Origin of the sequence: Streptomyces sp. Root1304 (genome assembly GCF_001426405.1) — a bacterium.
Lineage (GTDB): Bacteria > Actinomycetota > Actinomycetes > Streptomycetales > Streptomycetaceae > Streptomyces.
In genome coordinates this window covers 1-55,677 of record NZ_LMEP01000023.1, presented here as the reverse complement: position 1 = coordinate 55,677, position 55,677 = coordinate 1, and the positions used below count along the sequence as shown (strand labels likewise).

Below are 55,677 nucleotides of genomic sequence, written 5' to 3'. Positions count from 1 at the left end.
CGGCGGCGATCCGGGCGGCCGGCCTGGACCCGGACCGGCTGCGCCGGATCGTGCTGACCCACTGCCACCGCGACCACGTGGGCTCGGCCCAGGAGCTCGCGGACCGGCACGGGGCGGAGATCCTCGCGCACCGGCTGGACGCGCCGGTGATCCGGGGCGAGGCCCCGGTCCCGGAGCCGGACCTCCTCGACTGGGAGCGTCCGATCTTCGAGCACGGGGTGACCTCGCCGGAAGCGCCGCCGACCCGGGTCGACCGGGAGGTCGAGGACGGCGAGGAGCTCGGCTTCGGCGACGGGGCCGTGGTGGTCCACGGTCCGGGCCACACCCCCGGCTCGATCGCCGTCCATCTGCCGCGCCACGGCGTGCTGTTCGCCGGGGACACGGTGGCTTCGGTGCCGGACGTGATGTTCGGCGTCCTGCACGTCGACCGTCCGCTCGCCCTGGAGTCGATGCGGCGCCTCGCGAAGCTGGCTCCGTCGGTGCTGTGCTGCGGGCACGGGGCACCGGTGACCTCGGACACGGCGGAACGGCTCGCGGCGGCGGCTGAGGCGGCCCGGGCTCAGGGCCTGTCGTAGGGGTTCTGCCGTAGGGCTCAAGCCGTAAGGGTTCCGCCGCAGGAGTCTTTCCGTAGGGGGTGACCCCTGGAGGTCGGTCTCAGAGGTCGGCCCGGGAGGTCAGCCTCACGTAGCGACCGTCGGGTGGCGGCCTCAGGGGGCACCCCTTGGGGGTCAGCCGACCGGGACGCCCGCCTCCAGGTTGAGGACCGTGCCGCGTTCGCGGGCGCGCAGGGCCCAGCGGAGGCGGCGGTAGCGGACGGGCGGCAGGAGGTCGGCGGCCTCCTCCTCGGTGACGAAGCGCCAGCCGCGGAGTTCGGCGCCGGGCAGATGGAGGCGCGCGGTGTCGGCCGCGTCGAGCCTGCCACCGTCGAAGAGCAGGCGCAGTCCTCCGTAGCCGGGGGGCTGCGGGCGTTCCCAGTCGACGAGCAGCAGGCGGGGTACGGCGTCGAGTTCGAGGCCTATCTCCTCGGCCACCTCGCGCATGCCCGCGCGGGCCGGTGGTTCGCCGGCCTCGACGACGCCGCCGGGGAACTCCCACCCCGGTTTGTAGGTGGGGTCGACGAGGAGGAAGCGGTCCTGCTCGTCGAAGAGCAGGACTCCGGCGGCGAGGGTCTCGCCCGTCGGCTCGGGGGTCTGGACGATGCCGCAGGGAGCGGCCAGGCCGGACCGGACCGCGTCGGCGACGGACCGGGCGGCCTCGGTGACGGTGAGCGCCGAGGTGTCGAGGACGTAGGCGTCGCGGGTGAGCCACTCCGCCGCGGCGCGGTAGGGCGCGAGGTGCGCGTGGCTCCACTCCCGGACGCGGGCGTCGGTCTCGGGGTCGCCGTACTCGGCCCGTCCGTCGATCCGTTGCCGCAGGATCGTTTCCTCCGGAGCGAGCAGGACGTGGCGCACCTCGATGCGGCGAGCGGCGAGCCCGCCGAAGATCTCGTCCCGGTACTCCTGGCGCAGCAGCGTCATCGGAACGATCAGGACGCCGCCGACCTCGGCGAGCAGGGCGGCGGCGGTGTCCACCACCAGGCGCCGCCAGATCGGCAGGTCCTGGTAGTCCTCGACCTCCGCGAGCCGCTTGGCCGGCAGGAGCCGGCGCAGTCCTCCTCCGGTGACCTCGGGGTCGTACAGCGTGCTGTTCGGGATCAGATCGACCAGTTCGCGTGCGGTTCCGGACTTCCCCGCGCCGAACGCACCGTTGATCCAGACGATCACGATTCCCCCTCTTGGATAGCCCACAGTGGCTTGCCCGCAACACCCTGCCACGGAAACCCACGAACACATGTCCCGGATTCTCGGCATGTGCGTGACACTTTCGGGCCGCCGTCGTTGAGTTCCGCAAGCACGAGGGGGTGCGGAGATGAGTCGTACGGTTCTCGAACGTTTTCCGGCCGGCGGCCCGCGGGGCAGCTGGCCGGCGGAGGAGTTCGCCGGGGCGCGGCGTGACGAGGGAGTGCCGGCCCGGGTCGTGATGGACCTGGAGTCGGACGCCTTCCTGGTGATCGTCGAACAGCGGGCGCCGGAGCGGTCACGGGAGGGGTGAGACGGACGCGGAGGGCACCGGCGGCCGGAAGGCGCCGCCTTCGAGCGGCCCGGTGTACCAAAAGGCCCGGCGTGCCAACAGGTAAGTCGTGCCAAGAGGTACGTCGCGCCACGAGGCCCGACCCGTCAGGAAGCCCGGCCCGCCCAAGACTCTCCGCCGTGCGCCGCGCCCGCCGCCGCTGCCGCGCCGAGCAGGCCCGCGTCCGTGCCCGTGACGGCCGCGACGACGGTCAGGTCCTTGACGAAGGAGAGCGTGGCGTAGTCGGCGAGGGCGCGCCGGAGCGGGGCGAAGAGGACCTCGCCCGCGCCCGCGACCCCGCCGCCGACCACCGCGATGTCGATCTCGACGAGGGCCGCCGTGGCGGCGATGCCCGCCGCCAGGGCCTGCGCCGCGCGTGCGAAGCCGGCGACGGCGACCGGGTCGCCGGCGTGCGCGGCGGCGGCCACCGCGGCGGCGGAGACGTCGCCGTCGGGTCCCGGCCGCCAGCCGTTGTCCAGGGCGCGGCGGGCCAGGTGCGGGCCGCTGGCGACGCGTTCGACGCAGCCGCGTCCGCCGCAGGCGCAGGGGTCTCCGTCCATGTCCACCACGATGTGGCCGATGTGACCGGCGTTGCCGGTGGGGCCGGGGTGGAGGCGGCCGCCGAGGACCAGACCGCCTCCGACGCCCGTGGAGACCACGAGGCACAGGGCGTTGTCGTGGCCCCGGGCGGCCCCGAGCCAGTGTTCGGCGGCCGTCATGGCGACGCCGTCACCGACCAGCGTGACCGGGCGCCCGCCCGTCGCCCGGTGGACCCGCTCGACCAGGGGGAAGTCGCGCCAGCCGGGGATGTTGACCGGGCTGACGGTCCCCCGGTGCGCGTCGACGGGACCGGCGCTGCCGATGCCGACGGCCCCGGCGGCCGCCCACAGAGGGGAGCCGGAGAGTTCGGTCAGTACGTCATCGACCGCCCGCATCACCGTCTCGCCGTCCCCACGCGCGGGCGTGGGCCGTTGCGCGCGGACCCGGATGCGGCCCCCGGCGTCGACCAGGGCGCCCGCGATCTTGGTGCCCCCGATGTCGAGGGCGACGACGAGACCGTCGACAGAGACCAGGCTCTGGGCGGGAGCCCGGCCGGGGTCGCCGGCGGAGACCGGACCGTCGGCGGAGCCCCCGTCCGGGACCGTGGCGGGATCGGTCTGCATGGGCGCGGGGTCTCCAGTCGGCGGCGGGCGGACGCGGGGCGATGTCCGTGTCGCGGGGGGCGTTCCGTACAGTCTCCCCCGGCATGACAACGTTGTCCACACTCTATGCTTCGGCCAGTGACACGATCGGACGACGCCCTGCTCAAGGGCGCCCGAGCCCGCCCCCGACGGAGGAACCGCGCACCGTGGCCGACATCGCCCGCCACTCCGAGCACCGCTACGGCACCCGGCCCACGATGAAGGACGTCGCCGCGCGCGCGGGTGTCGGCCTGAAGACGGTGTCCCGGGTCGTGAACGGCGAACCGGGGGTCACCCCGGACACCGAGCGCCGGGTCCGGGAGGCCATCGAGGTCCTCGGTTTCCGCCGCAACGACAGCGCGCGCGTGCTGCGCAAGGGCCGTACCGCGACCGTCGGTCTCGTCCTCGAGGACCTCGCCGACCCGTTCTACGGGCCGCTCAGCCGGGCGGTCGAGGAGGTCGCGCGGGCGCACGGGGCACTGCTCATCAACGGGTCCAGCGCCGAGGACCCGGACCGGGAGCAGGAGTTGGCGCTCGCCCTGTGCGCGCGCCGGGTCGACGGCCTGATCGTCATCCCCGCCGGTGACGACCACCGCTATCTGGAGCCGGAGATCAGGGCGGGCGTCGCCACCGTCTTCGTCGACCGCCCGGCGGGGCTGATCGAGGCCGACGCCGTCCTCTCCGACAGCTTCGGCGGGGCGCGCGACGGCGTGGCGCACCTGATCGCGCACGGCCACCGGCGGATCGGCTTCATCGGCGACCGTCCGCGCATCCACACCTCGGCCGAGCGACTGCGCGGCTACCGCGCGGCGATGGAGGACGCGGGCCTCCCGGTCCGGGAGGAGTGGGTCGCGGCGGGCTCCACCGATCCGGAGCGGGTGAGCACGGCGGTGCGGGAGTTGCTGGCGGCGCCGGAACCCGTGACGGCCCTGTTCGCGGGGAACAACCGGGTCACCGTCACGGTGGTGCGGGCGCTCGCCGGGCACCCCCGGCCGGTCGCCCTGGTCGGCTTCGACGACATCGAGCTGGCCGATCTGCTCGGCATCACGGTCGTCGCGCAGGACGCCGCCGCACTCGGCCGGACGGCGGCGGAGCGCCTGTTCCGGCGGCTCGACGGGATCGACGGGGCGCCGGAGCGGGTGGTCCTCGGCACGACGCTCCTCGCCCGTGGCTCGGGCGAGATCACACCGCGCTGAGGGCGGCGGAAGTACCGCCGCCCCCCCTGCCGGCCGGGGCCTCAGCAGACGCGCAGGCCGTCCACCGGGCCGCCGCCCGCGCCGCCCGACAGGTGCAGGACGCTGAGGTAGACGTTGGTGTTGCCGCTGTCGTCGTCCGTCCTGGCGAACCAGCGGCTGGTGCGTCCGCCGTACGTCTCGCTCCGGTCCAGGTCGACCTGGCAGAAGAACGCGTGCGGGCCCGCTCCGACCGTGCCCATCTCCCCGCCGTCGTAGCGGGTGCTCGTGGCGCTCCGTACGACCTGGCAGGTGGCCGAGGAACCGGCCGGCGCGCAGCCCGTGGCGGGCGGCGGCGGCTCGGTGGTGGGCGCGGCCGTGCCGCCGCCTCCGGACGGGGCTCCCGTCGTGGGCGTACCGGTGCCAGGGGTGCGGGGCGCGGCCGTCCCGCCGCCGTGCCCGTCGGATCCGGCCACGGTTCCCGTGCCCGGGCCGCCGGTCTCCGTACCGCCGGAGTCCGGGTCCGATGCCGGGTCCGTACGGTCGGGGTCGGGGCGGCCGGTGCCGTCGGCCGAGCCGGAGGGGGCGGGCCCCGAGGGGTCCCCCGGGGAGGGCGAGGCGGCGCCGCTCGACCGTCCCGGCGACGGTACGCCGCTGGTCCCCGGGTCCAGTGCGCGGCCCTGGTCGCCCCCGGCGGCGCCCCGGTCGCTGCCGCCCGGCGTCCCGTCCGAGGCCGCGACCGCGGAGTCCCGGTCCATGAAGGCGTATGTGAGCCCGCCGCCGGCCAGCAGGACGGCGGCCACGGAGGCGGCGACCAGCACGTTCCCCCGGCGGGGCTTCGCCCCGGCCCGCCGGGTGGCACGCGCCTCCGCACGGCCGCCCGTGCCCGTGCCCGCGCCTCCGTCGGTACGCACGGGCGGCACGGGGACGGCCGGCCCGAAGGCCCCGCCGAGCGGCGCGGCGGCGGGCGCCGGGGACGCCGCCGGGCCCACGCCGACCTCGGCGTACGGATTCGGCTCCACAGAACCGCCGAAGGGGCCCGGCTCCGGGGAACTCCCGTACGGTCTCGGATTCAGGGAACCCCCGTACGGGCCCGGCGCGGCGGAACCTCCGTAGGGGCCCGGCGCAGGCGCCTCCGTAGCAGGCGCTTCCCAAGCAGGCGCCTCCGTAGCGAGCACTTCCCGAGCGGGCGCCTCCAGGTCGGGCGTCGCCGAAGCCGGCGTCGCCGGCGCGGCCCCCTCCCCCACAGGTACTCCCACCGCAGGCGCCCCCTGGGTCCCTTCCCCCTCCCCCACCGCCGCCAGCAGCCGCGCCGCCTCGCGGGCCGTCGGACGGGCGGCCGGGTCCTTGTCCAGGAGGCGGAGCAGGACCGGGGCGAGCGGTCCGGAGCGGCGGGGTTCCGGGAGGGGCTCGGTGACGATGGCCGCGAGCGTCGACCAGGTCGACGTACGCCGGAAGGGCGAGGCGCCCTCGACGGCGGCGTACAGGGTCGCGCCCAGCGCCCACACGTCGGAGGCGGGGCCCGGGTCCTGGCCCCTGGCCCGCTCGGGGGCGAGGTAGTCGAGGGAGCCGACGATCTCGCCGCTGCGGGTCAGATGGGTCGCGGAGCCGTCGCCCGGGTCCTCCATCGTGGCGATGCCGAAGTCGGTGAGGACGATCCGGCCCGACCTGTCGAGCAGGATGTTGCCCGGCTTCACGTCCCGGTGGAGCACGCCCACGTCGTGCGCGGCGGCGAGGGCTTCCAGGACGTGGGCGCCGATCCGGGCCGCCTCGGCCGGGTCGAGGGCGCCGCGGGTGCCGAGGACGTCGTCGAGGGAGGGTCCGTCGACGAGTTCCATGACGATGACGGGCCGGCCCTCGTGTTCGGTGACGTCGTGGACGGCGACGACCCCGGGGTGGCGGACGCGGGCGGCGGCGCGCGCCTCGCGGGTCATCCGCAGGCGGAGATCGGCCAGTTCGGGTGCGGCCGCGTCCGTGTAGGTGCGGAGTTCCTTGACGGCGACCTCACGGCCGAGGACCTCGTCGACGGCCTGCCAGACGACTCCCATGCCGCCGCGTCCGAGCTGGCGCACCACTCTGTACCGGCCCGCGAGCCGTTCGTTCTCCCCCGATGACACCGATGCCCCGTTCCCCTGTCGAGCACATGCGCGGACCGCGCGTGAACTCGTACAGGGTACGGGGCAGTTGGCTGGTTCGAGACCATGGTCCGATCAGCTCGGGACGGCTTTCTCCGCTACTCGGCGGAGGCGGTGAGGTCGCCTCGGCGCGGGGCGGCGAACCGGTCGAGCGCGGCGCGGTTCATCCCGGTGAGCGCGTCGACCTCGGCGGTGTCGAGGGCTCCGCAGTCGATGCCGCGCAGCAGGTAGGAGCTGAGGGCCTTGGCGGTGGCGGGCTCGTCCATGACGTCGCCGCCGGCGTGGTTGGCGTACGCGGAGAGCCGCTTGGCGGCGGCCTCGAAGCCCTCGCGGTAGAAGGCGAAGACGGCGGCGTAGCGGGTGGGGATGTGGCCGGGGTGCATGTCCCAGCCCTGGTAGTAGGCGCGGGCGAGGGCGCGGCGGGTGAGGCCGTAGTGCAGGCGCCAGGCCTCGTGGACGTGCTGGGTGGTCCCGACGGGGAGGACGTTGGTGGAGCCGTCGGAGACGCGGACGCCGGTGCCGGCGGCGGCGACCTGCATGATCGCCTTGGCGTGGTCGGCGGCGGGGTGGTCGCTGGCCTGGTAGGCGGCGGAGACGCCGAGGCAGGCGCTGTAGTCGAAGGTTCCGTAGTGCAGTCCGGTGGCGCGGCCCTCGGCGGCGCCGATCATGCGGGCGACGGCGGCGGTGCCGTCGGTGGCGAGGATGGACTGGCTGGTCTCGATCTGGATCTCGAAGCCGAGGCGGCCGGCGTCGAGGCCGTGAGCCTTCTCGAAGGCCTCCAGGAGGCGGACGAAGGCGGTGACCTGCTCGGGGTAGGTGACCTTGGGGAGGGTGAGGACGAGGCCGTCGGGGAGGCCGCCGTTCTCCAGGAGGCCGGTGAGGAAGACGTCGGTGGTGCGGATGCCCCGGTCGCGTACGGCGGACTCCATGCACTTCATCCGGATGCCCATGTACGGGGCGGCCGTGCCGTTCCGGTACGCCTCGGAGATCAGCCGGGCGGCGCGGGCCGCGTCCTGGTCCTCGTCGGCGCCCGCGTAGCCGTCCTCGAAGTCGACCCGGAGGTCCTCGACGGGCTCGCGCTCCAACTTGGCCCGCACGCGGCCGTAGACGTCCTCGGCGAGGTCGTCGGAGAGGCCGAGGACGGCGGCGAAGGAGGCGGCGTCGGGGGCGTGCTCGTCGAGGGCGGCGAGGGCCCGGTCACCCCAGGAGCGGATGGTTCCGGCGTCGAAGACGTTGCCGGGTACGTAGACGGTGTGGACGGGCTGGCGGGTGCCGGGGTCTCCCGGGTAGCGGCGGTCCAGCTCCGCGTCCACCGCTGCGAGGGAGGCACTGATGCCCTCGCTGACCGCGCCCGCGAGGCTCGTCGACACCTTCTCCTGCTGACCCATCCTGCATCCTCCTGTTTTCCGCTGCACGGAATCAACAATCCGTATAGCGAAGTTAGTAGGCCGTCGGGACCTGAGTCAATGGTTGTCCGAAACGACCGGGGGCCGCACGGCGAGTGATCACCGTGCGGCCCCCGGGCCCGACAGAACCGCAGGTCAGCCCTTGCGGGTCCGGACCTCTTCGGTCAGCTGCGGGACGACGTCGAACAGGTCGCCCACGACGCCGTAGTCGACGAGGTCGAAGATCGGCGCCTCGGCGTCCTTGTTGATCGCGACGATCGTCTTCGAGGTCTGCATGCCCGCGCGGTGCTGGATCGCGCCGGAGATGCCGGAGGCGATGTACAGCTGCGGCGAGACCGACTTGCCGGTCTGGCCGACCTGGTTGGAGTGCGGGTACCAGCCGGCGTCGACGGCGGCGCGCGAGGCGCCGACGGCGGCACCGAGCGAGTCGGCGAGCGCCTCGATGATCGCGAAGTTCTCGGCACCGTTGACACCGCGGCCACCGGAGACCACGATCGCGGCCTCGGTCAGCTCCGGGCGGCCGGTCGACTCGCGCGGGGTGCGGCCGACGACCTTGGTGCCGTGCGCCTGCTCCGAGAAGGAGACGGCCAGGGCCTCGACGGCGCCGGCGGCCGGGGCGGCCTCCACGGGGGCCGAGTTCGGCTTGACCGTGATGACCGGGGTGCCCTTGGAGACACGGGACTTGGTGGTGAAGGAGGCGGCGAACGCGGACTGCGTCGCGACCGGGCCCTCGTCACCGGCCTCCAGGTCCACGGCGTCGGTGATGATGCCGGAGCCGATGCGGACCGCGAGGCGGGCCGCGATCTCCTTGCCCTCGGCGGAGGACGGGACGAGCACGGCGGCCGGGGACACGGCCTCGTAGGCGGCCTGGAGGGCCTCGACCTTCGGGACGACGAGGTACTCGGTGAACTCGGGGGCGTCGGCGGTGAGGACCTTCACGGCACCGTGCTCGGCGAGCGCGGCGGCGGTGTCGGCGGCGCCGTTGCCGAGGGCGACGGCGACCGGGTCACCGAGGCGGCGGGCGAGGGTCAGCAGCTCCAGGGTGGGCTTGCGGACGGCTCCGTCGACGTGGTCGACGTAGACGAGAATCTCAGCCATGGGACTTCAATCTCCTGCGAACGGAAAGGGGGCGGTCTGGTGGCTCTGCGCGAGCCCGCCGGTCCCGGGGCCGCGCCCCGGGGAATCGGCTAGATGAACTTCTGGCTCGCGAGGAACCCGGCCAGCTGCTTGCCGCCCTCGCCCTCGTCCTTGACGATCGTGCCGGCGGTGCGCGCCGGACGCTCGGCGGCGGAGTCGACCGCCGTCCAGGAGCCCTCCAGGCCCACTTCCTCGGCCTCGATGCCCAGGTCGGAGAGGTCCAGGGACTCCACCGGCTTCTTCTTGGCGGCCATGATGCCCTTGAAGGAGGGGTAGCGCGCCTCGCCCGACTGGTCGGTCACGGACACGACCGCCGGGAGGGAGGCCTCCAGCTGCTCGGAGGCGGTGTCGCCGTCACGGCGGCCGGTGACCTTGCCACCTTCGATCTTGACCTCGGAGAGCAGCGTGACCTGCGGGACGCCCAGGCGCTCGGCCAGGATCGCCGGGAGGACACCCATGGTGCCGTCGGTGGAGGCCATGCCGGCGATGACGACGTCGTAGCCGGTCTTCTCGATCGCCTTGGCGAGCACCAGCGAGGTGCCCATGACGTCGGTGCCGTGCAGGTCGTCGTCCTCGACGTGGACCGCCTTGTCGGCGCCCATGGAGAGCGCCTTGCGCAGCGCGTCCTTGGCGTCCTCGGGGCCGACCGTGAGCACGGTGACCTCGGCGTCGTCGGCCTCTTCGGCGATTTGCAGGGCCTGCTCGACCGCGTACTCGTCGAGCTCCGACAGCAGGCCGTCGACGTCGTCGCGGTCGACGGTCAGGTCATCGGCGAAGTGCCGGTCGCCAGTGGCGTCGGGCACGTACTTCACACAGACAACGATCCTCAAGCTCACGCCGGCTCTCCTACTGCATCGTCATAACTGGGCTGCCTTGTTGCTCGCAGCATAGGCGCCTGAAGGGCGGGTTTCCGGTCGGGGCGCCGGACGCCCCGACCGAAATATTACTCGCCAGTACACCCAGTTTGTTACCAGTGAGCAAGCGCTCAGGCGTGTGATCTGGCCCATGCGCGGAGAGCGGCGCGCAGGGGAACTCTCAGTCGCGCAGCGCGTTGAAGCGGCCGTGGTGGTAGAGGAGCGGCCGGCCGGCGCCGTCCGGGTCCCCGGCGACCGCCTGCGCGATGACGATCCGGTGGTCCCCGGCGGGCACCCGGGCCACCACGCGGCACACCAGCCAGGCGAGCACGCCGTCGAGCACGGGTACGCCCTCGGGCCCCACGCTCCAGCGGGTCCCCTCGCCGAAGCGGTCGGCGCCGCTGCGCGCGAAGGTGGCGGCCAGGTCCTCCTGGTGCTCGCCGAGTATGTGCACGCCGATGTGCTCGGCCTCGGCGAGGACGGGCCAGCTGGAGGAGGAGGTGCCCACCCCGAAGGAGATGAGCGGGGGCTCGGCGGCGACGGAGTTGAGCGAGGTCGCGGTGAAGCCGACGGGGCGCTCGCCGTGCGCGGTGACGACCGCGACACCGGCCGCGTGGCGGCGGAAGACGGAGCGGAGCAGATCCGGAGAGGCCTGGCGGGGTGCGCCGATCGTGGGAACCGTACGGGGGCGGAGGTCCTGCGAAACCGTCATGGAGTTGTCCTTCTGCGAGGGCGGCATGGGAGAGGTCCGGGGGTCGTCAGACACCCGGACAGCGCGCGCTCGCGTTGCGGGCCAGGTCCACATGGGTCCGGCCGTAGAGAAGGAGTTCTGGGGGCACTCCGTCAGGGTGACGATCGTTGCCGCGTGCAGTCAAGTGCGTACCGGGATGTGGGAGAAGTGTCACGGCGTCAGACCGCGCGCCCCAGGGCGGCGATGACGTCGGCCCTGCGGGGCTGCCCGGACGCCCTGCGGACGACCCGGCCCGCGCGGTCCAGGACGAGGACCGTGGGGGTGCGCTCGACGCCCAGTTCACGTACGAGATCGAGCCGTTCCTCGGCGTCGATCTCCACGTGCCCGACGCCCGGCACCATGGCGGCGACCTCGGCCAGGGTGCGGCGGGTGGCCCGGCAGGGCTGGCAGAAGGCGGTGGAGAACTGGACGAGGGTGGCGCGCTCCCCCAGCGGGGCGCCGAGCACCTCGGATCCGAGCACATCGGTCACTCGTGTCACCTGCTGTCGCCGCCTTCTCTTCCCGTCGCGTCCGGACGTCCGTTCCGGCCCTGTCGTCAGGTGCAGCGTCGCACGGCGGCGTTCGATTCCCGCCACGGCCACCGCGAGTGACGAGAATCTCCCTGTACGAAGCCGCCTGGACTGGTCACGGCGGCCCACATGGGGCACGATCTGCCCAAAGCCGAAAACCTACGGCCGCGTAACTTCCGCCGGGAGAGCCCTCCCCAGGCACAGAAGAAGGGTTCCCCCCAGATGGCAGAGCTCGTGTATCGGCCGGTCATCGGCGCCGCGTTGACCTTGTTCAAGGCGCTCGACCTGAAGATCGACACGCAGGGTTCGGAGCACATCCCGCGCACCGGCGGCGCCGTGCTCGTCAGCAACCACATCAGCTATCTGGACTTCATCTTCACGGGCCTGGCCGCGCTCCCGCAGAAGCGCCTGGTGCGCTTCATGGCGAAGGACTCGGTCTTCCGGCACAAGGTCTCGGGACCGCTCATGCGCGGCATGAAGCACATCCCGGTGGACCGCGCGGCCGGCGAGCACGCCTACAAGCACGCGCTCGAATCGCTCCGGGCCGGCGAGATCATCGGCGTCTTCCCCGAGGCGACCATCTCCCAGTCGTTCACCCTCAAGGGCTTCAAGACGGGTGCCGCGCGCCTCGCGCAGGAGGCGGGCGTCCCGCTGATCCCGATGGCGCTCTGGGGCACGCAGCGCATCTGGACCAAGGGCCGGCCCCGCAACTTCAAGCGCAGCCACATCCCGGTGACGATCCGTGTCGGCGAGCCCGTGGAGGCCCCCGCCGACCAGTACGCGGGCGCCATCACGCGGCGGCTGCGCGAGCGCTGCCAGGAGCTCCTGGAGGCCGCGCAGCGCGCCTACCCGGTGCGCCCCAAGGACGCGGGTGACACGTGGTGGGTGCCCGCGCACCTCGGCGGTACGGCTCCGACGCCGGCCCAGGTCAAGGAAGCGGGCTGACGGCAGCGCGCGAGCGCGCACGCCACCGTTCGAACGAAGAACCGTTACTGCGGGCCCCCGGGCGCCCCGGAGGGCGGACCCGGCGCCGCCGGACCCTGCGACCGCCGGACCCTGCGACCGCCGGACCCTGCGACCGCCGGACCCGGCGACCTCAGGGTCCGGCGCCGCCGTCACTCCGGGTCCCGCACGGTGATCCGAGCCCCCGGGCTCAGCTCCTCCAGGGACGCGGCCAGCTCGGCCCCCGCGGCGGTCAGCTCGTCCCGGGTCATCGGGGCGAGCGCCTCCAGCAGGAAGACGGCGTCGGCCGTGTCGTCGTCGATCCGGGTGCGCGGGCCCTGACGCCAGTTCCAGCGGCGGCAGGTGACGCCCTCCTCGTCGCACCAGACGATCTCCCCCGGTTCCGGGTGCTCCACCGTCTCCACCCCGCCGGCCGTGGTGACGAAGGGCTCGTCACCGACGGCCCTGACCAGGCGCATGGCGCCCCGGATCCTGCCCAGGTCCTCGCCGCCGACCGGGATCAGATGGGCGACGCTGACCGCGTTGTAGGCGTCGACGAGGCGGTTGATGCGGGGCAGCCCGCCGTCCGCGAGCGCGCGCCTGGCCAGCGCTTCCGCCGAGTTGCGGGTACGGGAGGGCTTGGCGCCGAACGCGGTGTACGCGGCGCGCCAGGCGGCGATGTGCGGGTCCTGGTCGGGGGCCCGGCCGCCGAGGCGCTCGGCCAGCCGCCGCGCGGCCTCGTCGAGCAGGGCCGAGCTGGTCTCGTCGCTGGGCCCGTTGACCAGCCCGTGGGCCTCGATCACCAGTGAGGTGAAGCCGGGTACGAGGGTGCGCACCTCGTCGGAGACAGTCAGGGTGAGGGTCATGGTCCGCCGTTCGCCGGTGTCCGGGGTCAGAGCTCCGTGGGGAGCGTCCGCCAGAGGTACGGCCGGTCGGGTGCCGCGCGGAGCGCGTCCAGAACGGCCGGGTGTGGTTCAGTGTAGAGCACTGGATAGTCCACTTCATTGAACTTCGGACGTACGGTCCAGGCCAGCCGCTCTTCCCCCAGCGAGAACCGGGCGTCGACGCCGGGCTTGTTCCCGCGTACGTCCTGCCGGGCCCAGGACCGCTCCCCGGGCAGCAGGAGGGCCACGAGGCCGTGGATCACCGGGTTCGAGCCGTCGTCGTCCGCCAGGCGCTGATAGCAGAGGGCGGCCGGGATGCCGCGGGCCCGCAGGAGCGCGGCGTACGCGATCGACTTGGCGTAGCAGATGCCGGTGCGCAGCTCCAGGACGTCGGAGGCGCGCCAGGTGACGCGGAGGTCGCCCGAGTCCTGGGAGTGCGGGACGGTGTCGCGGACGTGGCGGTAGGCCGCCTCGGCGTATGCGTATGCGTCGAGGTGCGTGTCGGCGAGGCGGTCCACGACGGCCCGGACCACCGGGTGTTCATGGTCGACGGCTTCGCTCGCGGCCAGGTAGGCCGTGATGTCGGGGTCCCGCTGGACGAGTTCCATGCGGGTGGAGCGTACGGAAACGGCCGGACGGTAGTCAATGACTTTCCGTCCGGCCGTATATTCATGCCGCCTTGCGAGCGCTTGCGCTCAGCGGGCCAGTTCTTCCTTCAGCGCCTGGAGGAAGGCGTCGACGTCGTCCTCCGTGGTGTCGAAGGCGCACATCCAGCGGACGTCGCCGGCCTTCTCGTCCCAGAAGTAGAAGCGGAAGCGCTCCTGGAGGCGTCGGGTCACGTCGTGCGGGAGGCGGGCGAAGACCGCGTTGGCCTGCACCGGGTAGAGGATCTCCACCCCGTCGACCTCGCGCACCCCGGCCGCGAGGCGCTGGGCCATCGCGTTGGCGTGGCGGGCGTTGCGCAGCCACAGGTCCTTCGCGAGAAGGGCCTCCAGCTGCACCGACACGAAGCGCATCTTCGACGCGAGCTGCATGGACAGCTTGCGCAGGTGCTTCATGTGGCTGACCGCGTCGGGGTTGAGCACGACGACGGCCTCGCCGAAGAGCATGCCGTTCTTGGTGCCGCCGTACGAGATGACGTCGACGCCCACCGCGTTGGTGAACGCGCGCATCGGCACGTCGAGCGAGGCGGCGGCGTTGGCTATCCGGGCCCCGTCGAGGTGGACCTTCATGCCCATGGAGTGGGCGTGCTCGACGATCGCGCGGATCTCGTCCACCGTGTAGACGGTGCCCAGCTCCGTGTTCTGGGTGATCGAGACGACCTGCGGCATCGCCCGGTGCTCGTCCTCCCAGCCCCAGGCCTGCCGGTCGATCAGCTCGGGGGTGAGCTTGCCGTCCGGGGTCGGCACGGTGAGCAGCTTGAGGCCGCCCATCCGCTCCGGGGCACCGCCCTCGTCCACGTTGATGTGCGCGGACTCGGCGCAGATCACGGCGCCCCAGCGGTCGGTGAGCGCCTGGAGGGCGGTCACGTTGGCGCCGGTGCCGTTGAAGACGGGGAAGGCTTCGGCGGTGGGGCCGAAGTGGCTGTGCATGATCCGCTGGAGGTGCTCGGTGTACTGGTCCTCGCCGTAGGCGACCTGGTGGCCGTCGTTGGCGAGGGCGAGCGCAGCGAGGACCTCGGGGTGGGCGCCGGCGTAGTTGTCGCTGGCGAACCCCCGGACCGACGGGTCGTGGTGACGACGCGCGTCGGTCCGGGGTCCGAGGGCCGCTGTCACGGCTTGGGGGTCAGCCACAGACGCTGTCCATTCACTTCCTGGGCGGGCTTGTCCCAGAGCCCGGCGATCTCCACGGCCAGGTCCTTCACGTCGGTGAAGCCCGCGAACTTCGCGTTGGGGCGTTCGGCGCGCATGGCGTCGTGCACCAGTGCCTTGATCACCAGGATCGCAGCCGCCGCCTGCGGGCCGTCGTCGCCCCCCAGCTTGCGGAACGAGTCCGCCATGGCGAGGGTCCAGGCCTCCGCTGCGGCCTTGCCCGCGTTGTACGCGGCGTTGTTGGCCAGCGGCTTGTGCGCGCCGACCTGGCTGATCAGCGCGTAGCGGCCACGGCCGCCGGCACGCAGCAGTCCGTCGTGGAAGGCGAGGGAGGTGTGCTGGACGGTGCGGATGAGGAGCTTCTCCAGGAAGTCCCAGTCCCCGAGGTCCGTCTCGGTGAAGGAGGCGCTGCCGCGCCAGCCGCCGACGAGGTGGACCAGGCCGTCGATCCGGCCGAACTCCTTCTCCGTCTTGGCGGCCCAGTCGCGCGTGGCCTCCAGATCGAGGAGGTCGACGGTGTCACCGATGACCTTGGCTCCGCCGTGTGCGTAGCGGGCGGCGTCGACGGCCTCCGCGAGGCGCGCCGGGTTCGCGTCGGACGCGACCACGGTCGCGCCCGCCTCGGCGAGCCGCAGCAGGGTCGCGCGGCCCGCGGGGCCGGCCGCTCCGGCGACCGCGATGACGGCGCCGTCGAGCGGCCCGCCGTTTCCGTTGGCGTTCATGGGCGACGCCTCCTCCGTGTCCTCGGTTCGCGCGCTCACGCGGCGGCCCGCTCGGTCCGCGAGACGTCGGCGGCGGTGATCCCCTTCGTGTCGGCGATCACGCCCTTCAGCTTCTTGGCAAGGGCCTCGAAGAACATGCTGAGCGGAAACTCGTCCGGAAGCACGTCGTCGACGAGCTTGCGGGGCGGCAGGGAGAGGTCGAGGGCGTCGGGGCCCTTGGCCCACTTCGATCCCGGGTGCGGGGCGAGGTAGGTGGAGACCAGCTCGTAGGCCTTGAACCAGTGGACCAGCTTCGGGCGGTCGATGCCGTCGCGGTACAGGGTCTCGATCTCGGCGCAGAGCTGGTTGGTGACCTCGGGGGCCCGCTGCCAGTCGATCTTCAGCGTGTTGTCCGTCCAGCGCACCACGTCGTTCTTGTGGAGGTACGCGAAGAGGAGCTGGCCGCCGAGACCGTCGTAGTTGCGGTTCCGGTCGCCGGAGAGCGGGAAGCGGAACATGCGGTCGAAGAGGACGGCGTACTGCACGTCACGGCCGTGCGCGTTGCCCTCGGCCTCCAGCTTCACGGCCTCCTTGAAGGCGGTGAGGTCGCAGCGGAGCTCTTCGAGCCCGTACATCCAGAACGGCTGGCGCTGCTTGATCATGAAGGGGTCGAAGGGCAGGTCGCCGTGGCTGTGGGTGCGGTCGTGGACCATGTCCCAGAGCACGAAGGCCTGCTCGCAGCGGGTCTGGTCGCCGACCATCGCGGCGATGTCCTCGGGCAGCTCGATGCCCAGGGTGTCGACGGCGGCCTCGGTGACCTTGCGGAAGCGCGCGGCCTCGCGGTCGCAGAAGATGCCGCCCCAGGTGAAGCGCTCGGGGGCCTCGCGGACGGCGATGGTCTCCGGGAAGAGCACGGCCGAGTTGGTGTCGTACCCGGCGGTGAAGTCCTCGAAGGTGATGCCGCAGAAGAGCGGGTTGTCGTAGCGGGTGCGCTCCAGCTCGGAGAGCCACTCCGGCCACACCATGCGGAGCACGACGGCTTCGAGGTTGCGGTCCGGGTTGCCGTTCTGCGTGTACATGGGGAACAGCACGAGGTGCTGGAGCCCGTCCACGCGGTCGGCGGCCGGCTGGAAGGCGAGCAGCGAGTCCAGGAAGTCCGGGACGGCGAAGCCGCCCTCGGACCAGGCGCGCAGGTCGGAGACGAGGGCCTGGTGGTAGGGGCCGTCGTGCGGGACGAGCGGGGAGAGCTGCTCGACCGCGGCGGTCACGCGGTCGAGGGTCAGCTCGGCCAGGGAGCGGGCGGGCGCGCCCTCGCGCTCGAAGTCGATGGAGCCGTCCGCGCTCTGCCAGACGCGGATCTCCTCCACGGCATTCTTGAGCTCGGGCCAAGCGGGGTGGTCGATCACCCGGGCGTCGGTGGATATCCCCCCACCGGTCACGTCCTGCACAAGAATTTCCGTCATGCCTCTTCCTCCACAGGAGAACCTCGCGTCAAGACACCGTAACCATTCACGGTTCTTCACCACAAGGGGAGGCAAGAGAAATTATCCTGCGCGACCCCCCTGTCGACAGAAGTTTTTCCTGTCGGCCAGGGTTGAAGCCACCCTTCCGCCACACGGTCCGGCCCGGCGGGGCCCGGCCTCAGCCCAGCGGCTTGACCAGCAGCTCGAACTCCAGGTCGTCGCGCTGGGGCACCCCGAAGCGCTCGTCGCCGTACGGGAACGGGGTCGTCCGCCCGGTACGCCGGTAGCCGCGCCGCTCGTACCAGGCGATCAGCTCCTCGCGTACGGAGATCACCGTCATGTGCATCTCGCTCACGTCCCAGGCCTCGCGCACCCGGCGCTCGGCCTCCGCGATGATCAGCTTGCCGAGGCCGGCGCCCTGGAGTTCGGGACGGACCGCGAACATGCCGAAGTACGCCGCCTCGCCCCGGTGCTCCAGCTGGCAGCAGGCGACGATCCCGCCGTCGCGCTCGACGACCAGGAGGCGGCTGCCGGGCGTGGTGATGACGGCGGCCACGCCCTCGGGGTCGGTGCGCTGCCCCTGGAGGATGTCCGCCTCCGTGGTCCAGCCGCCCCGGCTCGCGTCGCCCCGGTAGGCCGACTCGACGAGCGGGACGAGGGCCGGGACGTCGTCCAGGACCGCCTCCCGGTAGCTGATCCTGCCGGTCTCGTGCGGCGTGGCGGTGTCCATGTGAACGGGGCTCCCCTCGGGCGCTGGGCGATCGTCGTGCGCGATCGTGCCGAGCCTAACGCGACCCGTTCACTCCCCTTCGTACGCCTGTGCGCGCCTGTGCGCCCGCGTGTGCACGTCCGGCGGCGGGCATGCCTCCGGGGAGGTGACGGCATCGAGGGGGAGGTGTGCCGTGCACGGACCGGCCCTGTCCGGGTGGTTGATGGTCGCGCTGTGCGTGGCGACGGGGGTGTACTGCCTGCTGCGGATGCGGGCGTGCGCCGGGGAGGAGCGGCGCGCGGCGGGCGGCGAGGCCGTCATGGGCTTCGGCATGGCGGCGATGGCGCTGCCGGCGGCGGTGCTCTCGCCGCCGGAGTGGAGCTGGGCGGTCTACGCGGCGGTGTTCGGCGGGGCGACCCTGCACGCCCTGGTGGCGGTCCGGCGCGGCCGTCACCATCTGCACCACCTGGTCGGCTCGCTCGCCATGGTCTACATGGCGGTCGCGATGGCCTCGGCCGGGACGGGGGCGCACGCGGGGCACACGGCGGGCACCGCGGGCGGCATACCCGTCCTCACGGGCGGGCTGCTCCTCTATTACGGGGTGTACGTGCTCCACGCGGGGGCGAGACTCGTGCCCGTGGTGGCGCCGACGGGAGTGGGCGGTGGGCCGGTGGCGGCGGGAGCCGGCGGAGGGCCGGGGCCCGTGGCGGCGGTGACCGTCGGCGGTCCGGGGCCGGCCTGGGCGACGCGGCCGGAGCTGACGCTCGCCTGCCGTCTGGCGATGGCCCTGGCGATGCTGGGCATGCTGCTGACCGTGTGAGGGCGTCACGGCGCCGGGCAGGCCGCGCGCCGCGCGCCCCACGGCACGGAGGCGTGCCGAGGGGTGCCGAGGGACGCCGTGCGGGCAACGAAACCGTGGCGTACGTCACTTGGCTCGCGAGGCCGTACCCCCGACCCGTATCCCGCTCATAGGGTGACGCCCATGTGGGTCTCCCTCGCGCTGTTCCTGCTCGGCCTCCTGACCGCCCTCGCGGCCCCCCGGCTGCTGTCCCGGGCCGACTGGGTGGAGCGAGAACCCGTGGTGGCCCTCTGGGTCTGGCAGTGCGTGGTCGCCGCCGTGCTGCTGAGCTTCGCGCTCTCCATGACGTTCAGCGCGTCGACCGCCTGGCAGGCCGTCCGGGGGCAGGTCTTCGCCCCCGCGCCGCGCGCGGTGGTCGACGCCTACGAGCTGGGGACGACCGGGCCGTGGTCCGCGGTGCTCGCGGTGGCCCTGGCGGCCGGCGGGGTGTGGACCGGCGCGATGCTGGGCCGGGAGATCGGAGCGGCCCGCGCCCGGCGGCGGCAGCGGCGCTGCGAACTCCTGGTCCGCGCCCCCCTGCTGCCCGGGGAACAGCCGGGCGGCGAGCGCCTCGTGGTTCTGGAGGGCGAGCGGGCGGACGTCTGGTGGATGCCGGGGACCACACCCCGGCTGGTCATCACCACGGCGGCGCTGCGGCGGCTCAAGGGGCGCCAGCTGGATGCCGTCCTGGCGCACGAGCAGGGGCACGCGCGGGCCCGGCACGACTGGCTGCTGCACTGCTCCGGGGCGCTGGCCGCCGGATTCCCGGGCATCCCGGTGTTCGCCGCCTTCCGCGGGGAGATGCACCGGCTGATCGAGCTGGCCGCCGACGACGTGGCCTCGCGCCGCTTCGGACGGCTGACGATCGCGCTCGCGCTCGTCGAACTCAACGAGGACCGGGGGGTGTTCGGGCCGGCGTCCGGCCCGCACGCGGACCTTCCGCTGCGAGTGAACCGACTGCTCACCGCCGCGCCCCGGCTCACGGCAGGACGTCGGCTCCGGCTGACGGCCGCCGCGTCCCTGGTGCCGGTGGTCCCGGTGCTCGTGGCGTTCGTGCCCGCGCTCAGCGCGCTGGGATAGCGGCCGATGGCGGCACCGGTCCCGGCCGGGCTCCGCGCCGCGGCGCGCGGGGACCGGGGGGAAGATCACCCGGGACGGAACGTCGGGCAGGATCGACCCATGCGCACCTCCGCCGCGGTCACCGGAGTCCTGGCCGTCCTCCTGCTCGTGCTCGTCGCCGTCGGCTGGGCTCCACTGCTCTCCTTCGACCGGTCGGTCGCCGAGGCGCTCCACCGGCACGCCGTGGCCCATCCCGGCTTCACCCATGTGAACCGCGTCCTCAGCGACTGGGTGTGGGACCCGTGGGCGATGCGCGCCCTGGCCGCCGTGACCGCGGCGCTGCTGTGGTGGCGGCGGGAGCGGCGCCTCGCCCTGTGGGTGGTGGGGACCAGCCTGCTGGCCGCGGGGCTCCAGCAGGCCCTGAAGGCGCTGGTGGGGCGGGACAGGCCGCACTGGGTCGATCCGATCGACTCGGCGCGGTACGCCGCGTTCCCCTCGGGGCACGCGATGACGGCCATGGTGACCTGCGGGCTGCTGCTCTGGGTCGTCTCGCTGCACTGGCGGGACGAGTGGCGCGGCTGGGGCACGCTCGCCGGCGCCGCGGTCGTGTCGGTCCTGGGGGTGGGGTGGACACGGGTCTACCTGGGCGTGCACTGGCCCTCGGACGTGCTCGGGGGCTGGCTGTTCGGCTGGTGCTGCGTGGCCGTGGCGGTCCTCACGTACCGCTGGAGCGAGCGGCGGGACGGGCACACGGATCCCGCCGACGACGGGAGCAGAATGGGAGAGGAACGATGAAGCCGCCTGTTCTGGACGATCCCCCGTGTCGCCCAGAACAGACGGCATCCCCGGCGGTATGCCACACGGGCATACCGACGGGATGCGCCGAGTATATTGGCCGGCAGCCAGTCAACGCAGGAGTCCAGCATGTCCCCGCGTAGCCCATCGGTCAATGAAGAGCTTCGCCGCAGGTCACGCGAGCGCATTCTGCAGGCCACCGTGGAGCTGGTCGACACCCGCGGCTACGAGGCGACCACCCTCGGTGACATCGCGGAGCGGGCGGGTACGGCGCGGGGTCTGATCTCGTACTACTTCCCCGGCAAGCGGCAGCTGCTGCAGGCGGCGGTGCACCGGCTGATGCACCTCACGCTGGAGGAGGCGCTGGAGCGGGAGCCGCGCACGGAGGACGGCCGGGAGCGGCTGGCCCGCGCGATCGACGCGATCCTGGGCCTGGCCGCGGCGCGCCCCACGCTGATGCGGACGCACATGGCGGGCATCCTGCAGGCCGAGGGCTTCGTGCAGTGCGAGGAGCAGCAGCGGCTCGCGTTCCTGCTGCGGGACACGGTCACGCGGTACGGCTCCGAGGACGTGGACACCGACTATCCGCTGCTGCGCGCCCTGCTGATGGGGGCGGTGGTGGCGGTGCTGCTGCCGGGCGCGGGGATGCCGATCGCGCGGCTGCGGTCGGAGCTGTTCCACCGCTACGGGCTGGACTGGGACGCGGGCGTGCCGCCGGACGGGGGTCCGCCCGACGGCAGGCCGTGGCTCAGGCCGTCAGCGGGCCTTCAGGGGCCCGGTCAGTCGTCGAAGTCGAAGTAGTCCGGCTGCGTCTGGACGTTGAGCTCGTCCATCCGGATCCGCTTCGCGGGGTCGGTCCGACGGTCGGAGAGCTTCAGGACGTCGAAGCCCTTGGCGATGTCGTTGGAGTAGATGTAGCCGTTGTAGTAGTACGCGGACCAGGAACCGCCGGTCGTCATGGTGGTGGCGGACAGCGGGCCGCGCTCGAAGTAGGCGATCTCCTTGGGCTTGGCCGAGTCGGTGAAGTCCCAGACGGAGACGCCGCCCTGGTACCAGGCCTGGACCATGAGGTCCTTGCCCTTGACCGGGATCAGCGAGCCGTTGTGGGCGACGCAGTTCTCGGTGTCGGCCTGGTGGCGCGGGATCTTGAAGTAGCTGCGGAAGACGAGCTTGCTCTTCTTGCCCTTGCCGGCGATGTCGTAGATGCCGTCGGCACCGCGGTTGGGGCCGACCTCGGCGTTGCAGGTGGCCGCGCCGCCGCCGCCGAGCTCGTCGGTGAAGACGACCTTGTTCGCCTTCTGGTTGAAGGTGGCGGAGTGCCAGAACGCGAAGTTGACGTTGTCCTGGACCTGGTCGATCACCTTCGGGTGCTCGGGGTCCTCGATGTCGAAGAGGATGCCGTCACCCATGCAGGCACCGGCGGCGAGGTTCTTCTCCGGCAGCACGGTGATGTCGTGGCAGCCCGTGGTCTTGGAGACGCCCGGGTTGGTGGGTCCGCCCGGGTTGCCGCCGCCGTCCGGGCCCTCGCCCGGGAAGAGGACGGGGAAGTTGACGATCGCGGCCTTCTCGGGCGCCTTGCGGGGCACCTTGATGACCGAGATGCCGTCGTGCGGGGGCTGGCAGTCCGGGAAGGCGGCGTTGGGCGAGTACGAGGAGACGTAGACGTACACGTCCTTGCGCTTCGGCACCAGGGTGTGGGTGTGCGAACCGCAGGCGGTCTCGACGGCGGCGACGTACTTCGGGTTGGCGATGTCGCTGATGTCGAAGATCTTCATGCCCTCCCAGGATTCCTTGACCGAGGCGGGCTGCGTGGTGCTGGCGCAGGAGTTGTCGCTCCGGGAGGAGTCCGTCGACAGGAACAGCAGGTTCCCGGAGACGGAGATGTCGTTCTGGGAGCCGGGGCAGAGGACCTGGGCGACGGTCTTCGGTGCCTTCGGGTTGCTGATGTCGTAGATCCGGAAGCCGTCGTAGTTGCCGGCGAAGGCGTACTTGCCCTGGAACGCCAGGTCCGTGTTGAGGCTCTGGAGGGCGTCCTTGGGGATGTTCGCGAGGTGCTCGATGTTCGAGCTGTGGACGATCTCGTCCACGCCGGGTATCTCGCCGCTCTGGATGGCGGAGCGCGCGTCGGCCGCCTGCTGCGAGGTGACCTTGCCCTGTACGAGGGCGTCTCCCGGGTCGGGGGTGGCGGCCGCGGGGCCGGTCGTGAGCAGTGTGGCCAGCAGCCCGGCCGCGGCGGATGCCACGCCCAGGCGTCTGATCCGAGCACGCGGGTCACGCGTGATGGATGGGGTACGCGGGGTACGCAACGAAGTCACTCCGTCCTCCCTGGTATCCGTTCATCATTGAACGGGTGTTGGACCCCGGCAGTATCTTCCTTGCCGTGCACATCTCAACAGATGGCAACACAGACGTAATGAAGGTTTTTGATCGGTCACCCCGAGAAAAGTGCTAGGAACGGTCACTGTCCCCGCAAGAACACCTGGAGGTCGCGTTGTTGATCCGCCGTCAGCGTGCCGTCGTCGCCGTGGCCCTGTCCGCCGTCGCCGTACTCGCCCTGGCCGCCTGCGAGTCGGCCCCCGACGAGGGAACCCCGCAGGCCGCGGCGTCGAAGGGGAAGACGGTGGTGGCGCCCGGGAAGCCGGGTGAACCGGCCCGGCGGATATCCCCGGAGGAGGCCGCGCGCCTGCTCCCCGACGAGAGCCCCAACGGAGCGGACTTCCGCTACGCGCAGATGATGATCGTGCACCACAGGCAGGCCCTCACCATGACGGCCCTCGCCCCGGACCGGGCGGGCTCCCTCCAGGTGAAGAAGGTCGCCGAACGGATCGCGGCGGCGCAGAAGCCGGAGATCGGCGCGATGGAAGGTTGGCTGAAAACCAACGGTGGCCCGCGCGAACAGACGGGTCACGACCACCACTCGATGCCGGGCATGGCGACCGAGGCCCAGCTGAAGGAGCTGGGTGCGGCGAAGGGCAAGGCCTTCGACGCGCTGTTCCTGAAGCTGATGATCACGCACCACGAGGGCGCGGTGACGATGGCGGCCGAGGTGCTGACCGAGGGGAACAACGTCCTCGTGGAGGAGATGGCGAACGACGTGATCGCCCAGCAGACCTCGGAGATCAACCGGATGCGGTCACTGTAGGACCGGTGCGGGCGGTCCGACCGCCCGCACCCCCTTCGCCTCAGCCGGCCGCGTCCGCCACCGCATCACCGACGCCTCCGACCCGAAGGCGACCGCTAGACCGCGCCCTCGCGGGCCGCCTGGGCGGCGACCGCCGTGAGCACCTTGTCGAGGAGGCCGGGGAAGAGGGCGTCCAGGTCCTCGCGGCGCAGGGAGTTGAGCTTCGCCGTGCCCTGGTACGTCTGCCGGATGACGCCGCCCTCGCGGAGCACGCGGAAGTGGTGGGTCGTCGTGGACTTGGTCACCGGGAGGTCGAAGTACGAGCAGCTCAGTTCGACGTCCTCGCGCGCCATCTCCCGCACGATCTGCAGGCGCACGGGATCCGCGAGCGCGTGGAGCACCGCTTCCAGGCGGATCCGGTCACGCGCGGGGTGTTCCAGCTCGCGGGGGCTGGTGGTCGTCGTCATGGCGGCGGCTCCACTTCTTCCGGGGTACCGCTCATTGTACGAGGACTCTCGTAGTTTGACAGATCTCGTACTACGAGGGTTATCGTAGTAGCGTCCTTCCAGGCACCCCGAAACGGAGTCCGTCATGAGCGTCACCCTGTTCGAGCCCTACACCCTGCGGTCCCTGACCGTGCCCAACCGGGTCTGGATGGCGCCCATGTGCCAGTACTCCGCCGAGATGACCGGCCCGAACGCGGGCGTCGCCACGGACTGGCACTTCGCCCACTACGCCTCCCGCGCCACCGGCGGCGCCGGGCTCATCCTCGTGGAGGCCACCGCCGTCGCCCCCGAGGGGCGCATCAGCCCGGCGGACCTCGGTCTCTGGAACGACACCCAGACCGAGAGCCTGCGGCGGATCGCCGGCTTCCTCAAGGAGCACGGCACCGTGCCCGGCATCCAGATCGGCCACGCCGGACGCAAGGCCTCGACCAAGCGCCCCTGGGAGGGCCGCGGTCCGGTGCCCGAGGGCGGTCCCGGCTGGCAGCCCGTCGCCCCCAGCCCCGTCGAGTTCGCCGAGGGCCACCCGGTGCCGACCGAGTTGACCGTGGAGCGGATCCGGGAGATCACCGGCCTGTTCGCGGACGCGGCCCGCCGCGCCCTCGACGCCGGCTTCCAGGTCGTCGAGGTGCACGGCGCGCACGGTTACCTCATCGGCGAGTTCCTCTCCCCGCACAGCAACCGGCGCACCGACGAGTACGGCGGGTCCTTCGAGAACCGGACCCGGTTCGCCCTCGAGGTCGTCGACGCCGTCCGGGCGGTCTGGCCCGAGGAACTCCCCGTCTTCTTCCGGATCTCGGCCACCGACTGGCTGGAGGATCAGGGCTGGACGCCCGACGAGACCGTACGGTTCGCCGCGCTGCTCCGTGAGCACGGCATCGACCTCCTCGACGTCTCCAGCGGCGGCAACGGCGGCCCCGCCCAGATCCCGCTGAGCCCCGGCTACCAGGTGCCCTTCGCCGCCCGCGTCAAGGCGGAGACCGGACTGCCGGTGGCCGCCGTCGGTCTGATCACCGAGAGCGAGCAGGCCGAGAAGATCGTCGCCAACGGCGAGGCGGACGCCGTCCTGCTCGGCCGCGAGCTGCTGCGCGACGCCTCCTGGCCCCGCCGCGCCGCCCGCGAACTCGGCGCCGAGACCCACGCCCCGTCGCAGTACGCCTGGGCCATCTGAACCCGGGCGTCCGGCGGGGGACGCGGGCCGGGGGCGGCGCGCGGGAGTGTCCGGGGGCCGTTGTCAGTGGCCGGGTGCAGACTGGCCCGTATCCGCGACAACGGCGTCCTGGAGGTCGCAGCCATGCCCGACGTACTCCTCACCGTAGGCACCCGCAAGGGGCTCTTCATCGGCCGAAGGCACGACGGCCGATGGGAGTTCGACGATCCGGCCTTCCCCGCGCAGGCGGTCTACTCCGTCGCCGTCGACACGCGCGGGACGACCCCGCGGCTGCTCGTCGGCGGGGACAGCTCCCACTGGGGACCGTCCGTCTTCCACTCCGACGACCTCGGCAGGACGTGGACCGAGCCGGAGCGGCCCGCCGTGAAGTTCCCCGAGGACACCGGCGCCTCCCTGGAGCGGGTCTGGCAGCTGCACCCGGCACCGGAGCACTCCCCCGGCGTCGTGTACGCGGGGACGGAGCCCGCGGCCCTCTTCCGGTCGGAGGACGGGGGCGAGTCCTTCGAGCTGGTCCGCCCGTTGTGGGAGCATCCGACGCGCTCCCGCTGGGTGCCCGGCGGAGGCGGCGAGGCCGTGCACACCGTGGTCACCGACCGGCGCGACCCTGCGGCGCTGACGGTCGCCGTGTCGACCGCCGGAGTGTTCCGCTCACAGGACGGCGGGGCCAGCTGGGCGCCCTCGAACGACGGGGTGTCCGCCGTGTTCCTGCCGGACCCGCACCCCGAGTTCGGGCAGTGCGTCCACAAGATCGCCCAGGACGCGGGCGACCTGGACCGGCTCTACCTCCAGAACCACTGGGGCGTCTTCCGCAGCGACGACGCGGGCGCCCACTGGTCCGACATCGGATCCGGGCTGCCCTCCGACTTCGGCTTCGCGGTCGCCGCGCACCCGCACCGCCGGGACACCGCCTATGTCTTCCCCATCACCGCGGACTCCGACCGGGTCCCGGCGGGCCGGCGGTGCCGGGTCTACCGGACGAACGACGCCGGGGCGACCTGGGAGCCGCTGGCCGAGGGGCTGCCCGGCGGCGACCACTACGGCACGGTCCTCAGGGACGCGCTCTGCACGGACGACGCGGACCCCGCGGGCGTGTACTTCGGCAACCGCAACGGCGAGGTGTACGCGAGCGCCGACGACGGCGACAGCTGGCAGCTCCTCGCCGAGCACCTGCCGGACGTGCTCTGCGTCCGGGCGGCGGTGATCTGAACGCGCCGGCCGTGTGCCGGTGGTCCGATCGCCTCGGCCGTGTGCCGGTGGACCGATCACCGGCGGCCGGCCAAGGGGAAGGGGAGAGCGGTCGGTTCGCGCCGCCGCCCCCTTCGTCAGGGCAGGCGCCAGTCCACCGGCTGCGCACCCATGCCGAGCAGCATCTCGTTGGCTCGGCTGAACGGCCGGGAGCCGAAGAAGCCCCGGTCCGCCGACATGGGGGACGGATGCGCGGACTCGACCGCCGGCAGGTTGCCGAGGAGCGGACGGGCCCTGCGGGCGTCACTGCCCCAGAGGATCGAGACCAGCGGCTTGCCCCGGGCGGCCAGCGCGCGGATGGCCTGCTCGGTCACCTCTTCCCATCCCTTGCCCCGATGGGCGCCCGCCTTGCGCGGGGCCGTGGTCAGCGCCCTGTTGAGAAGCAGGACTCCCTGCCGGGTCCACGGCGTCAGGTCGCCGTTCGACGGCCGGGGCAGACCGAGATCGGTGTGCAGCTCCCGGAAGATGTTCTCCAGGCTCGGGGGGAGCGAGCGGACCTCGGGCGCGACCGAGAAGCTGAGCCCCATCGGCATCCCCGGCGTGTGATAGGGGTCCTGACCCACGATCAGGACCCGCACCTCGTCGAAGGGCTGCTGGAACGCCCGCAGCACGTTCGGCCCGGACGGCAGGTACGTCCGGCCCGCGGCGATCTCCGCCCGCAGGAAGTCGCCCATCTCCGCCACACGCCCCGCCACGGGGGCGAGGGCCTCCGCCCAGCCGGGCTCCACCAGTTCGTTCAACGGTCGCGCTGTCACGGTCCGTCACTCTACCGGCCTACAGTGACAACGTGACCGAGCGCAGCGCGTCCTCCGCCCCCGCCGAGCCCTCCGCCCCGTCCGACGGCCTGGTCGTCGGTGTCGACTCCGGTGGTTCGGGACTCCGGATCGCCCTCGCCGAAGCGGCGACAGGAGCCGTCCTCGGCACCTTCGCCTCCCGCGAGCCGGTGCGCACCGGTCCCGGCGGGATCTCCGCCCGGCACTTCCTGGACCAGACCCTGCCCGCCGTCCGGTCCCTGACCGAGGCGCACGGCGGGCGTCCGCTCCTCGCGGTCGCGGTGGGCGCCGCCGGGATGGCGACCCTCGGGGACGAACTGCGGGCCGAGCTGCCGGGGGCGTACGCCCAGGCGTGGGGGGTGCGGCGGCTCGCCCTCGCGGCCGACGCGGTCACGGCGTACGCCGGAGCGCTCGGGCAGCGGCCCGGCGCGGTCGTCGCGGGCGGCACCGGCATGATCGCGCTCGGCACGGACCTGGGCTCCTGGCGGCGGGCCGACGGCTGGGGTCATCTCCTCGGCGACTGCGGCAGCGGCGCCTGGATCGGCCGGGCCGGTCTGGAGGCGGCGATGCGCGCGTACGACGGGCGGCGCGGCGGTTCGGCGGCGCTGCTGGCCCGCGCCGAGAAGCTGTTCGGGCCGGCGGCGGGACTGCCGGCGGCGCTCTACCCCCGTACGGACCGGCCGGCGGTGCTCGCCTCCTTCGCCCCCGAGGTCGGCGGGTGCGCCGCCGACGACCCGGTCGCGGCGGACATCCTCGCGAGGGCGGCCCGGCACATCGCCGAGGCCGCTGAGGCCGTCTGCCCGACGGGACCGGAGGCGCTGGTGGCGCTGACGGGCGGACTGTTCAAGATGGGCGAGCCCCTGCTCGTACCCCTGCGGGCGGCGCTCCGGGACCGGCTCCCGCACGCCCGGACCGCGGACGCGGCGGGCGATCCGCTGGCCGGGGCGGTGACGCTCGCCGCGGCACTCGCCACCGGGACGCCGCGCCTGCCCGAGGACGCGTCGCTGCTACGTCTCTTCGTCGACGACATGGCACGGCCCGCGCCATCCGCCCAGGTCGGAGGCGGTGCAAGCCGCCAGGTCACCGGCAAGGGGGGACATAGGGGGGCAGAAGGCGCGTGAGTGCACCTCAGCCGACGGCGCGCCGGGCGAAACCAGTAGCATGCCGGGCCATGAGCTCCCCCACTGGGCCTGCTTCCGGCCTGCCTGTACGAATGCCTCGACCCCGTCAGTCCGGGCGGCACCGTCGCCCCGAACCCGCGGCGGCGCCCGAGGGCGCTCCCGCACTGGTTCTCGCTGTGCCCGGCGCTCCGTCCGCCGCCATACGCTCGCTCGCCGAAGAGGTCGTGAGCATCGCCCGCTCCGAGCTGCCCGGCCTCGACGCCCTGATCGCCTTCCTCGACGGCGACGACACCGAGTACCCCTCGCTCACGACCATGCTGACGGCCGCCGCCGCGCTGCGCACCGAGCGGTACGAGCTGGCCGTGGCCGCCGGCCGTGAGGTCGCCGCCCCGACGGGCCCGGCCGCGGTCGTCGTCCCGCTGCTCGCCGGCCCCGACAGCGCCCAGACGCGCCAGGTGCGCCAGGCCGTCATGGACGCGGGCAACACCGCCGAGCTGACCGATGTCCTCGGCCCGCACCCGCTGCTCGCCGAGGCGCTGCACGTGCGCCTCTCCGAGGCGGGGCTCGCCCGCGCCGACCGCGCCCGGCTGTTCACGGTCGCCACGGCCGCCGACGGCATCATCCTGGCCACGGTCGGCGGCGAGGAGGCCGTCCAGGCCGCCGGGATCACCGGCATGCTGCTCGCCGCGCGCCTCGCCGTGCCGGTGATGGCCGCCGCGCTCGACCAGGAGGGCTCGATCGCCTCCGTCGCCGACCAGCTGCGTGCCGCCGGTGCGGAGCAGCTGGCGCTCGCCCCGTACCTGATCGGCCCCGAGCTGGCCGACGGCCTGCTCGACGTGGCCTCGAAGGAGGCCGGCTGCGCCGCCGCCGAGCCGCTGGGTGCCTACCCCGCGATCGGCAAGCTGGTGCTGTCGCAGTACACGGCCGCGCTGGGCATCCCGCCGCAGCAGCCGCAGGGCGCCGCCTCGCTCTGAGGTCCGCGACCTCGCCCGTACGTCGAAGGGCCCGCACCGGATGTCCGGTGCGGGCCCTTCGACGTGAGGCGGCGTACGGCGACACCCGAGGCGTACGCCGGCGCCCGGGGCCTACGGCGTCGTCAGCCGAAGACGACGCAGGAGGCGGCCGGGGCCTCGATCGCGCCCGCGCGGGCCGGGGTCCCCGTCTCCGGGTCGAGGGTGAACCAGGTGACGTCGCCGGACCGCTCGTTCGCCACGTACAGGCGGCGGCCCGACGGGTCCAGCGTCAGGTCGCGGGGCCAGGTGCCGCCGCAGGGCACGGAGGCCACGAGGGAGGCCCCGGCGCCGTCCGCGTCGAGGGCGAGCACCGCGAGGGTGTCGCCGCCGCGCACGGCCGCCCAGAGGAAGCGCCCGTCGGGGGCCACGACCACCTCGGAGGGGTGGTCGGGGCCGGTGGCGTCCTCGGGGACGACGGGAGTCTCGCCGAGCGGTTCGAGCACGCCCGCCCCGGCGTCCCAGCGGCAGACGGTGAGGGTGGGCTCCAGCTCGTTGAGGACGTACGCGTGCGTGCCGGCCGGGTGGAAGACCAGATGGCGCGGGCCGGTGCCGGGGCGCAGCGCCGTCTCGCCGTGGAGGGTGAGCGCCCCCGTCTCCGCGTCCAGGGCACAGATCCGTACGGAGTCGGTGCCGAGGTCCACGCTCACCACCCAGCGGCCGCTGGGGTCGGGAAGCACCTGGTGGGCGTGCGGGGCGGCCTGGCGGGCGGCGACGGGGCCGCTGCCCTCGTGGCGCAGGACCGTCGTGGCGGGGAGGGCGGTGCCGTCCTCGGCCAGGGGCAGCGCGGTGACGCTGCCGGAGGTGTAGTTGGCGGTGAGGAGGTGGCCGGCGGCGAGCGCGAGGTGGGTGGGCGCGGCGCCGTCGACAGGGACGGGCGCGCCGAGCGGGCGCGGGGCGCGGCCGGTGACGTCGAAGGCCGCCACGGCCCCCGCGTCGGTCTCGGACACGGCGTGCAGCACGGGGCCCGCGAGGGCGAGAAACGAGGGGTCCGCCACGGCGTCGCTGCCGCCGGTGACGGTCAGCGCGCCCGTCACCGCGTCCACGTCGGCGGCGAGCACGCCGAGCCCGCCCGCCGAGGTGAAGGACCCGATGTACGCCCGTACGGCGCCCTGCCCCTGAACCGTCCCTGTGCCGCCCACGGTGCCTCCCCTGTCCCCGGGGCCGGTCGCGGTCGACCGGCCGTCGTCGGGCCGACGGTAGCAGGGGGTCTAGACCAGGGCGGGCGAGGTGGGGTGCGGCGCCGCCCGGTCCGGGCGGCGTGAGTGCCGCCCGGCCGGGCCCGCGTCATGCGGTACGTGCGATCAGGAGCGGACCAGCAGGGAGCCCGGTGGCGTGCGCAGGGGTTCGTCCAGGGCTGCCAGGAGCTTCTCCAGGCCGCTCACGTGGCCGAGCGCGGCCTGGTCCGCGGGCGGTCCGGCGACGGTGGCCGCCGGGGTCTCCTCCCCCGCCCCGGGGCCGCCCCGCGGCGACGTCAGGCGCTCGACGGCGGCCTCGACGCGCCAGCAGGCCGCCGCGAGCCGGGCGTCGTGGCCGGCGGCCGGGTCGGCCGCGACCGCGGCGAGCCCCCGTACCTCGTCCGCGCACTCGTCGAGGAGCGCGAGCACCTGTCGGGCCCGGGCCTTGCGGGCCCGGAAGGGGCTGAGCGGGTGGACCAGCGGTGCCAGGGACAGCCGTACGCGCCCGAGGAGCAGTTCCAGCTCGGCCGCGTGCGGGCCGGGGTCGGCGTCCGCGTCGCCGGAGAGGCGCCCCAGCGAGGCCGAGGTGGCGGCCCGTACGCCCCGCAGGGCGCGCTGGATCCACGCGTCGTTGATCGCGTGGGTGGTGACGGGGAGGATCAGGAGGACGGCGAGCGCCGCGCACACCGCGCCGACGGCGGTCTCCTCGAAGCGCAGCACCAGGAGCGCGGGGTCGAGCACGCCGAGGAGCCCGTAGAGGAGACCGGCCATCACGGTCACGGCCAGCATCATCCAGCTGTACGAGACGGGCGCCGTGTAGAAGATCCCGAAGACGCAGAGCGCCACCAGGAGGGCCGTGGGTGCCACCGCCCCGTCGAGCGGGAGGGCGACCACCATGCCGACGCCGATCCCGATCACGGTGCCGAGCACCCGGCGGAAGCCGCGTACCAGCGTCTCGCCCCGGGACACGGTGTTCACGAAGATCCACCAGGTCGTGCCGACGGCCCAGTACCAGCGGTCCTCGGACAGCACCTGTCCGATCCCGAGCGCCACGGCGCAGGCGGCCGCGGCCTGGACCGCCTGCCGGGTGGTCACCCGGGCGAGTCCGACGCCGGGCAGCGGGGCGGGCACCGCGGCGGGCGGGGTACGTCGCTCCAGCGGCCAGAGGACGAAACGCACCGCGCCCGCGGCGGCCAGGGCGATGCCCACGGCCGCGAACAGCTCGGGGAGCTGCGAGGGAACGGCGTGCAGGAACTGGGTCGTGAAGAAGTTCATGAAGGCGAAGACCCCGAGCGCGTGCCCGCGCGGACCCCAGCGCCGGGCGTAGACCCCGCAGAAGACCACCGCGAGGAAGGCGAGGTCCCGCAGCGGCGTCAGGTCGTGCAGGGCGGTCGCGACGGCGAGGACGGGGAAGCCGGCCAGCGGAAGGAGCAGGGTGGTCACGCGCTGCGCCCGCACGGTCGCGTCCGTCACGGTGAACAGCGCGAGCAGCGCGGCCAGGCCGCCGGTGATCGACGCGGTCAGCGACAGGCCCGCCAGTTCGGCGAGGGCGACCGCGAGAGCGATGCCGATGACGGCGCGGAACGCGTTCTTGAACCTGACGAGCCCCGGATCCGGCGCCACGAAGAACCTCTGCACGGTGGTGAACCGCCCCCTTGTCTTGCCTTTCGCCCCGTCGGCGGCTTCCCGGGGTGGTGGGGGCGCGCGGACACGACGAAGGCGCCGCGGTCCGGACCGGCCTCGTCGCCGACCCGGCGCTGCGCGGCGCCGAAAGTACCTGGATACGACAAGGAAAGCATCCGGGCGGCCCTTGGCTCAACTCAACGCCCGCTCGGTGGGCCATTGGCCCAGCACGTGCGCGTCGGACCGGTCCAACGGAGGGCCATCGGACCACCGGGTCGGCCGGGGCGCGGAGCCGGGCCCCCGGCCGTCGTCAGCGGGGCCCGAGGGCGTTGAGGCGGGCGGCCCGGCGGGTCAGGTGATCGCGTTCGGCCAGGTTGGAGGCCTTGTGGGCGGCCTCGGCGTACAGCCGGGCCGCCGTCGCGAGGTCCCCCGCGCGCTCGTGGAGGTACGCCGCCGCCGCGGTGTGCCGGGGCAGTCCGTCGCTCAGCTCCGCGAGCGCCGCGAGACCGGCGCGCGGCCCGTCGGCCTCCCCCACGGCCACCGCCCGGTTGAGCCGGACGACCGGGCTGTCGGTCAGCCGCGCGAGTTCGTCGTACCACTCGACGATCTGCACCCAGTCGGTCTCCTCGGCGACGGGCGCGTCGGCGTGCAGCGCGGCGATGGCCGCCTGCGCCTGGAACTCGCCCAGCCGGTCGCGGGCCAGCGCGGCCTGGAGGATCGCGACGCCCTCGGTGATGGCCTCGGTGTCCCACCGACCGCGGTCCTGCTCGGCGAGCGGCACCAGACTCCCGTCGGGGGCGGTCCGCCCGGCGCGCCGGGCGTGGTGCAGCAGCATCAGGGCGAGGAGCCCCGACACCTCGGGGTGGTCGACGGCGGCCGCGAGCCGCCGGGCGAGCCGGATGGCCTCGGCGGCGAGGTCGACGTCGCCGGAGTAGCCCTCGTTGAACACCAGGTAGAGGACCCGCAGCACGGTGGCCACGTCGCCGGGCCGGTCGAACCGGACCCCGGCGACGGTGCGCTTGGCGCGGCTCACGCGCTGCGCCATGGTCGCCTCGGGGACGAGGTAGGCCTGGGCGATCTGGCGGGTGGTGAGCCCGCCCACGGCGCGCAGCGTGAGCGCGACCGCGGACGACGGTGTCAGGGAGGGATGGGCGCACAGGAAGTAGAGCTGGAGCGTGTCGTCGGTGCCGGGTGCGGGGCCGGGCGCCGGTTCCTCGTCGACGAGGTCCTCCCGGCGGCGCCGGGCGGTGTCCGCCCGGGTCGCGTCGAGGAAGCGGCGCCAGGCCACCGTCACCAGCCAGCCCTTGGGGTCGCGGGGCGGGTCGTCCTGCCAGGTGCGGACGGCCTCGACCAGCGCGTCCTGGACGGCGTCCTCGGCCGCCGCGAAGTCGGCTCCGCGGCGGACGAGGACCCCGATCACGCTCGGTGTGAGGCTCCGGAGCAGGGCCTCGTCCAGCGGAGTGGTCACAGCGGGTCCTCGGTCGTCGGGCAGGTCACGGCGGCGCTCCGTTCCTTCATGGGTTCCCGCACGGTGTTCCTCCGCGGGGTCACTCCGTGGTGGTGGGGTGCGCCGAGAGGAAGGGGCGCAGTTCGAGCCACTCGTGGATCGGCTTCCCGCCCGCCCCGGGGGCGGCCGACAGTTCCCCGGCCAGCTCGACGGCGCGCTCGTAGCTGTCGACGTCGATCACCATCCAGCCGGCGATGAGGTCCTTGGTCTCGGCGAAGGGGCCGTCGGTGACCGGCGGGCGGCCCTCGCCGTCGTACCGGACGAAGGTTCCCTCGGGGGCGAGCGCCTGGCCGTCGACGAACTCGCCGGTCTTCTCCAGACGGGCCGCGAAGTCGTTCATGTACGCGATGTGGTCGGAGATCTCCTCCGGCGTCCACCGGTCCATGGGGACGTCGTTCACGGCGGCCGGAGCGCCGCGGTAGTGCTTCAGGAGCAGGTACTTGGCCATGATGGTTCTCCTCGGTGCCGGTACGGCCCATTGTGGGCGCGTTCACCTCGGGGACGGAGCACGGCACGGGTTCTCGACATCCTCGGACGACATTTCTCACCCGAATTCCGCGCGCGGTCGAATCCGTACCAGAATGTGGTGTTTCCGTATCGGAGAACGACATCGGAGACCGACATCGGAGGAGGACGACGGAGCATGGCGGTGGACGAGCTCGACACCCGGATCCTGCGGCTGCTCATCGAGCAGCCCCGGACGAGCGTGCGGGAGTACGCGCGCGTGCTGGGCGTGGCGCGGGGCACCGTGCAGGCCAGGATCGACCGGCTGGAGCGGGACGGGGTGATCACCGCGACCGGCCCGGTCCTCTCCCCCGCCGCGCTGGGCCACCCGGTGCTCGCGTTCGTGCACGTCGAGGTGACGCAGGGGCATCTGGACGAGGTCGGCGACGCGCTCGCCGAGGTGCCGGAGATCGTCGAGGCCTTCTCCATCACCGGCGGCGGCGATCTGCTGACCCGGGTCGTCGCCCGGGACGCGGGGCATCTGGAGGATGTCATCCAGCGGCTCATCCAGCTGCCGGGCGTGGTGCGCACCCGCACCGAGATCGCCCTGCGGGAGCGGGTGGCCCACCGGCTGCTGCCGCTGGTCGAGGCGGTCGGGCGATCCCGCAGCGCCTAGTGTGGCGCCCATGCAGTCCTACACCATCGGGCAGGCGTCGCGCCTGCTGGGCGTGAGTCCCGACACCGTACGACGCTGGGCCGACGCCGGCCGGGTCACGACCCGTCGCGACGAGAACGGCCGGCGTCTCATCGAGGGGCGCGATCTGGCCGCGTTCGCCGTCGAGGTCGGCCAGGGCGGGCCCAGCGGTCAGGGCGACGAGGACCTGACGTACACCTCGGCGCGCAACGCCTTTCCCGGGATCGTGACGGCGGTCAAGCTGGGCGACGTCGCCGCGCAGGTCGAGATCCAGGCGGGGCCGCACCGGCTCGTCTCCCTGCTCACCCGTGAGGCGGTCGAGGAACTGGGGCTGGAGGTCGGCGTGGAGGCCACCGCCCGCGTGAAGTCGACCAGCGTGCACATCGACCGGCCCTGAGCGCGCGCGGCGGCCCGTGGCGACGCGTTCGTGTCGCCGTACGTCCGTCCCCCAACCCCCGCCCTCCTGACCGCGGTTCGGGGCGGCCGGAAATCCGAAGGCGGGCGGGAGCGGCCTGTGGCACAGTACGACCGCCCTGTCCCGCTGCCCCGGAGCGTTCGATGGACCAGCCTGCCCGACTCCAGCCCCTCCTCCAGCAGTTCGACTTCGGACGGCAGCGGTTGACCGACCGCATGACCGGCCCGGTGGTGGACAGCGGGAACGGCACGGACGTCGAGGTCGGCCCGATGACCGACGCGGAGTACTTCTGGGAACCGGGTCCGGGCTGCTGGTCCGTCCGGCTCCACAGCGAGGGGCCGGGACCCGCCGCCGGCCTCCTGACCGGTGTCGGCCCCTGGGGCCGGGAGACCGCGCCGCCGCCGCACCCCGTCCCGCCGCCGTTCACGACGATCGCCTGGCGGCTGAGCCACCTCAGCGAGATGCTCGCGCTGCGCGCCGACCACACGAACGGCACCCGTTCCCTGACCCGCGACGACTACGAGATCAGCGGCGACGCCGCGACCGCCGTCGCCGCCTTCGACCGGGCGGCCGACGCCTGGCGGGAGGCGCTGCTGTCCGTGGACGACGCCGCGCTCGACACGATCGGACACTGCACGTACCCCCACGGCAGCGATCCCGAGAACCCGTTCCTGGAGATCGTGTGGTGGGTGAACCAGGAACTGCTGCACCACGGGGCGGAGATCGCGCTGCTCCGCGACCTGTTCCGGATCCAGCACCCCCTCACCTGACCGAAGCCCAGGCCCCTTTCCGCGTACGGGAGTTCAGCGGGTCGTACGGGCCAGCAGTATCGCCACGTCGTCCTGCGCGGGCCCCACGAGCAGCTGCTCCAGGACCTCGTCGCACAGCGCGTCCAGGGGACGGTCGAGGTGCCGGAGCGCCCTGCCGAGCTGCCGCATCCCCTCGTCGAGGTCCCGGTCGCGGGCCTCGATGAGCCCGTCCGTGTAGAGGACGAGCAGCCCGCCCGCGGGCAGGGCCACCTCCTGAGTGCCGAAGTCGTGGGCGCCGGTGCCCAGCGGGGTTCCCGGCGGCCCGTCGAGGAAGGTGATGGTCCCGTCCGGGGTGGCCACGGCCGGGGGCGGATGGCCGGCGCGGGCGACGGCCCAGCCTCCGGTGGCCGGGTCGTGGACCGCGTACACACAGGTCGCCATCGTGTCCTCGCCGAGGTCGGCGACGACGGCGTCGAGGGAGCTGAGCATCCGCGCCGGCGCGATGTCGTGGCGGGCCAGGGTCCGTACCGCCGTGCGGAGTTGGCCCATGACGGCCGCCGCGTGGATGCCGTGCCCCATGACGTCGCCGATGACGAGACCGGTGCGTCCGCCGGGGAGCGCGATGGCGTCGAACCAGTCGCCGCCGACGTCATGGGCGCTCGCCGGCAGATAGCGGCCGGTGAGTTCGAGCCCGGCGACGGCGGGCAGCGCGCTGTTGGTGAGGCTGCGCTGCAGGGTCAGGGCGGCCTCGCGTTGGGTGGTGTAGAGGCGGGCGTTGTCGATGTTGAGGGCGGCGCGGGCGACGACCTCGTCGATGAGGACGCAGTCCTGGGCGTCGAAGGGCTCGCGGGTCCGCAGCCGGGTCACGGTGACCGCCCCGAGCACCTGCCCCCGGGCCACCAGCGGGACGAGCCGCGCCGATCCGATGCGGGTGGCGAGATAGGTGCGGAGCGCTTCGGTGCGCGGGTCGGTGAAGAGCGCGGGGATGTCGGAGGTGTAGAGGTTCGTCGGCCGCCCGCGGGCGACGACCTGCTCGTACACCGAGTCCAGCGGGATCTGGAAGGTCTGTCCGGGCGCCAGTACGGAGGTGGGCGCCGTCGGATCGGGGAAGGCGGCCGCGAGCCGCCGCAGGACGCCGCGCGTGGACGCGGCCGGATCGTCCGGCGCGAGGACCGACTCCAGCATCTGTACGTCGGCGGAGTCGGCCAGCTGCGGTACGAGGAAGCGGACGGCCTCCTCGGCCGTCATCCGCAGGTCCAGGGTCGTACCGATCCTGGCCCCGGCCTCGGCGAGCAGTGCGAAGCGGTGCCGGGCGCGCTCGACCTCGCTGTGCGCCTCCTGGCTCTCGGTGATGTCGACGAGGGAGGCGATGATCCCGAGGGACCGCGGCTCGGCGCGGTCGACGAGCGGCGCGTAGGAGCAGGACCAGATGTGGTCGCGGTCGGGGTCGGCGGGCGTCCGGCCGACCCGCCGGGCGTCGACGACCGCGTGCCCGCTGTCGAGGACCTGGCGCATCAGGGATTCGAGCGAGGTGGCGTTGACGCCGGGCACGACCTCGGTGAGCCGTCGGCCCACGTGCCCGGCCGCCGTCACCCCGTTCATCCGGGCCAGGGCGTCGTTGACCCGCAGGAACCGCAGGTCGGGGCCGAGGAGCGCGAGACCGATCGGCGACTGGGTGAAGAGGCTCTCCATCGCCGCCAGGTTCTCCCGCATCCGCAGGACCTCGGAGGTCTCTACGGCGATGAGCATCGCCCCCGGCCGCCCCTGCGGATCGGCGGCGGGCACGATCCACATCTCCATGGCGATCGTGTGCCCGTCGCGGTGCCGGACGGGAAGGGTGCCGACCATGGTCTCGCCCGCCTGGACGCGGTCGGTGAGCCGGTCGGCGAGCTCACGGTTGGCGTCGGGGACGAGGAGCGGCGTGGCGAGCCGCCCGAGCACGTGCTCGGGCCGGTGGCCGAGGAGGTCCTGCGCGGCGAGCGACCACTCGACGATGTGACCGTCGGCGTCCTCCCGCCAGAGGGCGATCGGGAGCAGCTCCCGGAGCACACCCGCGTCCCCGACGGCCGCCCGGGGCGGCTGCGGAACCCTGCTCGACGACTGGTGAGTCTCCAACGCATCGCCCTACGCCTCGGCCTGGCCCCAGGGGGCGCAATCCCTACCGAATCACCCTATCCGAGGACCTGGCGGCGGGCCCTGCGCAGTGCGGCCGATCGGCTGGCGGCGGAGGTGTCGGCCCCGCGCGGTACGGTCGAGCCCGTCGCCGCCGGTACTGCCGCCGGCGGTGCCGGGGGGAAGGCGGTCGGCAGGGGGCGGGCCCGCCGATCCGTGGGCCCGCGGGGTGCTGTGGGACGGACGTGTACGGCGAAGTGGGCGGGGCCGAGCCGTGGGCCGCCGCTCCGGGGATCGGAGTACAGGGGTGTGCGCGTGAGCAGAGTGATCGACGGCCGTTTCGAGCTGGTGGAACGGCTGGGCGGCGGCGGCATGGGAACGGTCTGGCGCGCCCACGACCTGGCCCTCCACCGTGACGTGGCGCTGAAGGAGGTGCGCCCGCCGGATCCCGCCATGGCCGAGTACGACGTGGAGGGCGCCCGTACGCTGCGCGCCCGCGTCCTGCGCGAGGCCCGCGCCCTGGCCCGGATCGACCACCCCAACGTGGTGACCATCCACCACATCGTGGACGCGGGCGAGGGGACGTACCCGTGGCTCGTGATGGAACTGGTCACCGGCGGCTCCCTGCAGGACCGGCTCGACCGGGGTCCCATGACGCCCGCCGAGGCCGCCGCCGTCGGCCGCGGACTGCTCGCGGCGCTGCGGGCCGCCCACGCGCGGGACATCGAGCACCGTGACGTGAAGCCGGCCAACGTGCTGCTGCGCCCCGACGGGCGGCCGGTGCTCACCGACTTCGGCATCGCGGCGATCCGCGAGTCCACCGTCCTGACGGCCTCGGGCTCCATCATCGGCTCGCCGGACTACATGGCGCCCGAGCGCATCCGGGGCGGGGCCTCCGGCGGACCGGCGGGCGACCTGTGGTCGCTGGGCATGCTCCTGTACGTGGCGGTCGAGGGCAACCACCCGCTGCGCCGGGAGAACACCCTCGCGACGCTCGCGGCCGTCCTCTCGGACGACGTACCGCCCCCGCTCAGGGCCGGTGGCCTGACCGACGTGCTGACCCGCCTTCTCGTACGGGACCCGGCGGAGCGCCCGGGCGTGGAGGAACTCGCACGCGTGCTGGGCGAGGTGGCGGCGGAGGACGGGGAGGCCGTCTCCCGGGAGGGGGCCGTTGCCGTCCGGGACGCCGCCGCGCGGGAGGCGGATGGCCGGGAGGCGAATGGGCGGGAGGCGAATGGGCGGGAGCCGGCGGACGGCGGCGAAGCCACGTCGTTCCGGCTGGCGCCGCCTCCGGTTGCCGCTCCTCCCGCGACCCCTGCCGCTTCGCCGGCTCCCGCGTCCTCCTCGGCTCCGGTGACTCCCGTGCCTCCCGCACCGGCAACCGCCGCTCCCACCCCTGCGACCCCGCCCCCGGGCGACCCCCGCGCGGTCACCGTTCCCTCGGCCGCCTCCGCTCCCCCGGTCCGTGGGGCCGACGGCCGGCGGCGGGGGCGTGCCGGACGGTTCCTGGGGTCGGCCGCCGTGGTGGTGCTCGCCGTCGGCATCCCCGTCGCCGCCATGGCCTGGGACTGGCGGCCGGCCGAGCCGGGCGGCGGGCCGAGCGGCGCTCCGCCGTCCCAGCAGGGCCCGGCCGCCCAGCGCCCCCGGACGTCGACGACGCCGACACCGACGGCGGACGCCGATCCGGTGCCGCTCGACCTGCTGACGCCCGCCGGTGTCCGCGCGGCCATCGCCTCCGTCAAGGCGGCCTCCGGCGGGACGAAGGTCACCGGCTTCGTCGTGTACCCGGAGTACGCGGTCTCCGAGTCCCTGGTGAAGGGCAGCACGAAGCGCTACGACCGTTACGTCTACCGGGGCGAGGACGCGGCGGTCCGTCAGGGATCGGGTACGGCGTTCCCCGGTACGGTCCCCGCCGACCTCGTCGCGTTCAACTGGGACGCCCTGCCGGCGCTGCTCCAGCGCGCCGACAAGGATCTGGGTGTCGACAAGCCGACCAGTCGCTACGTCGTCGTCGTCCCCGCATCGACGCTGGCCGGGACCGACGCGGGGATCACCGTGTACCTGTCCGACGCGTACGGCTCCGCCTATCTGAAGGCCGACGCGAAGGGCCGGGTGACGGAGAGCCACCCACGGAACGACTGACCGCCCGCCGGCCGGGGTCAGCCGGTGGCCAGCGCCTTGAACGCGCGGGTCTGCTCCGTGATCGCCCGTTCCGTGGGCAGGCGCTCGATCGAGGAGGCGCCGAAGAAGCCGACGACCCCGGTGGTGTGTTCCAGGACGTACCGCGCGTCCTCCGGTTCGGCGATCGGCCCGCCGTGGCAGAGCACCAGGACGTCGGGGTTCACGCGCTTGGCGGCGTCGTGCATCTCCTGGACGGCGGCGGCCGCCGCGTCGAGGGTCAGGGCCGTCCCGGCGCCGATGGCCCCCTTGGTGGTGAGGCCGACGTGCGGCACCAGCACGTCGGCGCCCGCGCGGGCCATGTCGGCCGCCTGCTCGGGGTCGAAGACGTACGGGGCGGTGAGCAGGTCACGCTCGTGGGCGGCGCGGACCATGTCGACCTCCAGGCCGTACCCCATGCCGGTCTCCTCCAGGTTGACGCGGAAGGTGCCGTCGTAGAGGCCGACCGTGGGGAAGTTCTGGACGCCCGCGAAGCCCATGGCCTTGAGCTCGTCGAGGAAGAGGTCCATGCGGCGGAAGGGGTCGGTGCCGCAGACGCCCGCGAGGACGGGCGTGTCGCGGACCACGGGCAGCACTTCGCGGGCCATGTCCTTGACGATCGCGTTGGCGTCGCCGTACGGCAGGAGTCCCGCCAGCGAGCCGCGCCCGGCCATCCGGTAGCGGCCCGAGTTGTAGATGATCAGCAGGTCGACGCCACCGTCCTCGGCGCACTTGGCGGAGAGGCCGGTGCCCGCTCCGGCGCCGACGATCGGACGGCCGGCGGCGACCTGGGCGCGCAGCCGGTCGAGTACGTCCTGTCGGCTGATGGTGGTCACGGTGATCACTCCTCGGTGGTCTGCGGGGGCGCTGCGGAGGTGCTTCGGGTCTTCCCGGTCAGCGGGCGGCGACGCGCGCGCGCTCGCTGATCAGCTGGTGCAGGCGGTCGGCCATGGCGACCGCGAACGAGGGGTCGTTGACGTGGGCGTCGAGTTCGTGGACGCGGACCTCGCCGCCCCGGACGGCGGCGCGCACGGCCTCCAGGCCGGCCCGGTCGGCCTCCGGGTCCGCGAACGGACCGTCGGCCACGTCCACGGCGGAGACGCCGCGCAGGGGCCAGAAGACCTCGGCCGGGCCGCGTGCGGCGCGGAGCTTGCGGCCCATGACGGTGCCGAGTTCGGCCATCTCGTCCACGGTGGTGCGCATCAGGGTCACGGTCGCGTTGTGGACGAGCAGCCGCCGCTCCGCGAACCGCTCGGGCACGGTCGCGGCCGGTCCGAAGTTGACCATGTCGAGGGCTCCGGGGGCGACGACCTGCGGGATGCCGACCGCGCCCGCCGCGGTCAGCCGTGACGGGCCCGCGCTGAGGACGCCGCCGACGAGTTCGTCGGCGAGTTCGGTGGTGGTGAGGTCGAGGACGCCGTCGAGCATGCCGTCCCTGGCGAGCTTCTCGACGGCCCGGCCGCCCGCGCCGGTGGCGTGGAAGACGAGGACCTCGTAGCCGAGTTCGGCGAGCCGGGCGCGTGCCACGTCGACGGCCGGGGTCGTCACGCCGAACATGGTGGCCGCGACGACCGGCCGCCCCCGGCCCGCGGGCTCGTCGTGGTTGCGCTCGTAGCGGCGGGCCATCCCGGCGGCCGCGGCGGCGGCGTTGCCGAGGACCTGGCAGGAGACGGAGTTGAGGCCGGAGATGTCGACGACGCTGTACATCAGGGTGAGGTCGCTGCTGTCGACGTACGGGGAGACGTCGCCGCCGGCCATGGTGCTGACGAGCACCTTCGGTACGCCGATGGGCAGGGCGCGCATGGCCTGGGCGGCGATGGCGGAGCCGCCGCTGCCCGCGGCGGCGAGCACGGCGTGGAGCCGGCCCTTGCGGTAGAGGTCGACGACGACCCGGGTGAGGCCCTGGGCCATGGCGGCCACGGCCGCGCCGCGGTCGCCGGCCGCCCGCAGGACGGCCAGGTCGTGGCCCCCGGCGCGCGCGACGACGTCGGCGGAGACGTCCGCCACCGGCGCGTGGGCGGGCGGCGGCATGATCCCGGTGTCGACGAGGAGGACGTCGCTGCCGTACTCCCTGAGCCGCTCGCGCAGCCAGGCGTACTCCTCGCCCTTGGTGTCCAGTGTGCCGACCAGCACGACGGTCGCCATGCCCTCACCCTTCTCCGGTCCCGCCTCCCGGGCCCGTGACCCGGTCCCGCCGATGTCGATCCTCCGTCGTGTGACCTGCGGCGACAACGACCAGTCGGGCCGGATTGGCCTGCGTCGTGGCGCACTATGGGTGCCATGGCCAGGATTGCTTCGACCCGTTTGTCCCGACTGCTCACCGGCTGGTCGTCGGAGGGGCCAGGACCGCTGCCGCGCCGGCTCGCGGACGCCCTGCGCGAGCTGGCCGGGCGCGGCGACGTGGCGGGCGGCAGCATCCTGCCCTCCCAGCGCGAACTGGCCCTGGTGCTGGGCGTGAGCCGGTCCACGGTGACGGCCGCCTACGGGCTCCTGGAGAGCGAGGGATGGCTGGAGAGCGTGCGGGGCAGCGGTTCCCGGCTGCGGGGTTCGGGGGCGCTCGACGGGTACGTGACCGAGGGGCGGCTCGTGAGTTTCGACGCCCGCTCGCGGGCCGGCGGCACCGCCGACCTGTCCAGCGGCGCGCTGCCGGGACTCGGCGCGGTGGGCGAGGCCGTGGGCGCCCTCAGCGGCGAGGACCTCGGCTCGCTGCTCGGGGACGACGGCTACCACCCGTACGGGATCCCGGCCCTGCGGGAGGGCATCGCCGCGTACTACCGGGCGGCGGGGGTCCCGACGGAGGCGGCCCAGATCCTGGTGACCTCGGGTTCGCAGCAGGCCGTGTGGCTGGTGGCGCAGGCGCTGGTCGAGCCGGGCGACACGGTGGTCGTGGAGAACCCCACCTACCGGGGTGCCCTGGAGGCGCTGCGCGCGCGTGGCGCCCGCCTCGTCCCGGTGGGCGGGGACGGCCCGGGCGGAGGCCCGGCCGGGGCCGATCCGGCGGCGCTGCGGCGGCTGTGCGCCCACGGCCGGCCCAGGCTCGTGTACCTCCAGCCGACGGTGCACAACCCGACGGGCCGGAGCCTGGACGGTGCGGCGCGCAGGGAGTGGCAGCGGGTCCTGACGGACCTGGAGCTGTTCACGGTCGAGGACACCGCGTGCGCCGAACTCGCCCTGGGGGACGAGGGGAACGGGACAAAGGAGAGCGACGGCGGGAACGGGGACGCCGGTCCGGGAGCGGGTTTCCGGGACGACGCCGCTCCGGTGCCGCTCGTCGCCGAGCTGCCGATGGGGTCGACGGTGGCCGTCGGCACCCTGTCGAAGCTCTTCTGGGGCGGTCTGCGGGTGGGCTGGGTCCGGTCCTCGCCGCAGGTGGTGTCCCGGCTGGCGAAGATCAAGACCTCGGTGGACCTGTCCTGTTCGGTCGTGGACCAGCTCGTCGCCGTACGCCTGCTGGACCGGCTTCCGGAGGCACGTGCGCGGCGCCGGGCCGAACTGCGGGGGCAGCGGGACGCGGCGGAGGCGCTGCTGCGGGCGACGGCGCCGCACTGGGAGTGGACCCGGCCGGCGGGCGGTCCCGCCCTCTGGGTGCGGATCCCCGGCGCCGACACGGAGGCCCTCGCCCAGCTGGCGCGGCGTCACGGCGTATCGGTGGTGCCGGGGTCGGCCTTCTCGCCGGTGGACGGCTTCCGGGACAGACTCCGCCTGCCGTACGCGCACGGGACGGACGCCCTGGCGTCCGCGATCCCCACCCTCCTGGAGTGCGCAGCCCGCACGGTCGGCTGACGCATCCGTGGTCGGCCGGTGGGCGCGCGTGCGGCCGGGGACCCCCTACGGGGTGTCAGGGGTGCATCCGGGCGCCCTTGATCACCTTGTCGACGGCGTTGCGCGGCCCGTACACCGCGAGCCCGGCCAGATCGAGGTCCGCCGTGCCCACGGCCCGTACGGCGGCCCGGTTGTCCCGGTCGTCGCCGGTGCCGAAGAGGTCGGTCGTGAAGACCGCCCTCGGGAGGGACCGGGCGAGGACGCGCGCGTGCGCCGCCGTCAGGGTCTCCTCGGTCCCCTCGAAGACCAGGACGGGCTGCCGGAGCACCGGCAGGTAGGGGGTGTCGTCGGCGTCGGCGTACGGTTCGCCGATCACCTCGGGCAGTACGGTTCCGAGGCCGCTGACCAGGAACGCGGTCACGTTCAGCCGCTGCCAGGTCTCCAGGTCCTCGCGCAGCAGGACGGCGATCTTGGTGTCGAAGCGCACGGGCGCGTGGTCGGTGGTCGTCATGCCCCGAGACTGCCGACCGCCCCGCCACGCCGTCTTGTACATTCCTTGCATGGTGGCCCGGCAGGAGGTTTCCGCGTGGCGCCCCCGCGTCCCCGGAGTCGTGGAGGTCTTCCACGCCCACTTCACCGAGCACGCCTACCCGATGCACGTCCACGACGTGTGGACGCTGCTCATCGTCGACGACGGCGCCGTGCGCTACGACCTCGACCGGCGCGAGCACGGCACCCCTGCCGGCACGGTGTCCCTGCTGCCGCCGCACGTGCCGCACAACGGTTCGCCCGCCACCTCCCACGGCTTCCGCAAGCGGGTCCTGTACCTGGACCTGACACAGCTGGACGAGAGCCTCGTCGGCACCGCCGTGGACGGCCCCGATCTCGTCGATCCGCTGCTGCGCCGCCGGATCGGGCAGTTGCACGCGGCGCTCGCGTCCCCCGGCGACGCGTTCGAGGCGCAGAGCCGCCTCGCCCTCGTCCGTGAGCGGCTGCGCACCCATCTGCGTCCCGGGAACGCCGCACGCGCGCGTACGGCCGCGCCCGGGTTGGCCCACGCCTTGCGCGAGCTCCTCGACGAACGGCTGCTCCAGGGCGTGACCCTGGACGAGGCGGCCGGGCTGCTGCACGCCCATCCCACGCACCTGGTACGGGCGTTCAGCCGCGCCTTCGGCATCGCCCCGCACCAGTACCTGACGTCCCGCCGGCTCGACCGGGCCCGCCGTCTGCTGCTCGACGGGGTACCGCCCGGCGAGGTGGCGGCGGCGACCGGTTTCTACGACCAGTCGCACCTGAACCGCTCGTTCCGACGGCTCGTGGGCACGACGCCGGGGCGGTTCGCGGCCGGGGGGCCCACCGCAGGGCGCACCTTCCGGGCGGGCGCCGAGTCGCCCCTGCCGATCACCGGCCACGCGCCGGAGGCCGTACGGGACGAGGACAGGACCTCGGCACTCGTCCTCATTCCCGGGAACCTCTCCCACCCCTCGTGGCGTTATACCCCCGTAGGGTATACAGAGGGCATCCGGAGGAGGCTTCATGTCCACGAGAAGACTGACCGCGCTCACCCCCGACCAGGCGCCGGGCCGGGCCGGTGAGCTGCTGGCCGACATCGTCGAACGACACGGCTCGGTCGGCGAGATGGTGTCGACGATGGCGCACTCACCCGCGCTGCTCGACGGCTATCTCAGCCTGTCCCGGGCCATGAAGCGGGTGAAGATCCCGCGCGCCCTGAGCGAGAAGCTGTCGCTCGCCGTCCAGGAGTGGATCGGCTGCGGCACCTGCCGCGAGGCGCACCGTGCCGCCGGCCGGGCGGCGGGGCTCACCGAGACGGACATCGAGCTGGCCCGCCAGGGCACGTCGACCGACCCCCGCGAGGCCGCGCTGATCGGCCTCGCGCTCCGCGTCCTCGCCGAGCCGGGCGCGCTGGGCGACGAGGACGTGGCGGAGGTACGGGCCCACGGCTGGAGCGACCGGGTGATCGCGGAGGTCGTCGGCGTGGTCACCCTGAACCTCCTGACGGGCGCGTTCAACCTGCTCGCGGGCATCCAGCCGGATGCGGAGGAGTGAGGGCCCGGCGGGCGACCCGGCGGGCCTTCGACGGCGGTGGCCGTCGCCGGCCCCGGCGACCCTCGCCTCGCCGTCAGGGAAGGACGACGGGCTCACCCTCGGGAGCCGCCTCCCGGGCCGTACGGGCCCGCGGCACGGCCCGCAGGTCGGCAAGCAGTTCGGCCTGGCCCGCCAGGACGCCCGAGAGGATCGTGCGGGCGGTCCACAGCAGTTCGGCCACCTGGGGGGTCGTCAGGACGTAGTACACGGCCGTGCCCTCACGACGGGCGACGACCAGGTTCGCCCGCCGCAGCACCGCCAACTGCTGGGAGAGGTACGCCGGTTCGACTCCGGTGTCGCGCAGCATCTCCGCGACGCCGTGTTCACGCTCGCTCAACAGCTCCAGGACGCGGATGCGCACGGGATGCCCCAGCGTCTTGAAGAACTCCGCCTTCAGTTGGTAGAGCGGCGCGCTCATCCCGTCCACCCCGCGCGTCGCGTCGACCCAGCACTCTGCACCATGCCCCCCATCCTCGCGCGTACGGGGACCGGGGACGTACCGGACGGCGACTTCCGGACGTTCAGGCGCTCGGCCACGCGTCGCTGCGCCACTCCCGCTGCTCCGCACCGGCGTCGCGGTGGGCGGCGAGTGCGGCGGCCAGGTCGCGGTGGACCTGGACGGCGGGGCCGTCACCGGCGGGCACGAGGGAGCCGTCGGCCGGGATCGCGGCCAGTTCGAGGACCCGGCCCGCGGCCCGGAGCCGTACGGCCGCGTCGACGACGGCGAGCTGCCCGCCGACCGACCAGCCGCGCAGCCGGGTCAGGTCGAGCACGACCGGCCCGGTGCCGCGTGCGACCGCCCACCCCACGGCCCCGGTGAAGCGCCCCACGGCGTCGGCTCCGAGGAAACCGGCCAGGGACAGCACACCCAGGTCCTGCTGGACGGTGTAACGCCATTCGATGGTCATGTACGTCGTCGTCCCTCTCGTGCGGGCTCACAGCGGAAGCACGGAGGGCCCGGTCATCGGTTGGCCGGAACAGGATCCCATTTATTTGCAGAAAGATGCAATTCGCTGATCACGCAGATTACGGCCGGGCGCTCGGGCGGTGCGAACGGATAGGGTGTCCGTCGGCCCGGGACCGGGCCGCGGCACCGTTGCCTTCTCCAAGGAATTGAGGTACCCGGACGATGGCCGCGAGCCGCGAGCCGCGAGCCGCGAGCCGCGAGCCGCGAGCCGCGAGCCGCGAGCCGCGAGCCGCGAGCCGCGAGCCGCGCAACGGGTGAGCGGGGCGTACGTTGGCGGGGTGGCCATGCACGCTGAACGGCCCCTCCGCGTTCCCGTCGGGCCGGACGCCGAGCGGTGGCGGACCTTCCCCGGCGAGCGGACCCTCGTCGTCGCCGCGCGCACCGTCGTCTCCACCACCCGGGTCCTGGAGTGCCTCCCCGCCGTCCTCCGCGACGACACCCGGGTGAGCGTCGTCTTCGCGTACGACCCCACCTCCGCCTTCAACGACGGCGTCCTCGACCTGCTGCACGACTCCGGCTGCCGCGTGATGCCGTGGACGCAGCTCCGTGACCTCTCCCCGGACCTCGTCCTGACCGCGAGCGAGAACATCGACGTCCCCGAGGGCGCGTACCCCGTCCTCGTCCTCCCCCACGGCATCGGCTTCCAGAAGTACGTGCCGGACTCGCGCGCCGACCGGGTCCGGCTCTCCGGGCTGGTGCCCGACGCGCTTCTGGCGGCGGGCCGCGCCTGGCTGGCGACCTCCCATCCGGACCAGCGCACACAACTGCTCGCCGCGCACCCCGAGGCGGCCGGGCGGACGCTGCTCCTGGGCGACCCGTGCTTCGACGAGCTGACGGCCAGCGCGCCGCTGCGGCCCGCCTACCGTGCGGCGCTCGGCGTCGGCGCCGGGCAGCGTCTCGTGGTGGTCAGTTCGACGTGGGGACCGACCTCGCTGCTCGGCGAGGCGCCCGGCCTCCCGGCGCGGCTGCTCGGCGCGCTCCCGTACGACGACTACCGGGTGGCGGCCGTCGTCCACCCCAACGTGTGGGCGGCGCACGGCTCCTGGCAGCTCCGCCGCCACCTCGCCGCCGCACTGGACGCGGGACTGCTGCTGGTCCCGCCGGTGCACGCGTGGCGCTCCGTGCTCCTCGCCTCGGACCTCGTGGTCGGGGACCACGGCTCGGTGACCCTCTACGGCGCGGCGCTCGGCCGGCCGGTGCTGCTCTCGGCGTTCGGGAGCGACTCCGTGCCCGGTACGGCGGCGGAGGTGCTGGGCCGGCACGCGCCGCGGCTCGACCCGGGGCGGGAGCTGCGCGGACAGGTGGAGGCCGCGTTCGAGCCGGCGGCGCGGGCGGGGTACGCGGACGTGGCGGACCGGGCGTTCAGCGAACCGGGGCGGGCGCTCGGCAGGCTGCGTACGGCCCTGTACGACCTCCTGCGCCTGCCGGAGCCGTCCTCCGGGCCGCCTCCGGTGCGGGCCCTGGCCCCGGTCGGGGTACCGGCGGAGCCCGTCACGTCCTGGCGGGTACGCGCGCGCGTGGGCCGGGATGCCGGACCGTCGGCCGTGGTGGTCCGGGTGGAACGCTTCCCGTCCGCCGCGACGGAGGGCGTGCCGGACGCGGAGTCCCCCGCCGGCGGGCTGTTCTCGCTTCTCGCGTGCACGGACGCGGAACGGGACCTGGGCATCGCGGAGAGCGCGTCGGTGGTCCTGGGCGCGGCGCCGGCCGTGACCGCGACGGCCGCGCTCGGCTGGATCGGCGAGACGCTCGCCGCCCGTCCCGGCTGCCTCGCGGCGGCTGCCTCGCTCGCCGCGGGCGGCCATCTGGTGGGGCTGCGCGACGGCCGGATCATCGAGGTGACCGGGGGCGGCTCCTTCCCCGGCCCGTGCCTTCCGGCGACGGCGGTCTACGCGTGCCTGCGCGCCGGGCTCCCCCTGGAGGGCCCGGTCTCACTGCGGGGCGGACAGGCGCACGACGGCGTCGGCTCGAGGGACGTGGTCCTGCGCACCGCCACCGCACCGGGCGAGGTCCCGGATCCCGGCTGAGCGAAGACCTCGGCCCAGCCTCCGCCCCCCGCACCCGGTCACACCGTTCCCGTCCTCACTCCGCTCCGAGGGCCCTCAGGCGCTCCCGCAGGACCGGAGCCAGGGGGCTGCCGCCCGCCTCGTGGATGCCCGCCGCCCGGGTCAGCCAGTCCGGGACCTCCGCCGTGCGCAGGCCCGTGCGTTCCGCGAGGTCCGCCAGGGCCACCAGTGCCTGCGCCTCGTAGTGCGTGGCGTGCTCCGCGGCGAGGGTGGTGGCGGCGTCCTCCAGGTCGCGCATCGCCGCCCCGGTGTCGCCGAGGTGGTCGTGGACGATGCCGAGCGCGGCGGTGGCGCGGGCGGCCATGCGCCGGTCCCTGCAGTCGGTCAGCAGCCGGTGGGCGGTGCGCAGGGTCTCCAGGGCGGTCGCGGGCTCGCCCGCCGCGTCCTGGGCGCAGCCGAGGAAGTACGTGGCGATGGCCGCGCCGCGCGCCTCCCCCGCCCGGGTGTTGAGCTCCAGGGAGGCCCGGTACGAGGCGATGGCGCGAGCCGGATCGTGCCGGTCCCAGTACCGGCCGTCGAACTCGCGCACCGACGCGCTGAGCACGGCGTGCCCGGCGACCTCGGCGCAGGCGAGGGCCCGGTCCAGGGCGGCGCGTGCCCGGTCGTCCTCGCCCAGGTCGAGCAGCGGCCGGGAGAGCAGGCTGCGCAGCCGGGCCTCGGCCGCCGGTGCCACGGCCGAGGAGGCGGCCGCGGCTCCCAGTTCGAGCGATTCCCGCCAGGGGCCCAGGGCCCGCTGGTGGAGGAAGAGCACGCTGAACGCCTCGGCCAGCTGCCATACGGGGGTGTCGAGGCCGCCCGTGGCGGCGCCGGCGCGCAGCACGGCAAGGAGGTCCGCGCTGCGGCTCTCCAGCCAGCCGAGCGGTGCGGGTCCGCCGGGCGCCGCGAAGGGGTCCCGTACCCCGTCCAGGAGTACGTCGAGGTCGGCGACACGCAGCCGGTCGGCGCGGACGGCCCGGTCGGCGAGCGCCGTCAGGACGAGGAAGTGGGTGAGGACACGGGCGACGAGGGCGGACTCACCGTCGGCGGGCTCCTCGGCCTCGGCGCACGCGCGCGCGTGGAGGCGGACGAGGTCGTGCATGCGGTAGCGGCCGTCGGCGGTCCGTTCGAGCAGCCCGTCGGCGGCGAGCCTGCCGAGGAGCGGGGCGGTCTCGGCGGGTGTGGCGCCGAGCGCGGCGGCGGACGCGTCGACGTCGTGGGTGCGGCACGGGTGCCAGCCGAGGCAGCGGTAGAGGCGGGCCGCTCCGGGCGGCAGCAGGCGGTACGTCGGGTTGAGGACGGCGGACATCGAGTGGTCTCCTCCCAGCGGTCCCAGCGACAGGGCGTCGAGCCTGCGGGTCTCGTCCGCGAGTTCCCCGGCCAGGGCGGCCGTGGTGAGCGAGGGGTCGGTCAGGAGGCGGGCGGCGGCGATCCGCAGGGCGACGGGCAGACCGCCGCAGAGCGCGACGAGGTGCTCGGCGGCGGCCGGGTCGGCGGCGACGGTGTCCGCTCCGCAGCGTTCGGCGAGCAGCCGCAGGGCGCCGTCCCGGTCGAGCGGGCGGAGGGCGAGGACCCGGGCCCCGTCGAGGACGAGTTCGCCGAGCGGCGACTGGCTGGTGACGAGCACGGCGCTGCCGGGGCCCTTGGGGACGAGGGGACGGACCTGCGCGGGCTCGCCGACGTCGTCGAGGACGACGAGGAGCCGCCGGTCGGCGGTGCGGGAGCGGAAGAGCGCGGCGCGTTCCTGGAGCGATCCCGGCATGTAGGTGTCGGTGACGCCGAGGCCGCGCAGGCACATGGCGACGGCCTCGGAGACGTCGCCGCCGGTCTGTCCGCGCAGGGCGGCGAAGTCCACGTACAGCTGGCCGTCGGGGTACTGGTCCCGGACGGTGGTGGCCCAGTGCCAGGCGGTCGCCGTCTTGCCGACGCCGGGCAGTCCGTGGAGCACGCCGATGCCGACGGGGGCGGTCGCGGTCCGGGCCGGGCCGGTCGTGGCCTCCGCCGCCGCGCCGGCCGTGCCGGTGCGCGCGGCCGGCGGGCCGAACCACCGGTCCAGCTCGGAGAGGTCGGCGGTGCGGTTGACGAACGCGGCCGTCAGGGCGGGTACCTGGTCGGGACGCGGACCGGACGGGGCGGGGCCCGCGGCGGGGTCCTGATGCTGGTGCACGGTGACGTTGATATCGCCGTGGATCCGCGAACCCTGGAAGGCCGGGCCGTGGTTCACCCCGCCGAAGTGGTACGCGGTGGCGGCCGGGGGCCCGAAGGCGGCGACGAGTTCCTGGAGTTCGGCCACCGCGGCGGGGTCGTCGCGGAGCACCTGGAGGAGCCGTTCGCTCCAGTGCGCCTCGATGGCGAGGGCGGCGGTCTCGTCCCCGGCGGCCCGCGCGGCCGCCACCTCGCGACCGGCGGCCTCCAGTTCACCGGCGGCGTCACCGCCGGGCCGCTCGCCCTCCGCGCCTCCGCCCCGGCGGCGGAACAGACGCCAGTCGCGCGCCTTGGCCTGTTCCCAGACGTCCGAGACGACGAGCCCGAACACGGTCGTCACCCCCGCCATGGCAAGCGCCGCCAGCTCTTCCACCGCTCCCCCATCCTGTCGCGCGTCACCTCGCGCCGGGGCGTCGACGGGACGCCCCGGGACCACCGTAGAGAGATCGGCGAGGCTTTGAACAGCCCGCTCGCCGTCGCGCCGGGGCGTCCGGTGGCGCGTTCCGCTCGCCGGGCGCCGGGACGCCCTTCCCGGTCCGGCTCCTCCGGCTTCCCGGTCCTGCTCCTCCGCCCGCCGGCTCAGTCCGTAGCGGGAGCCGTGAACGTCACGTCGGCGGTCGCCGCGGTGACCTCCGCGTCGCTCCCCAGGGCGTAGGCCGCGACGCGGGAGACGACGGCCGCGGGGATCGCCTCGCTGATCCCGGGCGCCGCCGGAACGTCCTGGGTGGCGTGGGCGTCGTGCGGCACGACGACCCGGTAGCCGCGCGCGAGGGCGGTACGGGCGGTCGCCTGGACGCACATCTCGGACATCACGCCGCAGACGGCGAGCGCTCGTACCCCCGCGCCGGTGAGGACGTCGCCCAGCGGGGTCGCGTGGAAGCCGTCGTCGCGCGGCTTGCGGATCACCGTCTCGCGGGGGCCGGGCACGACGGGGTGGTGCAGTTCCCAGCCCGGCGTGTGGGGTTCGTCCTCCGCGCCGGGGGGACCGTCGTTCTGGAGGTGGACGACGAGCGCGCCGGCCGCGCGGGCGCGGCCGATCAGATCGGTCGTGCGGTCGACGAGGCGGGCGGCGGCGGGTACGGCTCCGGCGCCGGTGGTGAAGGCCGACTGGACGTCCACGACGATCAGGGCGTCGACGGGCGGGACGGACGGAGGGGCGGGCGGCGGCGCGTACGAGGTCATCCGGTCATCATCAGTCCCTCCGTCCCCGGCCGCCACGGGGTTTCGCCCACCGGACGGGCTGACACGCCAAGTGTGCCCCTGTTGACTGGAGTTGGCGTTGTCGCTCGTGAACAGGTCCGCCGTCCGCGAGCACGGTCACCGGGCCGTACGCCCTCTGATCACGCGCCCGATCCTCCCGCTAGGGTCTCGGGGTGACCGAACTCGACCCCCTGCGCGCCACCAGCGAGGCCTACGACGCCATCGCCTCCGTCTACGCCGAGATGTTCCACGACCCGCTCCGCGACCGGCCGCTGGAGCGCGCCCTCCTCGGCGCGTTCGCGGAGCTGGTACGGACGAACGGCGACGGCGACCGGGACAGGGACGGCGGCGGTGCGGTCGCGGACCTCGGCTGCGGCCCAGGTGACATCACGGCGCACCTCCACGGGCTGGGCCTGGACGTCTTCGGAGTCGACGCCTCCCCCGTGATGGTCGGGCTCGCACGCGAAGCCCACCCGGAGATCCGGTTCGAGGTCGGCTCGATGGCGGCGCTGGACATCGAGGACGGCGCCCTCGACGGGGTGCTCTCACGGTGGTCGCTCATCCACACCCCGCCGCAGGACGTGCCGGCGGTCCTGGCCGAGTTCGCCCGGGTACTGGCGCCGGGCGGCCATCTGCTGATCGCGTTCCCGGCCACGGACGGCCCCGCCGACGAGACGCGGTCCTACGACCACACGGTGGCGACGGCCTACCGCTGGTGGCCCGAGCACCTCGCCGCGCTCCTCCGCGCACACGGTCTGAACGAGTCGGCACGCCTCCGGTTCGAGCCGCAGCCCACGGACCGCCGCCAGTTCCACGAGATCCAGCTCCTCGCCCGCAAGGCGTAGCGGGAGCAGGAACCGCTCGTCCCCGCCGCCCGTCCTGTCCACCGGGGTCGCGACCGGCCCCGGCGTCCCGCGCTCTTCACCACCGAGGTCCGAGGAGATCCATGGCCGACACCGTCAGCTCACTGGCCGCCCGTATGCACGACCTGCTGGTGACGCTCCTGACCGAGGGTCCCGGCGCGGTGGGAGACGCGGGCCTCCACGACATCGTCACGCGCGCCGCGGCGCTCGGCCCCGACGGCGCCTGGCTCGCCGCCGGGGGCCACGCGAGCCTGGGCGAACTGGCCTGTCTGCGCGGGCAGACGGACCTCGCCGTGCTGCACTTCGACGCCGCCGTGGCGGCCGGGTACAACGACTGCGTGGCGCTCCACGTCGACCCCCTCCGTCCGCTGCACGCCGATCCCCGCTTCCGGGCGCTGTACCAGCGGATGCGCATCACCGCCGCCGACCTCGACGAACTCTTCTGGCTGCACCAGGAGATGCGGCGGATGGCCCAGGACGCCCAGGACGCGGCCGTCGACAACATCGGCCGCCTCGACCGCGGGGTGTCGCTGCTTCCCCAGGCACCCCTGCCGACCCGCGAACCGCACACCCCCGGCGTCCTGATGACCCGTATCGATCTCGCCGCGGTGCAGACCGCGCTCCGGCGGGCCGCCGTGAAGCTGGACTTCGAGCGCAGCGCCGGCAACACCAGCCTCGAACTCATCGACGGCTCGTGGGACGACGTTCGCGCGCTGCGCGACGCCCGGGACGCCGACGCGTGGGAGTCCCGGCGCCGGCGCGCGGCCGAGGACCGGGCCTTCGTCGAACGGCCCGGCGCCGGCGCCGCGCTCGTCCCCTGCCCGCCACTGGGCTCGATCGCCTACCCGGGCTGACCGGCGGTGGACACCCCCGCGCCCTCGCAGGCGGGCCTGCGAGGGCGCGGGCAGGCCCTCGTCAGCGCGTCCTCGTCGAGGCCGTCGAGCACGAAACCGTTCGCGAAGCGCACCCGGTACGCGATCCCTGTGCCCGCTCCGGCGTCATACGCTCCGTGCCGGGCGAGCTGCTCACGGATCTGCTCGACCAGTCCGGTCCCGTAGCCGTGGAACCTGCCGTCGCGGACCTGCTTCTCGAAGGCCGCGATGTCGTCCTGGAACATGCCGCCGCGTGCCTTCGCAGAGCCCGCGACCACACCGTCCAGGCCCTCGGCCAGGAACAGCGGACCGGGGGCGCCGGCCCCGGCGGCCATGCCGCTCGCGGTGATCTGCACGTCCCGGGTCAACTTCACCTTGGCGCCCGTCTCGTACGGCACGGATGTACCCCCCTCGTTCGATCCTGGTCGTGACCCCGGCAAGGGTAGCCACAAGGCCACGGCCGGAGGGGGCTTCCGGGGAGCATCGCCGGCGTCCCGGAAAGGGAACGGCCGGTTCCCAAATCCCTTGGTACGGTGGCCCGATGTCCGCGATCAGAACGTTCCAGGTCACCTTCGACTGCGCGGAGCCGGAGCGTCTCGCCCGCTTCTGGTGCGAGGTGCTGGGGTACGTCGTACCGCCGCCGCCCGAGGGCCATGCCACGTGGGACGACTACAGGCGTGCGCAGCCGCCGGAGCGGCGCGACGCCTGGTTCGCCTGTACGGATCCCTCGGGTGTGGGCCCGCGGCTGTACTTCCAGCGCGTCCCCGAGGGGAAGGCCGCCAAGAACCGGCTGCACCTCGACGTGCGGGTCGGCACCGGGCTCGTGGGTGAGGAGCGCCTGGCCGCGCTCGAGGCCGAATGCGCACGGCTGGTCCCGCTCGGCGCGGTCCACGTACGGACGCTGTACGACGGCGAGGACTCGTGCATTCCGATGCTGGACATCGAGGGCAACGAGTTCTGCGTCGACTAGCTTGATCTTTAACCTGTGCGGCGGGGTCGTGGGGTGGTCGACTTCTTGTTCCGGGACGTGGTGGTGTCGGTTTTGCGGACTGTGTGGACGTCGTGTCGTGGGGTGGGCCGGGTGTTCTTGCGGCCTGGTGGCCTGCCTGGTCCGGGGCGGGTGGGTTTCGGTGCCTCGGCCGGGCAGACGACCTTGGGGCGGATGTGCCGAAAGTCGCGGCGGACACGTGCCGGGGTCAGCCTGTCTGAGGAAACGGGCCTTTCCCAAGGGCGACGCCGGTCGGCTGCGAGTGGTCGGGCCAGTCGCAGTTGGGTGTAGGCGGCGAGGATCAGCCAGGTCCAACGGTCGGCCGCCTCGGGGGTGCGGATCTTCGGGCGGGTCCAGCCGAGGGTCTGCTTGAACAGGCGGAAGGTGTGCTCGATG

The 55,677-nt window shown here is 73.9% G+C and carries 53 protein-coding genes and 2 pseudogenes (1 of these 55 only partly in view); 24 read left to right on the top strand and 31 right to left on the bottom strand.

All coding sequences use genetic code 11. The features are described 5' to 3' along the window. On the top strand, positions 1-575 hold the 3' portion of the coding sequence (locus ASD33_RS22495; protein WP_056564515.1) for an MBL fold metallo-hydrolase. It extends 130 nt beyond the left edge of the window; only the last 575 of its 705 coding nucleotides appear in the window; the start codon falls outside the window, past its left edge; the stop codon is at positions 573-575. A 153-nt stretch (positions 576-728) separates the two neighbouring features. Here the strand turns inward: ASD33_RS22495 and ASD33_RS22490 are convergent, their stop codons facing one another. Further along, entirely contained in the window at positions 729-1,763 is a 1,035-nt protein-coding gene (locus ASD33_RS22490; RefSeq protein ID WP_056563408.1) for an NUDIX hydrolase, read from the bottom strand. Between the two features lie 145 nt (positions 1,764-1,908). On the opposite strand from ASD33_RS22490, the gene ASD33_RS22485 reads away from it, so the two are divergent. After that, entirely contained in the window at positions 1,909-2,091 is a 183-nt protein-coding gene (locus tag ASD33_RS22485; protein ID WP_056563404.1) for a hypothetical protein, read from the top strand. Between the two features lie 125 nt (positions 2,092-2,216). Here the strand turns inward: ASD33_RS22485 and ASD33_RS22480 are convergent, their stop codons facing one another. After that, positions 2,217-3,272 (bottom strand): ROK family protein, encoded by a 1,056-nt coding sequence (locus tag ASD33_RS22480; protein WP_079044951.1) that lies wholly within the window; start codon positions 3,270-3,272, stop codon positions 2,217-2,219. A gap of 185 nt (positions 3,273-3,457) precedes the next feature. Here ASD33_RS22480 and ASD33_RS22475 point away from each other — a divergent pair, with 185 nt between their 5' ends. Further along, positions 3,458-4,486 (top strand): LacI family DNA-binding transcriptional regulator, encoded by a 1,029-nt coding sequence (locus ASD33_RS22475; RefSeq protein ID WP_056563401.1) that lies wholly within the window; start codon positions 3,458-3,460, stop codon positions 4,484-4,486. 41 nt (positions 4,487-4,527) lie between these two features. On the opposite strand, the gene ASD33_RS22470 is transcribed toward ASD33_RS22475, so the two are convergent. The 6 genes from ASD33_RS22470 to ASD33_RS22445 form a co-directional block, all read right to left on the bottom strand. Then, entirely contained in the window at positions 4,528-6,579 is a 2,052-nt protein-coding gene (locus tag ASD33_RS22470) for a serine/threonine-protein kinase (protein ID WP_056563398.1), read from the bottom strand. A 116-nt stretch (positions 6,580-6,695) separates the two neighbouring features. After that, positions 6,696-7,985, bottom strand: a complete 1,290-nt coding sequence (locus tag ASD33_RS22465) for an aldolase/citrate lyase family protein (RefSeq protein ID WP_056563396.1) — start codon at positions 7,983-7,985, stop codon at positions 6,696-6,698. A 153-nt stretch (positions 7,986-8,138) separates the two neighbouring features. Then, complete coding sequence (locus ASD33_RS22460) at positions 8,139-9,101, bottom strand: electron transfer flavoprotein subunit alpha/FixB family protein (protein ID WP_056563394.1); 963 nt, start codon at positions 9,099-9,101, stop codon at positions 8,139-8,141. A gap of 89 nt (positions 9,102-9,190) precedes the next feature. Then, positions 9,191-9,976: an electron transfer flavoprotein subunit beta/FixA family protein gene (locus ASD33_RS22455; protein ID WP_079044950.1), complete on the bottom strand. Its 786-nt coding sequence runs from the start codon at positions 9,974-9,976 to the stop codon at positions 9,191-9,193. A 199-nt stretch (positions 9,977-10,175) separates the two neighbouring features. Then, on the bottom strand, positions 10,176-10,706 hold the full coding sequence (locus ASD33_RS22450) for a flavin reductase family protein (RefSeq protein ID WP_056564511.1): 531 nt from the start codon (positions 10,704-10,706) through the stop codon (positions 10,176-10,178). A 197-nt stretch (positions 10,707-10,903) separates the two neighbouring features. Next, positions 10,904-11,224, bottom strand: coding sequence for a thioredoxin family protein (locus tag ASD33_RS22445; protein ID WP_242427219.1), 321 nt, complete (start codon positions 11,222-11,224; stop codon positions 10,904-10,906). Between the two features lie 252 nt (positions 11,225-11,476). Here ASD33_RS22445 and ASD33_RS22440 point away from each other — a divergent pair, with 252 nt between their 5' ends. Then, the gene (locus ASD33_RS22440; RefSeq protein ID WP_056563386.1) at positions 11,477-12,199 is read left to right on the top strand and encodes a lysophospholipid acyltransferase family protein; all 723 of its coding nucleotides are present in this window, start codon (positions 11,477-11,479) and stop codon (positions 12,197-12,199) included. 170 nt (positions 12,200-12,369) lie between these two features. Here the strand turns inward: ASD33_RS22440 and ASD33_RS22435 are convergent, their stop codons facing one another. The 6 genes from ASD33_RS22435 to ASD33_RS22410 form a co-directional block, all read right to left on the bottom strand. After that, complete coding sequence (locus ASD33_RS22435; protein WP_056563383.1) at positions 12,370-13,062, bottom strand: phenylalanine--tRNA ligase beta subunit-related protein; 693 nt, start codon at positions 13,060-13,062, stop codon at positions 12,370-12,372. A gap of 26 nt (positions 13,063-13,088) precedes the next feature. Further along, positions 13,089-13,688, bottom strand: a complete 600-nt coding sequence (locus ASD33_RS22430; protein WP_056563381.1) for a transglutaminase family protein — start codon at positions 13,686-13,688, stop codon at positions 13,089-13,091. 87 nt (positions 13,689-13,775) lie between these two features. Continuing rightward, positions 13,776-14,855 (bottom strand): low specificity L-threonine aldolase, encoded by a 1,080-nt coding sequence (locus ASD33_RS22425; protein ID WP_056563378.1) that lies wholly within the window; start codon positions 14,853-14,855, stop codon positions 13,776-13,778. Further along, positions 14,852-15,613, bottom strand: coding sequence for an SDR family oxidoreductase (locus tag ASD33_RS22420; RefSeq protein WP_056563375.1), 762 nt, complete (start codon positions 15,611-15,613; stop codon positions 14,852-14,854). The genes ASD33_RS22425 and ASD33_RS22420 overlap by 4 nt, the downstream gene beginning before the upstream one ends. Before the next feature lie 35 nt (positions 15,614-15,648). Beyond that, positions 15,649-17,055 carry a DUF6421 family protein gene (locus ASD33_RS22415; RefSeq protein ID WP_056563372.1) on the bottom strand — a complete coding sequence of 469 codons (1,407 nt, stop codon included), beginning with the start codon at positions 17,053-17,055 and terminating at the stop codon, positions 15,649-15,651. 178 nt (positions 17,056-17,233) lie between these two features. After that, positions 17,234-17,785, bottom strand: a complete 552-nt coding sequence (locus tag ASD33_RS22410; protein ID WP_056563370.1) for a GNAT family N-acetyltransferase — start codon at positions 17,783-17,785, stop codon at positions 17,234-17,236. A gap of 172 nt (positions 17,786-17,957) precedes the next feature. On the opposite strand from ASD33_RS22410, the gene ASD33_RS22405 reads away from it, so the two are divergent. The 4 genes from ASD33_RS22405 (at position 17,958) to ASD33_RS22390 (ending at position 21,257) form a co-directional block, all read left to right on the top strand. Further along, entirely contained in the window at positions 17,958-18,584 is a 627-nt protein-coding gene (locus ASD33_RS22405) for a DUF5134 domain-containing protein (RefSeq protein ID WP_056563366.1), read from the top strand. 162 nt (positions 18,585-18,746) lie between these two features. Next, positions 18,747-19,682 carry a M56 family metallopeptidase gene (locus ASD33_RS22400; RefSeq protein ID WP_056563363.1) on the top strand — a complete coding sequence of 312 codons (936 nt, stop codon included), beginning with the start codon at positions 18,747-18,749 and terminating at the stop codon, positions 19,680-19,682. Positions 19,683-19,781: 99 nt separating this feature from the next. Next, complete coding sequence (locus tag ASD33_RS22395) at positions 19,782-20,456, top strand: phosphatase PAP2 family protein (RefSeq protein ID WP_056563359.1); 675 nt, start codon at positions 19,782-19,784, stop codon at positions 20,454-20,456. A gap of 129 nt (positions 20,457-20,585) precedes the next feature. After that, the gene (locus ASD33_RS22390) at positions 20,586-21,257 is read left to right on the top strand and encodes a TetR/AcrR family transcriptional regulator (RefSeq protein WP_056563356.1); all 672 of its coding nucleotides are present in this window, start codon (positions 20,586-20,588) and stop codon (positions 21,255-21,257) included. Here the strand turns inward: ASD33_RS22390 and ASD33_RS22385 are convergent. Beyond that, positions 21,236-22,771, bottom strand: coding sequence for a hypothetical protein (locus ASD33_RS22385; protein ID WP_056563353.1), 1,536 nt, complete (start codon positions 22,769-22,771; stop codon positions 21,236-21,238). The two genes, ASD33_RS22390 and ASD33_RS22385, sit on opposite strands and share 22 nt — an antisense overlap. Before the next feature lie 176 nt (positions 22,772-22,947). Here ASD33_RS22385 and ASD33_RS22380 point away from each other — a divergent pair, with 176 nt between their 5' ends. Next, on the top strand, positions 22,948-23,598 hold the full coding sequence (locus tag ASD33_RS22380) for a DUF305 domain-containing protein (protein WP_056563350.1): 651 nt from the start codon (positions 22,948-22,950) through the stop codon (positions 23,596-23,598). Positions 23,599-23,693: 95 nt separating this feature from the next. Here ASD33_RS22380 and ASD33_RS22375 read toward each other — a convergent pair whose 3' ends face one another. Then, entirely contained in the window at positions 23,694-24,044 is a 351-nt protein-coding gene (locus tag ASD33_RS22375; protein ID WP_056563347.1) for a helix-turn-helix domain-containing protein, read from the bottom strand. A gap of 124 nt (positions 24,045-24,168) precedes the next feature. Here ASD33_RS22375 and ASD33_RS22370 point away from each other — a divergent pair, with 124 nt between their 5' ends. Further along, positions 24,169-25,251 carry an NADH:flavin oxidoreductase/NADH oxidase gene (locus tag ASD33_RS22370; protein ID WP_056563344.1) on the top strand — a complete coding sequence of 361 codons (1,083 nt, stop codon included), beginning with the start codon at positions 24,169-24,171 and terminating at the stop codon, positions 25,249-25,251. 123 nt (positions 25,252-25,374) lie between these two features. Beyond that, positions 25,375-26,457 (top strand): sialidase family protein, encoded by a 1,083-nt coding sequence (locus ASD33_RS22365; RefSeq protein WP_056563341.1) that lies wholly within the window; start codon positions 25,375-25,377, stop codon positions 26,455-26,457. 116 nt (positions 26,458-26,573) lie between these two features. On the opposite strand, the gene ASD33_RS22360 is transcribed toward ASD33_RS22365, so the two are convergent. Then, a complete protein-coding gene (locus tag ASD33_RS22360) occupies positions 26,574-27,251 on the bottom strand; it encodes a uracil-DNA glycosylase (protein WP_056563338.1) in 678 nt (225 codons plus the stop codon). 32 nt (positions 27,252-27,283) lie between these two features. On the opposite strand from ASD33_RS22360, the gene ASD33_RS22355 reads away from it, so the two are divergent. Together ASD33_RS22355 and ASD33_RS22350 are read left to right on the top strand one after the other, a co-directional pair. Continuing rightward, positions 27,284-28,390: a BadF/BadG/BcrA/BcrD ATPase family protein gene (locus ASD33_RS22355; protein WP_079044946.1), complete on the top strand. Its 1,107-nt coding sequence runs from the start codon at positions 27,284-27,286 to the stop codon at positions 28,388-28,390. Between the two features lie 50 nt (positions 28,391-28,440). Further along, a complete protein-coding gene (locus ASD33_RS22350) occupies positions 28,441-29,364 on the top strand; it encodes a hypothetical protein (RefSeq protein WP_079044945.1) in 924 nt (307 codons plus the stop codon). Positions 29,365-29,486: 122 nt separating this feature from the next. On the opposite strand, the gene ASD33_RS22345 is transcribed toward ASD33_RS22350, so the two are convergent. The 4 genes from ASD33_RS22345 to ASD33_RS22330 all read right to left on the bottom strand — a co-directional run bounded on the left by ASD33_RS22345 (position 29,487) and on the right by ASD33_RS22330 (position 34,156). After that, positions 29,487-30,542, bottom strand: coding sequence for a lactonase family protein (locus ASD33_RS22345; RefSeq protein WP_056563332.1), 1,056 nt, complete (start codon positions 30,540-30,542; stop codon positions 29,487-29,489). Positions 30,543-30,704: 162 nt separating this feature from the next. Beyond that, entirely contained in the window at positions 30,705-32,216 is a 1,512-nt protein-coding gene (locus tag ASD33_RS22340) for an FUSC family protein (protein ID WP_056563329.1), read from the bottom strand. Between the two features lie 295 nt (positions 32,217-32,511). Next, entirely contained in the window at positions 32,512-33,669 is a 1,158-nt protein-coding gene (locus ASD33_RS22335; RefSeq protein WP_242427217.1) for a DUF6596 domain-containing protein, read from the bottom strand. Between the two features lie 79 nt (positions 33,670-33,748). Further along, complete coding sequence (locus ASD33_RS22330) at positions 33,749-34,156, bottom strand: YciI family protein (protein WP_056563326.1); 408 nt, start codon at positions 34,154-34,156, stop codon at positions 33,749-33,751. Between the two features lie 195 nt (positions 34,157-34,351). Here ASD33_RS22330 and ASD33_RS22325 point away from each other — a divergent pair, with 195 nt between their 5' ends. The 3 genes from ASD33_RS22325 (at position 34,352) to ASD33_RS22315 (ending at position 36,031) form a co-directional block, all read left to right on the top strand. After that, on the top strand, positions 34,352-34,828 hold the full coding sequence (locus ASD33_RS22325) for an Lrp/AsnC family transcriptional regulator (RefSeq protein ID WP_056563323.1): 477 nt from the start codon (positions 34,352-34,354) through the stop codon (positions 34,826-34,828). Between the two features lie 10 nt (positions 34,829-34,838). Next, complete coding sequence (locus ASD33_RS22320) at positions 34,839-35,243, top strand: helix-turn-helix transcriptional regulator (RefSeq protein ID WP_056564505.1); 405 nt, start codon at positions 34,839-34,841, stop codon at positions 35,241-35,243. Between the two features lie 161 nt (positions 35,244-35,404). After that, positions 35,405-36,031 (top strand): DinB family protein, encoded by a 627-nt coding sequence (locus ASD33_RS22315; RefSeq protein WP_056563320.1) that lies wholly within the window; start codon positions 35,405-35,407, stop codon positions 36,029-36,031. Positions 36,032-36,064: 33 nt separating this feature from the next. Here ASD33_RS22315 and ASD33_RS22310 read toward each other — a convergent pair whose 3' ends face one another. Further along, positions 36,065-38,125: a SpoIIE family protein phosphatase gene (locus tag ASD33_RS22310; protein ID WP_056563317.1), complete on the bottom strand. Its 2,061-nt coding sequence runs from the start codon at positions 38,123-38,125 to the stop codon at positions 36,065-36,067. Between the two features lie 312 nt (positions 38,126-38,437). On the opposite strand from ASD33_RS22310, the gene ASD33_RS22305 reads away from it, so the two are divergent. Then, positions 38,438-40,264 carry a serine/threonine-protein kinase gene (locus ASD33_RS22305; protein WP_079044989.1) on the top strand — a complete coding sequence of 609 codons (1,827 nt, stop codon included), beginning with the start codon at positions 38,438-38,440 and terminating at the stop codon, positions 40,262-40,264. 17 nt (positions 40,265-40,281) lie between these two features. Here the strand turns inward: ASD33_RS22305 and ASD33_RS22300 are convergent, their stop codons facing one another. Beyond that, positions 40,282-41,115 (bottom strand): phosphoenolpyruvate hydrolase family protein, encoded by an 834-nt coding sequence (locus tag ASD33_RS22300; RefSeq protein ID WP_242427215.1) that lies wholly within the window; start codon positions 41,113-41,115, stop codon positions 40,282-40,284. A 58-nt stretch (positions 41,116-41,173) separates the two neighbouring features. After that, a complete protein-coding gene (locus tag ASD33_RS22295; protein WP_056563309.1) occupies positions 41,174-42,424 on the bottom strand; it encodes a Tm-1-like ATP-binding domain-containing protein in 1,251 nt (416 codons plus the stop codon). A 135-nt stretch (positions 42,425-42,559) separates the two neighbouring features. Here ASD33_RS22295 and ASD33_RS22290 point away from each other — a divergent pair, with 135 nt between their 5' ends. Further along, positions 42,560-44,062 carry a PLP-dependent aminotransferase family protein gene (locus ASD33_RS22290; RefSeq protein WP_199863578.1) on the top strand — a complete coding sequence of 501 codons (1,503 nt, stop codon included), beginning with the start codon at positions 42,560-42,562 and terminating at the stop codon, positions 44,060-44,062. A gap of 55 nt (positions 44,063-44,117) precedes the next feature. On the opposite strand, the gene ASD33_RS22285 is transcribed toward ASD33_RS22290, so the two are convergent. Then, the gene (locus ASD33_RS22285) at positions 44,118-44,552 is read right to left on the bottom strand and encodes a DUF2000 domain-containing protein (protein WP_056563303.1); all 435 of its coding nucleotides are present in this window, start codon (positions 44,550-44,552) and stop codon (positions 44,118-44,120) included. A gap of 49 nt (positions 44,553-44,601) precedes the next feature. Here ASD33_RS22285 and ASD33_RS22280 point away from each other — a divergent pair. Both ASD33_RS22280 and ASD33_RS22275 read left to right on the top strand, forming a co-directional pair. Then, positions 44,602-45,384 (top strand): annotated as a pseudogene (locus ASD33_RS22280) (AraC family ligand binding domain-containing protein); the annotation flags it as partial. Positions 45,385-45,577: 193 nt separating this feature from the next. Then, entirely contained in the window at positions 45,578-46,108 is a 531-nt protein-coding gene (locus tag ASD33_RS22275; protein WP_056563299.1) for a carboxymuconolactone decarboxylase family protein, read from the top strand. Between the two features lie 73 nt (positions 46,109-46,181). On the opposite strand, the gene ASD33_RS22270 is transcribed toward ASD33_RS22275, so the two are convergent. Further along, positions 46,182-46,565, bottom strand: a complete 384-nt coding sequence (locus ASD33_RS22270; protein WP_056563296.1) for a metalloregulator ArsR/SmtB family transcription factor — start codon at positions 46,563-46,565, stop codon at positions 46,182-46,184. Positions 46,566-46,668: 103 nt separating this feature from the next. After that, a complete protein-coding gene (locus ASD33_RS22265) occupies positions 46,669-47,055 on the bottom strand; it encodes a hypothetical protein (RefSeq protein ID WP_056563293.1) in 387 nt (128 codons plus the stop codon). A gap of 343 nt (positions 47,056-47,398) precedes the next feature. Here ASD33_RS22265 and ASD33_RS22260 point away from each other — a divergent pair, with 343 nt between their 5' ends. Further along, positions 47,399-49,138, top strand: coding sequence for a hypothetical protein (locus tag ASD33_RS22260; protein WP_056563290.1), 1,740 nt, complete (start codon positions 47,399-47,401; stop codon positions 49,136-49,138). Between the two features lie 55 nt (positions 49,139-49,193). Here the strand turns inward: ASD33_RS22260 and ASD33_RS22255 are convergent, their stop codons facing one another. Together ASD33_RS22255 and ASD33_RS22250 are read right to left on the bottom strand one after the other, a co-directional pair. Beyond that, complete coding sequence (locus tag ASD33_RS22255) at positions 49,194-51,731, bottom strand: NB-ARC domain-containing protein (protein WP_242427214.1); 2,538 nt, start codon at positions 51,729-51,731, stop codon at positions 49,194-49,196. Positions 51,732-51,937: 206 nt separating this feature from the next. Further along, a complete protein-coding gene (locus ASD33_RS22250) occupies positions 51,938-52,540 on the bottom strand; it encodes an isochorismatase family protein (RefSeq protein ID WP_056563287.1) in 603 nt (200 codons plus the stop codon). A gap of 191 nt (positions 52,541-52,731) precedes the next feature. Between ASD33_RS22250 and ASD33_RS22245 the strand changes: the two genes are divergently transcribed. Both ASD33_RS22245 and ASD33_RS22240 read left to right on the top strand, forming a co-directional pair. Next, a complete protein-coding gene (locus tag ASD33_RS22245; protein WP_056563284.1) occupies positions 52,732-53,403 on the top strand; it encodes a class I SAM-dependent methyltransferase in 672 nt (223 codons plus the stop codon). Between the two features lie 101 nt (positions 53,404-53,504). Beyond that, complete coding sequence (locus ASD33_RS22240; RefSeq protein ID WP_056563281.1) at positions 53,505-54,275, top strand: hypothetical protein; 771 nt, start codon at positions 53,505-53,507, stop codon at positions 54,273-54,275. Here ASD33_RS22240 and ASD33_RS22235 read toward each other — a convergent pair. After that, positions 54,263-54,691 carry a hypothetical protein gene (locus ASD33_RS22235; RefSeq protein ID WP_056563277.1) on the bottom strand — a complete coding sequence of 143 codons (429 nt, stop codon included), beginning with the start codon at positions 54,689-54,691 and terminating at the stop codon, positions 54,263-54,265. The genes ASD33_RS22240 and ASD33_RS22235 overlap by 13 nt on opposite strands. 143 nt (positions 54,692-54,834) lie before the next feature. Here ASD33_RS22235 and ASD33_RS22230 point away from each other — a divergent pair, with 143 nt between their 5' ends. After that, a complete protein-coding gene (locus tag ASD33_RS22230) occupies positions 54,835-55,263 on the top strand; it encodes a VOC family protein (RefSeq protein ID WP_056563273.1) in 429 nt (142 codons plus the stop codon). An 8-nt stretch (positions 55,264-55,271) separates the two neighbouring features. On the opposite strand, the pseudogene ASD33_RS35945 reads toward ASD33_RS22230, so the two are convergent. Then, a pseudogene (locus tag ASD33_RS35945) lies at positions 55,272-55,677 on the bottom strand (transposase); the annotation flags it as partial.

Bases quoted from the DNA above. Each gene is read 5' to 3' on its own strand.
- ASD33_RS22485 (WP_056563404.1), top strand. From the start codon at position 1,909: ATGAGTCGTACGGTTCTCGAACGTTTTCCGGCCGGCGGCCCGCGGGGC.
- ASD33_RS22480 (WP_079044951.1), bottom strand. From the start codon at position 3,272: ATGCAGACCGATCCCGCCACGGTCCCGGACGGGGGCTCCGCCGACGGT.
- ASD33_RS22465 (WP_056563396.1), bottom strand. From the start codon at position 7,985: ATGGGTCAGCAGGAGAAGGTGTCGACGAGCCTCGCGGGCGCGGTCAGC.
- ASD33_RS22460 (WP_056563394.1), bottom strand. From the start codon at position 9,101: ATGGCTGAGATTCTCGTCTACGTCGACCACGTCGACGGAGCCGTCCGC.
- ASD33_RS22450 (WP_056564511.1), bottom strand. From the start codon at position 10,706: ATGACGGTTTCGCAGGACCTCCGCCCCCGTACGGTTCCCACGATCGGC.
- ASD33_RS22440 (WP_056563386.1), top strand. From the start codon at position 11,477: ATGGCAGAGCTCGTGTATCGGCCGGTCATCGGCGCCGCGTTGACCTTG.
- ASD33_RS22435 (WP_056563383.1), bottom strand. From the start codon at position 13,062: ATGACCCTCACCCTGACTGTCTCCGACGAGGTGCGCACCCTCGTACCC.
- ASD33_RS22430 (WP_056563381.1), bottom strand. From the start codon at position 13,688: ATGGAACTCGTCCAGCGGGACCCCGACATCACGGCCTACCTGGCCGCG.
- ASD33_RS22420 (WP_056563375.1), bottom strand. From the start codon at position 15,613: ATGAACGCCAACGGAAACGGCGGGCCGCTCGACGGCGCCGTCATCGCG.
- ASD33_RS22415 (WP_056563372.1), bottom strand. From the start codon at position 17,055: ATGACGGAAATTCTTGTGCAGGACGTGACCGGTGGGGGGATATCCACC.
- ASD33_RS22410 (WP_056563370.1), bottom strand. From the start codon at position 17,785: ATGGACACCGCCACGCCGCACGAGACCGGCAGGATCAGCTACCGGGAG.
- ASD33_RS22400 (WP_056563363.1), top strand. From the start codon at position 18,747: ATGTGGGTCTCCCTCGCGCTGTTCCTGCTCGGCCTCCTGACCGCCCTC.
- ASD33_RS22395 (WP_056563359.1), top strand. From the start codon at position 19,782: ATGCGCACCTCCGCCGCGGTCACCGGAGTCCTGGCCGTCCTCCTGCTC.
- ASD33_RS22390 (WP_056563356.1), top strand. From the start codon at position 20,586: ATGTCCCCGCGTAGCCCATCGGTCAATGAAGAGCTTCGCCGCAGGTCA.
- ASD33_RS22375 (WP_056563347.1), bottom strand. From the start codon at position 24,044: ATGACGACGACCACCAGCCCCCGCGAGCTGGAACACCCCGCGCGTGAC.
- ASD33_RS22370 (WP_056563344.1), top strand. From the start codon at position 24,169: ATGAGCGTCACCCTGTTCGAGCCCTACACCCTGCGGTCCCTGACCGTG.
- ASD33_RS22365 (WP_056563341.1), top strand. From the start codon at position 25,375: ATGCCCGACGTACTCCTCACCGTAGGCACCCGCAAGGGGCTCTTCATC.
- ASD33_RS22350 (WP_079044945.1), top strand. From the start codon at position 28,441: ATGAGCTCCCCCACTGGGCCTGCTTCCGGCCTGCCTGTACGAATGCCT.
- ASD33_RS22330 (WP_056563326.1), bottom strand. From the start codon at position 34,156: ATGGCCAAGTACCTGCTCCTGAAGCACTACCGCGGCGCTCCGGCCGCC.
- ASD33_RS22325 (WP_056563323.1), top strand. From the start codon at position 34,352: ATGGCGGTGGACGAGCTCGACACCCGGATCCTGCGGCTGCTCATCGAG.
- ASD33_RS22320 (WP_056564505.1), top strand. From the start codon at position 34,839: ATGCAGTCCTACACCATCGGGCAGGCGTCGCGCCTGCTGGGCGTGAGT.
- ASD33_RS22315 (WP_056563320.1), top strand. From the start codon at position 35,405: ATGGACCAGCCTGCCCGACTCCAGCCCCTCCTCCAGCAGTTCGACTTC.
- ASD33_RS22295 (WP_056563309.1), bottom strand. From the start codon at position 42,424: ATGGCGACCGTCGTGCTGGTCGGCACACTGGACACCAAGGGCGAGGAG.
- ASD33_RS22290 (WP_199863578.1), top strand. From the start codon at position 42,560: ATGGCCAGGATTGCTTCGACCCGTTTGTCCCGACTGCTCACCGGCTGG.
- ASD33_RS22285 (WP_056563303.1), bottom strand. From the start codon at position 44,552: ATGACGACCACCGACCACGCGCCCGTGCGCTTCGACACCAAGATCGCC.
- ASD33_RS22275 (WP_056563299.1), top strand. From the start codon at position 45,578: ATGTCCACGAGAAGACTGACCGCGCTCACCCCCGACCAGGCGCCGGGC.
- ASD33_RS22270 (WP_056563296.1), bottom strand. From the start codon at position 46,565: ATGAGCGCGCCGCTCTACCAACTGAAGGCGGAGTTCTTCAAGACGCTG.
- ASD33_RS22265 (WP_056563293.1), bottom strand. From the start codon at position 47,055: ATGACCATCGAATGGCGTTACACCGTCCAGCAGGACCTGGGTGTGCTG.
- ASD33_RS22260 (WP_056563290.1), top strand. From the start codon at position 47,399: ATGCACGCTGAACGGCCCCTCCGCGTTCCCGTCGGGCCGGACGCCGAG.
- ASD33_RS22250 (WP_056563287.1), bottom strand. From the start codon at position 52,540: ATGACCTCGTACGCGCCGCCGCCCGCCCCTCCGTCCGTCCCGCCCGTC.
- ASD33_RS22240 (WP_056563281.1), top strand. From the start codon at position 53,505: ATGGCCGACACCGTCAGCTCACTGGCCGCCCGTATGCACGACCTGCTG.
- ASD33_RS22230 (WP_056563273.1), top strand. From the start codon at position 54,835: ATGTCCGCGATCAGAACGTTCCAGGTCACCTTCGACTGCGCGGAGCCG.